Source organism: Shimia gijangensis (assembly GCF_900142085.1).
GTDB lineage: Bacteria > Pseudomonadota > Alphaproteobacteria > Rhodobacterales > Rhodobacteraceae > Shimia > Shimia gijangensis.
In genome coordinates this window covers 1-57,671 of the sequence record NZ_FQZQ01000025.1, presented here as the reverse complement: position 1 = coordinate 57,671, position 57,671 = coordinate 1, and the positions used below count along the sequence as shown (strand labels likewise).

General features: G+C 54.2%; 51 protein-coding genes and 1 pseudogene. 25 read left to right on the top strand and 27 right to left on the bottom strand.

Annotation, left to right across the window (positions count from 1 at the left end; all coding sequences use genetic code 11):
• Positions 1-99: 99 nt before the first annotated feature.
• Positions 100-639, top strand: a complete 540-nt coding sequence (locus BUC32_RS17350; protein ID WP_139280769.1) for a hypothetical protein — start codon at positions 100-102, stop codon at positions 637-639.
• A 396-nt stretch (positions 640-1,035) separates the two neighbouring features.
• Here BUC32_RS17350 and BUC32_RS20460 read toward each other — a convergent pair whose 3' ends face one another.
• The 4 genes from BUC32_RS20460 to zwf all read right to left on the bottom strand — a co-directional run bounded on the left by BUC32_RS20460 (position 1,036) and on the right by zwf (position 5,462).
• Positions 1,036-1,458 (bottom strand): hypothetical protein, encoded by a 423-nt coding sequence (locus BUC32_RS20460; protein WP_139280768.1) that lies wholly within the window; start codon positions 1,456-1,458, stop codon positions 1,036-1,038.
• A 273-nt stretch (positions 1,459-1,731) separates the two neighbouring features.
• The gene (gene pgi / locus BUC32_RS17330) at positions 1,732-3,345 is read right to left on the bottom strand and encodes a glucose-6-phosphate isomerase (RefSeq protein WP_073255917.1); all 1,614 of its coding nucleotides are present in this window, start codon (positions 3,343-3,345) and stop codon (positions 1,732-1,734) included.
• A gap of 3 nt (positions 3,346-3,348) precedes the next feature.
• Complete coding sequence (gene pgl, locus BUC32_RS17325) at positions 3,349-4,020, bottom strand: 6-phosphogluconolactonase (protein WP_073255914.1); 672 nt, start codon at positions 4,018-4,020, stop codon at positions 3,349-3,351.
• The gene (gene zwf, locus BUC32_RS17320; protein ID WP_073255912.1) at positions 4,017-5,462 is read right to left on the bottom strand and encodes a glucose-6-phosphate dehydrogenase; all 1,446 of its coding nucleotides are present in this window, start codon (positions 5,460-5,462) and stop codon (positions 4,017-4,019) included. The genes pgl and zwf overlap by 4 nt, the downstream gene beginning before the upstream one ends.
• Before the next feature lie 175 nt (positions 5,463-5,637).
• Between zwf and BUC32_RS17315 the strand changes: the two genes are divergently transcribed.
• Both BUC32_RS17315 and gyrA read left to right on the top strand, forming a co-directional pair.
• A complete protein-coding gene (locus BUC32_RS17315; protein ID WP_073255949.1) occupies positions 5,638-6,579 on the top strand; it encodes a radical SAM protein in 942 nt (313 codons plus the stop codon).
• Positions 6,580-6,800: 221 nt separating this feature from the next.
• Complete coding sequence (gene gyrA / locus BUC32_RS17310) at positions 6,801-9,488, top strand: DNA gyrase subunit A (RefSeq protein ID WP_407695254.1); 2,688 nt, start codon at positions 6,801-6,803, stop codon at positions 9,486-9,488.
• A gap of 235 nt (positions 9,489-9,723) precedes the next feature.
• Here gyrA and BUC32_RS17300 read toward each other — a convergent pair whose 3' ends face one another.
• From BUC32_RS17300 to BUC32_RS17290, 3 genes are read right to left on the bottom strand one after another with little or no spacing between them, the layout of a single operon-like run.
• The gene (locus BUC32_RS17300) at positions 9,724-11,199 is read right to left on the bottom strand and encodes a carboxypeptidase M32 (RefSeq protein ID WP_073255903.1); all 1,476 of its coding nucleotides are present in this window, start codon (positions 11,197-11,199) and stop codon (positions 9,724-9,726) included.
• A gap of 4 nt (positions 11,200-11,203) precedes the next feature.
• Positions 11,204-12,352 (bottom strand): heme A synthase, encoded by a 1,149-nt coding sequence (gene ctaA / locus BUC32_RS17295; protein WP_073255900.1) that lies wholly within the window; start codon positions 12,350-12,352, stop codon positions 11,204-11,206.
• A 57-nt stretch (positions 12,353-12,409) separates the two neighbouring features.
• Positions 12,410-13,156, bottom strand: a complete 747-nt coding sequence (locus BUC32_RS17290) for an RNA methyltransferase (RefSeq protein WP_073255897.1) — start codon at positions 13,154-13,156, stop codon at positions 12,410-12,412.
• A gap of 208 nt (positions 13,157-13,364) precedes the next feature.
• Between BUC32_RS17290 and BUC32_RS17285 the strand changes: the two genes are divergently transcribed.
• The 5 genes from BUC32_RS17285 (at position 13,365) to BUC32_RS17265 (ending at position 16,918) form a co-directional block, all read left to right on the top strand.
• Complete coding sequence (locus tag BUC32_RS17285) at positions 13,365-13,619, top strand: TfoX/Sxy family protein (RefSeq protein WP_083599385.1); 255 nt, start codon at positions 13,365-13,367, stop codon at positions 13,617-13,619.
• Positions 13,620-13,675: 56 nt separating this feature from the next.
• Positions 13,676-14,293, top strand: coding sequence for a thiamine phosphate synthase (locus tag BUC32_RS17280; protein ID WP_073255946.1), 618 nt, complete (start codon positions 13,676-13,678; stop codon positions 14,291-14,293).
• A gap of 51 nt (positions 14,294-14,344) precedes the next feature.
• Positions 14,345-15,238 (top strand): PfkB family carbohydrate kinase, encoded by an 894-nt coding sequence (locus tag BUC32_RS17275; RefSeq protein WP_073255894.1) that lies wholly within the window; start codon positions 14,345-14,347, stop codon positions 15,236-15,238.
• On the top strand, positions 15,235-16,149 hold the full coding sequence (locus BUC32_RS17270; RefSeq protein WP_073255891.1) for a pseudouridine-5'-phosphate glycosidase: 915 nt from the start codon (positions 15,235-15,237) through the stop codon (positions 16,147-16,149). Before BUC32_RS17275 ends, BUC32_RS17270 begins: the two co-directional genes overlap by 4 nt.
• Positions 16,150-16,228: 79 nt before the next feature.
• Positions 16,229-16,918, top strand: a complete 690-nt coding sequence (locus BUC32_RS17265; RefSeq protein WP_073255888.1) for a DUF502 domain-containing protein — start codon at positions 16,229-16,231, stop codon at positions 16,916-16,918.
• Here BUC32_RS17265 and BUC32_RS17260 read toward each other — a convergent pair.
• The gene (locus BUC32_RS17260; RefSeq protein ID WP_073255885.1) at positions 16,915-17,955 is read right to left on the bottom strand and encodes a patatin-like phospholipase family protein; all 1,041 of its coding nucleotides are present in this window, start codon (positions 17,953-17,955) and stop codon (positions 16,915-16,917) included. The two genes, BUC32_RS17265 and BUC32_RS17260, sit on opposite strands and share 4 nt — an antisense overlap.
• A 45-nt stretch (positions 17,956-18,000) precedes the next feature.
• The gene (locus BUC32_RS17255) at positions 18,001-18,774 is read right to left on the bottom strand and encodes a 3-hydroxybutyrate dehydrogenase (protein WP_073255882.1); all 774 of its coding nucleotides are present in this window, start codon (positions 18,772-18,774) and stop codon (positions 18,001-18,003) included.
• Between the two features lie 306 nt (positions 18,775-19,080).
• On the opposite strand from BUC32_RS17255, the gene BUC32_RS17250 reads away from it, so the two are divergent.
• Positions 19,081-20,895, top strand: a complete 1,815-nt coding sequence (locus BUC32_RS17250; RefSeq protein ID WP_073255879.1) for an extracellular solute-binding protein — start codon at positions 19,081-19,083, stop codon at positions 20,893-20,895.
• A gap of 81 nt (positions 20,896-20,976) precedes the next feature.
• Here the strand turns inward: BUC32_RS17250 and BUC32_RS17245 are convergent, their stop codons facing one another.
• The 3 genes from BUC32_RS17245 to BUC32_RS17235 all read right to left on the bottom strand — a co-directional run bounded on the left by BUC32_RS17245 (position 20,977) and on the right by BUC32_RS17235 (position 24,381).
• On the bottom strand, positions 20,977-22,329 hold the full coding sequence (locus tag BUC32_RS17245) for a cytochrome P450 (protein WP_073255876.1): 1,353 nt from the start codon (positions 22,327-22,329) through the stop codon (positions 20,977-20,979).
• The gene (locus tag BUC32_RS17240; RefSeq protein WP_073255873.1) at positions 22,326-23,540 is read right to left on the bottom strand and encodes a hypothetical protein; all 1,215 of its coding nucleotides are present in this window, start codon (positions 23,538-23,540) and stop codon (positions 22,326-22,328) included. Before BUC32_RS17240 ends, BUC32_RS17245 begins: the two co-directional genes overlap by 4 nt.
• Before the next feature lie 88 nt (positions 23,541-23,628).
• Positions 23,629-24,381, bottom strand: a complete 753-nt coding sequence (locus BUC32_RS17235; RefSeq protein ID WP_073255870.1) for a cytochrome c biogenesis CcdA family protein — start codon at positions 24,379-24,381, stop codon at positions 23,629-23,631.
• Positions 24,382-24,447: 66 nt separating this feature from the next.
• On the opposite strand from BUC32_RS17235, the gene BUC32_RS17230 reads away from it, so the two are divergent.
• Positions 24,448-24,699, top strand: a complete 252-nt coding sequence (locus BUC32_RS17230; RefSeq protein WP_245815207.1) for a sulfurtransferase TusA family protein — start codon at positions 24,448-24,450, stop codon at positions 24,697-24,699.
• A gap of 90 nt (positions 24,700-24,789) precedes the next feature.
• Here BUC32_RS17230 and BUC32_RS17225 read toward each other — a convergent pair whose 3' ends face one another.
• The 7 genes from BUC32_RS17225 to purC form a co-directional block, all read right to left on the bottom strand.
• Positions 24,790-27,870, bottom strand: coding sequence for an Rne/Rng family ribonuclease (locus tag BUC32_RS17225; protein ID WP_073255940.1), 3,081 nt, complete (start codon positions 27,868-27,870; stop codon positions 24,790-24,792).
• Positions 27,871-28,342: 472 nt separating this feature from the next.
• On the bottom strand, positions 28,343-29,023 hold the full coding sequence (locus BUC32_RS17220; protein ID WP_073255937.1) for a hypothetical protein: 681 nt from the start codon (positions 29,021-29,023) through the stop codon (positions 28,343-28,345).
• A gap of 105 nt (positions 29,024-29,128) precedes the next feature.
• Positions 29,129-30,466: a sigma-54-dependent transcriptional regulator gene (locus BUC32_RS17215; RefSeq protein ID WP_073255867.1), complete on the bottom strand. Its 1,338-nt coding sequence runs from the start codon at positions 30,464-30,466 to the stop codon at positions 29,129-29,131.
• 6 nt (positions 30,467-30,472) lie between these two features.
• Positions 30,473-32,236: a sensor histidine kinase gene (locus BUC32_RS17210; protein WP_073255864.1), complete on the bottom strand. Its 1,764-nt coding sequence runs from the start codon at positions 32,234-32,236 to the stop codon at positions 30,473-30,475.
• Between the two features lie 37 nt (positions 32,237-32,273).
• Positions 32,274-32,942, bottom strand: a complete 669-nt coding sequence (gene purQ, locus BUC32_RS17205) for a phosphoribosylformylglycinamidine synthase subunit PurQ (protein ID WP_073255861.1) — start codon at positions 32,940-32,942, stop codon at positions 32,274-32,276.
• Positions 32,942-33,172, bottom strand: a complete 231-nt coding sequence (purS, locus tag BUC32_RS17200) for a phosphoribosylformylglycinamidine synthase subunit PurS (protein WP_073255858.1) — start codon at positions 33,170-33,172, stop codon at positions 32,942-32,944. Before purS ends, purQ begins: the two co-directional genes overlap by 1 nt.
• Positions 33,173-33,264: 92 nt before the next feature.
• Positions 33,265-34,020, bottom strand: a complete 756-nt coding sequence (gene purC, locus BUC32_RS17195; RefSeq protein ID WP_073255855.1) for a phosphoribosylaminoimidazolesuccinocarboxamide synthase — start codon at positions 34,018-34,020, stop codon at positions 33,265-33,267.
• Between the two features lie 157 nt (positions 34,021-34,177).
• On the opposite strand from purC, the gene BUC32_RS17190 reads away from it, so the two are divergent.
• The 3 genes from BUC32_RS17190 to BUC32_RS17180 all read left to right on the top strand — a co-directional run bounded on the left by BUC32_RS17190 (position 34,178) and on the right by BUC32_RS17180 (position 36,199).
• Positions 34,178-34,492: a DUF1476 domain-containing protein gene (locus BUC32_RS17190; protein ID WP_073255852.1), complete on the top strand. Its 315-nt coding sequence runs from the start codon at positions 34,178-34,180 to the stop codon at positions 34,490-34,492.
• A gap of 217 nt (positions 34,493-34,709) precedes the next feature.
• Positions 34,710-35,726, top strand: coding sequence for a betaine--homocysteine S-methyltransferase (gene bmt, locus BUC32_RS17185; RefSeq protein ID WP_073255849.1), 1,017 nt, complete (start codon positions 34,710-34,712; stop codon positions 35,724-35,726).
• A 206-nt stretch (positions 35,727-35,932) separates the two neighbouring features.
• The gene (locus BUC32_RS17180) at positions 35,933-36,199 is read left to right on the top strand and encodes a hypothetical protein (RefSeq protein WP_073255846.1); all 267 of its coding nucleotides are present in this window, start codon (positions 35,933-35,935) and stop codon (positions 36,197-36,199) included.
• Between the two features lie 4 nt (positions 36,200-36,203).
• On the opposite strand, the gene BUC32_RS17175 is transcribed toward BUC32_RS17180, so the two are convergent.
• Positions 36,204-37,289, bottom strand: coding sequence for a PA0069 family radical SAM protein (locus BUC32_RS17175; RefSeq protein WP_073255843.1), 1,086 nt, complete (start codon positions 37,287-37,289; stop codon positions 36,204-36,206).
• A gap of 210 nt (positions 37,290-37,499) precedes the next feature.
• Here BUC32_RS17175 and BUC32_RS17170 point away from each other — a divergent pair, with 210 nt between their 5' ends.
• Positions 37,500-38,198: a corrinoid protein gene (locus BUC32_RS17170; protein ID WP_073255840.1), complete on the top strand. Its 699-nt coding sequence runs from the start codon at positions 37,500-37,502 to the stop codon at positions 38,196-38,198.
• Between the two features lie 91 nt (positions 38,199-38,289).
• On the top strand, positions 38,290-38,910 hold the full coding sequence (locus BUC32_RS17165) for a DUF1638 domain-containing protein (RefSeq protein ID WP_245815208.1): 621 nt from the start codon (positions 38,290-38,292) through the stop codon (positions 38,908-38,910).
• Between the two features lie 31 nt (positions 38,911-38,941).
• Here the strand turns inward: BUC32_RS17165 and BUC32_RS17160 are convergent, their stop codons facing one another.
• Together BUC32_RS17160 and BUC32_RS17155 are read right to left on the bottom strand one after the other, a co-directional pair.
• Positions 38,942-40,759 (bottom strand): tetratricopeptide repeat-containing sulfotransferase family protein, encoded by a 1,818-nt coding sequence (locus tag BUC32_RS17160; protein WP_073255833.1) that lies wholly within the window; start codon positions 40,757-40,759, stop codon positions 38,942-38,944.
• Between the two features lie 42 nt (positions 40,760-40,801).
• Positions 40,802-41,425 carry a helix-turn-helix domain-containing protein gene (locus tag BUC32_RS17155; RefSeq protein WP_073255830.1) on the bottom strand — a complete coding sequence of 208 codons (624 nt, stop codon included), beginning with the start codon at positions 41,423-41,425 and terminating at the stop codon, positions 40,802-40,804.
• A gap of 66 nt (positions 41,426-41,491) precedes the next feature.
• Between BUC32_RS17155 and BUC32_RS17150 the strand changes: the two genes are divergently transcribed.
• From BUC32_RS17150 to BUC32_RS17135, 4 genes are read left to right on the top strand one after another with little or no spacing between them, the layout of a single operon-like run.
• Positions 41,492-43,015: a class I adenylate-forming enzyme family protein gene (locus tag BUC32_RS17150; RefSeq protein ID WP_073255827.1), complete on the top strand. Its 1,524-nt coding sequence runs from the start codon at positions 41,492-41,494 to the stop codon at positions 43,013-43,015.
• Positions 43,012-43,653: a DsbA family oxidoreductase gene (locus BUC32_RS17145; RefSeq protein ID WP_073255823.1), complete on the top strand. Its 642-nt coding sequence runs from the start codon at positions 43,012-43,014 to the stop codon at positions 43,651-43,653. The genes BUC32_RS17150 and BUC32_RS17145 overlap by 4 nt, the downstream gene beginning before the upstream one ends.
• Entirely contained in the window at positions 43,650-44,012 is a 363-nt protein-coding gene (locus tag BUC32_RS17140; protein WP_073255820.1) for a potassium channel family protein, read from the top strand. Before BUC32_RS17145 ends, BUC32_RS17140 begins: the two co-directional genes overlap by 4 nt.
• Positions 44,009-45,217, top strand: coding sequence for a multidrug effflux MFS transporter (locus BUC32_RS17135; protein WP_073255817.1), 1,209 nt, complete (start codon positions 44,009-44,011; stop codon positions 45,215-45,217). Before BUC32_RS17140 ends, BUC32_RS17135 begins: the two co-directional genes overlap by 4 nt.
• 42 nt (positions 45,218-45,259) lie before the next feature.
• Here the strand turns inward: BUC32_RS17135 and BUC32_RS21010 are convergent, their stop codons facing one another.
• Positions 45,260-45,814 carry a peptidoglycan-binding domain-containing protein gene (locus BUC32_RS21010; RefSeq protein WP_073255814.1) on the bottom strand — a complete coding sequence of 185 codons (555 nt, stop codon included), beginning with the start codon at positions 45,812-45,814 and terminating at the stop codon, positions 45,260-45,262.
• Between the two features lie 77 nt (positions 45,815-45,891).
• On the opposite strand from BUC32_RS21010, the gene BUC32_RS21005 reads away from it, so the two are divergent.
• Together BUC32_RS21005 and BUC32_RS21000 are read left to right on the top strand one after the other, a co-directional pair.
• Positions 45,892-46,092, top strand: a complete 201-nt coding sequence (locus BUC32_RS21005) for a hypothetical protein (protein WP_073255811.1) — start codon at positions 45,892-45,894, stop codon at positions 46,090-46,092.
• The gene (locus BUC32_RS21000; protein ID WP_139280767.1) at positions 46,059-46,361 is read left to right on the top strand and encodes a hypothetical protein; all 303 of its coding nucleotides are present in this window, start codon (positions 46,059-46,061) and stop codon (positions 46,359-46,361) included. Before BUC32_RS21005 ends, BUC32_RS21000 begins: the two co-directional genes overlap by 34 nt.
• 69 nt (positions 46,362-46,430) lie before the next feature.
• Here the strand turns inward: BUC32_RS21000 and BUC32_RS17120 are convergent, their stop codons facing one another.
• The 3 genes from BUC32_RS17120 to BUC32_RS17110 all read right to left on the bottom strand — a co-directional run bounded on the left by BUC32_RS17120 (position 46,431) and on the right by BUC32_RS17110 (position 51,287).
• Entirely contained in the window at positions 46,431-47,198 is a 768-nt protein-coding gene (locus BUC32_RS17120) for a DUF2092 domain-containing protein (RefSeq protein ID WP_083599383.1), read from the bottom strand.
• A gap of 84 nt (positions 47,199-47,282) precedes the next feature.
• Positions 47,283-50,750, bottom strand: coding sequence for a transcription-repair coupling factor (gene mfd / locus BUC32_RS17115; RefSeq protein WP_073255805.1), 3,468 nt, complete (start codon positions 50,748-50,750; stop codon positions 47,283-47,285).
• Between the two features lie 12 nt (positions 50,751-50,762).
• On the bottom strand, positions 50,763-51,287 hold the full coding sequence (locus BUC32_RS17110) for a component of SufBCD complex (RefSeq protein WP_073255934.1): 525 nt from the start codon (positions 51,285-51,287) through the stop codon (positions 50,763-50,765).
• A 113-nt stretch (positions 51,288-51,400) separates the two neighbouring features.
• Here BUC32_RS17110 and hemB point away from each other — a divergent pair, with 113 nt between their 5' ends.
• Positions 51,401-52,402: a porphobilinogen synthase gene (hemB, locus tag BUC32_RS17105; RefSeq protein ID WP_073255802.1), complete on the top strand. Its 1,002-nt coding sequence runs from the start codon at positions 51,401-51,403 to the stop codon at positions 52,400-52,402.
• 111 nt (positions 52,403-52,513) lie between these two features.
• Positions 52,514-53,074: a lipid-binding SYLF domain-containing protein gene (locus BUC32_RS17100; RefSeq protein WP_073255799.1), complete on the top strand. Its 561-nt coding sequence runs from the start codon at positions 52,514-52,516 to the stop codon at positions 53,072-53,074.
• 82 nt (positions 53,075-53,156) lie between these two features.
• On the opposite strand, the gene BUC32_RS17095 is transcribed toward BUC32_RS17100, so the two are convergent.
• Positions 53,157-54,029, bottom strand: a complete 873-nt coding sequence (locus BUC32_RS17095; protein ID WP_073255796.1) for an NAD(P)-dependent oxidoreductase — start codon at positions 54,027-54,029, stop codon at positions 53,157-53,159.
• A gap of 80 nt (positions 54,030-54,109) precedes the next feature.
• On the opposite strand from BUC32_RS17095, the gene BUC32_RS17090 reads away from it, so the two are divergent.
• Positions 54,110-56,575 carry a penicillin acylase family protein gene (locus tag BUC32_RS17090; protein ID WP_073255793.1) on the top strand — a complete coding sequence of 822 codons (2,466 nt, stop codon included), beginning with the start codon at positions 54,110-54,112 and terminating at the stop codon, positions 56,573-56,575.
• A gap of 113 nt (positions 56,576-56,688) precedes the next feature.
• Positions 56,689-57,428, top strand: a pseudogene (istA, locus tag BUC32_RS20215) (IS21 family transposase); the annotation flags it as partial.
• Positions 57,429-57,671 lie beyond the last annotated feature (243 nt).

Sequence of the window (57,671 nt, the reverse complement as noted above, 5' to 3'; positions counted from 1 at the left end):
GCCGCTCTTGGTTCCAAAAACTCTGACGACGGACACCCTGTCGAAGTTGGCAATGCCAGTTATCACGACACCGATATCGTCACCATCTCAGGTATGCAGATGGATGTTGCTACTGCCAAGTCTATGGGTCTGCTCGGGCAAAACCCGAGTGAACAAGTGGTACCCCAACAGCAACAGCAAATGTCGCCAGAAGATATGGTGGATAATGCCGTTCAAAACGACACCAAAGAAGCTCTGGATGGCACTGACCTAATTGTCGAAAGCTGGAACATGCAGACCGAAGGCAAGGGCCTCGAAACCCTGAACGACTTCGCTGCTGATTTTGTCGAGAACGGTGAACTCACCGAAGCATCCCTTGAGAAGGCTCTGAGTAACCACGGGATTGGCGAAGGTATCATGCGAGAGCAATTCGCCCAGATCACTGATGCTGGCAACCAGAACGTCTACAACGCGCTGGAAGTTGGCGACGACCTCGGGATGGAGCGCATGGAGTTCCTGCGAGAAGTCCACGACACCGGAACTTCGGCTGACGCAAAGTTGGTCCGAGGGTTGATGGCTGGCGCTGCTCTGGGTCACCTGAGTGGTGCTGAAGTGGTCGATCACTTTGACCGTCTATATGCGAAGTACACTGGTGAGTAATGAGTTCGGCACTTGAGACTCTGCGGAGGGAAGCATTCGAGAGTTTGCTTCGCTCTGTCTCAATTCCGCAGTCCGAGATGGACATTCGCGCTCACTGTCTTCGCTATCTGGACACAATAGGCACCTATGGTTTGAAGCCTTCTCCTGAAGCTGCTGCAATCATCGAAGCCAACAAGGATATCTTGGCCTCAGGGGAATACTCCTGATGGACCTAGTGACCCTCCTGATCCTCATCGGCCTGTACTTGTCGGGTGTCGAAATCCTCATTCGATGAAGAGGCCACAATCCAAAACTCTAACACAACGCAAAGGGGGGCGGGCATTTGCTCGGCCTCTTTGTCTTTCTACCGACTGAAGGCACTCCACGAGTTTTTCTCAAAGCAATATCAAAAGGAAATCAATGGGTCACGACCTCCCCCAAAACGCTGAAATCATTCTCAACGACAACCAAGAGTTTTATGATCAGGTCCCAGAGCGTTTCAAATCCAAGAAGATGCAAGATGAAGTTTTGATCGTTGGGATCATCCACCCCAAGGAATCTGGCGACCCTCGTATCTTCAGGGACGACAAGACAAAGGCTCTTTACATCTAAACGGGATGACATGGCCAAGCAGCCTGTCTGATGGTGAGAAGCAAGCCCTGACCAACCGGTTTGATCAGAACTGGGAAGCAGGGATGTATCGGGAATGGCTGGATGTTCACACCAGCGAAGTCCTTGAGCAGCACCGAAGGCAAGGCCCTTGGTTGCCTGAGGAAGAACGTAGAACGAAAACCGCAGAACAACACTGAGCGTTTGTTCGGCTGGCGTGAGGGAACTCACCAGTGCGCTCGGGCCAAGGGAGAGTTGAGGCAGCCCACAAAATTGTTTCCTCTCCCACCCTTAAACCCCACTCATTTTTCGTCATAGAGTCAAAGGGTTGGATCTGAAACAAAGGGGTTAGTTGACCACAGGTCATCCTAGTATCCCTAGTTGTACCTGTTATACTTTCAGTCATGGACGCTAGGTCTTGAAGAACAAGGACTTACGGAAATTGAACAGTCTCCCGTTACCCGCTCCAATTTCTTCAATTTGCCGATATCCCAACACCAGACTTCAACGCCCGTTGCGGTGCCCGTGTACGTAATCGAGCAAAGATTGGGTCGAGGCCGTGGTGTTTTCCGGTGAACTTTTGCCTGCAACGGCCGGAATGAACTCACTGGCCAGTTCTTTTCCCAGCTCGACTCCCCATTGGTCAAATGAATTCAACCCAAGTACGACACCCTCAACAAAAACGCGATGCTCGTAAAGCGCTATGATCTGTCCCAAAACAAATGGGGAAAGTTTTGGATAAGCCAGCGTGATCGACGGTCGATTTCCAGAGAAAACTCTATGAGATGCAAGGCGGTTCACATCGCCATCAGAAACATTATCTTTCAACATGTTGCGAGCTTTCCCTAATGTTCTCCCCCGCAACAGAGCTTCGGATTGCGCCAGACAATTCGCGACCAGTGCCTCGTGGTGATGCGTTAGATCAACTTCATGTCCTTTGGCGCCTATCAAGAACTCGACCGGCACCACGTCACAGCCCTGATGCAGAAGTTGGAAAAATGCGTGCTGCCCGTTGGTTCCAGGCTCTCCCCAGACCACAGGACCACCGCCATGAAGCAATGACTTCCCGTCCAGCCCCACTCCTTTACCGTTGGATTCCATTTCAAGCTGCTGCAAATAGGCAGGAAGCCGACGCAAACGATGCTCGTAGGGGATCACGGCACGGGTCGCATAACCACAGAATTTGTGATGCCACAGTCCAACCAAGGCCAACAGGACCGGCATGTTTTGTTCGGGTGGCGCGCTTGAAAAATGCTGATCCATCGCCAGACCACCTTTGAGGAAGTCTGCAAACCCCCCGGGTCCAATCGCCAGCATCAGCGACAAGCCAATCGGCCCCCAAACAGAATAACGCCCGCCAATCCAATTGCCAAATCCAAAGACGTTTTCATCTGCAATTCCAAAGACTTTGGTCTGATCCAAAGCTGAGGAAATTGCCACGAACTGACGCATTGGATCGATGCATTCGCCTTGCATCCACTGCAGCGCCGTGTGCGCATTCATCATAGTTTCCTGGGTCGTAAAGGTCTTGGACGCAACAACAATCAACGTGGTTTTCGGGTTCAGCCCCTGCAAAGTGTCCTGCAGGTCTGCGCCGTCCACATTTGATACAAAATGGCATTTGGGACCATCGGCGTAGGGCGCAAGCGCCAACACGGCCATTGCCGGACCAAGATCCGACCCACCGATGCCGATATTGACCACATCCGTTACGCGCCCCCCCTCGCCTTGCCACGCACCAGATCTGATATGGTGCGCAAAGACACGCATCCTGTCATAAACTTCGCGGACCTCGGCCAGAATATCGGTTCCATCCACAACCAAGGTTGCGTCCGTGGTTGAACCTTCGAGCTGACGCAAAGCTGTGTGCAAAACAGCGCGCCCTTCCGTTTCGTTGATCTTTTCTCCCCGAAACATCGCGTCCCGGCGGGGTCCAACGTCCTTGGTCAGCGCGATCAGCGCCGCACGTTGATCTGTGTCCAGATTGGTCTTGGAGTAATCCAGCAAAAGCCCATCCGTCTGAATCGAAAAATCTGTTGCGCGATTGGCATCCTCAAATAAGGCAGCGATTTTGCGTTCTTCGGTTTTCTTTCGAGAGTCTTGAAGGGAATTCCACATGATCTATGGGGTCCAATGCACTGTTGCGGCTTCAAGAATGGCTTGAATAGGTGCCTTTTCGACAGGTAGATTTCGAGACGCACGCAATGCATCCCGTTTGTCTTGTCCCGTGATCAATATATGCTTGGACAACGCACCATTTAGAACTCGCGCCGAAAATGTCACGCGCGGTTCCTCCAGATCATCCCGTGCGACAGGCACAAGAATTGGCGCGTGCGGGTCAAGAGCCTCGACCAGCCCCGCCGCCCCGGGAAATAGCGAGGCCGTGTGCATATCCGCGCCCATTCCCATCAACGCCACAGCAATCGGCAACTCTGATGCAATCTGCGATTCCAATTCGGCCAGAACATCCTGCGGCGCATGCTGGGCTGCGCACAGCGGTAGAAAACGTGCCTTTGCCGCCTTGTTGACCAAGAGTCTCTCTTTGATCAAGCGGGCATTCGAGCGTGGATGATCCTCAGGAACCCAACGTTCGTCGGTCGGCACCACATCCACCCGCGACCAATCAATATCCACGGCACACAAGTCGTCGAAGACTGGTCCGGGCGTGGTCCCTCCTGGCACCGCAAAACAGATACGCTCTTCGTGATGCAGGGCTTCTCCAAGCTCGTCTGCCAACATGTTGGCCACATCCATCGCCATCATCTCCGAGTCCGGATACTTCAGAAAATTCATGCCTTTATTCCTCTCCATTCCCGACCATCCCGGCGCATCAGCTGTGCCGCCATATCTGGTCCGAAGTCAAATGCATCATAAGGTTTTGGCACGTCACCCCTCGCCTGCCATCCCTTGATTATCGGATCGGTCCATGCCCAAGCCGCTTCAACTTCATCATCGCGCATGAACAGAGTTTGATTTCCCCGTATCACATCCATTATCAGCCTCTCATAGGCATCCGGAGCGTCTGCATCAGGCCCCAAAGCCTCGGCAAAACTCATGTCCAAGGGCACGTCCATCAAACGCATCCCTCCCTGACCCGGCTCCTTGATGGTCACATCGAGCGTGATGCCTTCGTTTGGCTGAAGCTGAATGGTCAGCTCGTTATTGTGGCGCCCGGCTTCGGGGCCAAAAATGGAATGAGGCGCGTCTTTGAAAACAACGGTAATCTGTGAATCCCGCGACTTCAGACGCTTGCCCGTACGCAAATAAAACGGCGTTCCTGCCCATCGCCAGTTGCTAAGCTGACACCGCAGCGCGACAAAGCTTTCGGTGGTGGAACGCGGATTGCCAACATCTTCGCGGTAACCGGGGACATTGTCAGCCTGCGTGTACTGGCCACGGACAATATGATGCGGCTCTACTGTATCCAACGCTCTGATGACTTTCAGCTTTTCGTCACGCACGGCGTCCGGTTCGAATTTGGCGGGTGGCTCCATCGCAATCAGGCACAGCAGTTGCATCAGATGGTTCTGCACCATGTCACGCATCGCCCCTGCGCGTTCGTAATAAGCCTCACGGCCGTGCACACCCACTGTCTCGGCCACTGTTATCTGAATGTGATCAATGTATTGCGCATTCCACAATGGTTCGAACAACATATTGCCAAACCTAACAGCCATCAGGTTCTGAACGGTTTCTTTTCCAAGATAGTGGTCAATCCTGTAAATCTGGCTTTCATCGAAATGACTACACAATACGCGGTTCAAAGCACGGGCTGTTTCAAGGTCACGTCCAAAGGGTTTTTCGACGACAATTCGGCTATCTGGCCCGACCAGCTCCCACTTGTGAAGCCGTTCTGCCAGTTCCTTGAACAGGCTGGGCCCCACCGAAAAATAGAAAGCCCGAACAGTTTGTGTACCAATTTTATCAGCGAGCTTTTGCCAACCTTGATCTCCCATCGCATCAAGCGTCACATAATCAATATGTTCCAGAAACTGATCGACCTCACGCCCATCAGCGGCATCGCAAAACTCACGCAGCGCTGCACGCACGAAATCACAATATTCCGCTGCGGACATTTTCGATCGCGCCGCGCCTATCAATCGGGAAGGTGACGGCATCTGCCCCGCGCAAAACCTCTTGAACAGGGCCGGTAAAATCTTGCGCCGCGCGAGATCACCTGTGCCGCCAAACACAACCAGGTCAAATGCTTCGATCTCAGCCATGCGGGTCTCCATGCCGTGTCGTGTCACTGTCTCAACCGGAGTATTCCGGAAAATGTTAGCGCTAACGCAAGCACTACCATTCCGATACTATCACTGCAAGTGCGCATCACAACTGTGTCAGTCGCCACAATACGGGTTTTCTGACCTTTTATGGTCCGTTAGCAATGTCCGAAACAGGATGGCGCGCATGAAAGATCAAAGTATCCCCGGAAAATTCTCAGACCCCTATGTCACGGCGTCGGGTGAGTTACGCGCCCGCGTTCCATTTGGCAATCCGGAAACGCTTTGGTTCAACACCGGTACGCTTTGCAATATCGAGTGTGAGAATTGTTATATTCTGTCATCTCCGACCAATGATGCCCTAGTGTATCTGAGCACGGTCGAAGTGTCGCTCTACCTGGATCAACTCGAAGAGCGCAATTGGAATCCACGTGAAATTGGATTTACCGGCGGCGAACCCTTTATGAACCCCGACATGATCGATATGACCGCCCAGGCACTTGAGCGCGGGTATGACGTTCTTGTGCTGACCAATGCCATGCAACCGATGATGCGCCCACGTGTTCAAAAGGGTCTTCTTGATCTGCAACAGCGTTTTGGCCACAAACTTACGCTTAGAATTTCTGTAGATCATTGGCGGGATGATCTACACGAAACGGAACGCGGCCGCGGTAGTTTTGCGCGCACAATCGCGGGCATGCTGTGGTTGCACAACAACGGTATTCGAATGACGGTGGCTGGACGAACAGTCTGGGGTGAAACTGAATACGAAGCGCGCGCGGGCTATGCCGATCTTTATGCAACACATGGGTTTGACATATCAGCACAGGATCCGAGCCAGACTGTCTTGTTCCCTGAGATGGACGAATTGGCCGAGGTGCCCGAAATCACTACCGACTGCTGGGGCATTCTTCACAAATCCCCCCGTGACGTGATGTGCGCGTCATCACGAATGGTGGTGAAACACAAAGGCGCGGAACTGCCTTCGGTCATAGCCTGCACGCTTTTGCCCTATGTCCCTGAATTTGATCTTGGACACTCTTTGAAAGACGCAGAGCGCGACGTGGCCCTCAACCACCCGCATTGTGCAAAGTTCTGCGTTCTTGGTCGCGCTAGCTGCTCTGCCTGATCGGCTTCACTTTTCAAAGAACTCTGGGGTGAGCATGGTCTGTTCAAGGAAAGACGATGAGAGGGGCAACGCGCTTAAATAACTTAACGCACCATTGCCCCTAAATGATGTGGCTGATATAACAACCACAACTAAATAAAGACCGCCAGACAGAAGCGAGCCCCTACGTGAGCGACACGCCAGAAACCCCTGAAAACGAAGAAGAAACCGTCCGCGAATACATGGTTCACGACGGACCTTCTGTGACCATCGAAGACGAGATGCGCACTTCCTATCTCGATTACGCCATGAGCGTGATCGTGAGCCGTGCGATTCCTGACCTTCGGGACGGTCTGAAACCGGTTCATCGGCGTATTCTTTACGCTATGCATGAGACCGGAAACTCCCACGATAAATCATATCGTAAGTCAGCCCGCCCAGTGGGTGATGTTATGGGTAAATACCACCCACATGGCGACAGCGCGATCTATGACGCCTTGGTGCGGATGGCTCAGGACTTCTCGATGTCCCTGCCTCTGCTGGATGGTCAAGGCAACTTTGGCTCGATGGATGGCGATAACCCCGCCGCGATGCGCTATACCGAAGTACGGATGGACAAACCGGCCGCCTTTGTGCTGGCTGACATCGAAAAAGATACGGTCGACTTTCAGGATAACTATGATGGCAAAGACAAAGAACCAACGGTTCTGCCATCGCGCTTCCCAAATATGCTGGTCAATGGGGCTGGCGGCATTGCTGTTGGTATGGCGACCAATATTCCGCCGCATAACCTTGGCGAAGTGGTTGATGCCACGCTGGCTCTGATCGAAGAACCTGACCTCACGACAGAACAACTGATCGAATACGTGCCCGGGCCTGACTTCCCGACTGGCGGCATCATGCTGGGTCGCACAGGCGCGCGCAAAGCCTATATTGAGGGCCGTGGCAGCGTCATTATCCGCTCAAAAACCCGCATCGAAGAAATTCGCAAAGATCGCTATGCAATTGTCATCGACGAGATTCCCTATCAGGTGAACAAAGCCTCGATGATCGAAAAGATTGCCGAGCAGGTGCGCGACAAAAAAATCGAAGGCGTCGCCCACGTTCAGGATGAATCTGACCGCAACGGAGTGCGCGTGGTTGTGGAACTGAAACGCGATGCCACTGCCGAAGTCGTGTTGAACCAATTGTTCCGCTTTACACCAATGCAGACCTATTTTGGCTGTAACATGCTGGCTTTGAACGGAGGCCGACCGGAACAGCTCACTCTGCGCCGCTTCCTGACATCGTTCATTGATTTCCGTGAAGAAGTTGTCGCCCGTCGTACGGCATTTGAATTGCGCAAAGCCCGTGAGCGCAGCCACATCTTGTGTGGTCTGGCCGTGGCTGTGACCAACATCGACGAAATTGTCACCACAATCCGCCAGTCACAAGATGCCGCCGAAGCCCGCGAAAAGCTGATGACGCGACGCTGGCCAGCCCAACCGATCCTGCAATATATTGCCCTGATCGATGATCCGACCCATACCGCCAATGACGACGGCACCTATAACCTGTCCGAAACTCAGGCCCGTGCAATCCTCGAATTGCGCCTGCAGCGCCTTACGCAGATTGGCGTCAAAGAGGTCACTGGTGAACTTGAAGAATTGGCCGGTAAGATCAAGGAATACCTTGAGATTCTTGGATCACGCGACCGGATCATGGGGATCATCACCGATGAGCTGGCCGAGGTTCGCGAAAAATTCGCCGTGCCGCGCCGTACCGAAATCGTCGACTGGTCTGGCGATATGGAAGACGAAGACCTGATCGAGCGTGAAGACATGGTTGTGACGGTCACATCCGGCGGCTATATCAAACGCACGCCATTGGCCGATTTCCGCGCCCAAAAACGTGGTGGCAAAGGCCTGTCTGGTATGCAGACAAAAGAAGAGGACGTGGTCACCACCCTTTTCGTGGCCAATACCCATACTCAGTTGTTGTTCTTCACAACAGACGGCATGGCTTACAAGCTGAAAACATGGCGCCTGCCCCAAGGCGGTCGCACTGCGAAAGGCAAGGCCATCGTCAACATCCTGCCGATTCCGACGGGTGTTTCGATTGCCGCAATCATGCCTGTCGATGTTCCCGAAGACGACTGGGCCGATTTACAAATAGTCTTTGCCACATCCGCAGGAACTGTACGCCGTAACCGCCTGTCAGACTTCACAAATGTGAAATCCAACGGAAAAATCGCGATGAAGTTCGAAGACGATCATGCCGACACCAAGCTGATCAACGCGCGTATCTGTTCGGATGATGATGACGTCATGTTGGTGACCAACTCCGGACGCGCCATCCGCTTCCCCACAACCGAGACACGCGTTTTCAATAGCCGCTCTTCAGTTGGCGTACGCGGCATCAGGCTATCTGGCAAAGACGAAGTTGTTTCGATGTCGATTATTCGACATTCGAAATACTCACCCGAACAGCGCACCGCCTATCTCAAAATGCGCCGTGCAATGGCTGGTCTCACTGATGATGTAGAAGGCACTGACGAAGAAGAATCGACCAGCGCATCGGTCGAATTCGACTACGCTGAAATGTCAGCCGCTGAAAACCTGATCCTGACGATCACGTCGGGCGGCGCAGGCAAGCTTTCATCATCGCACGACTATCCCGTTCGCGGACGTGGTGGTATGGGCGTTGCTGCAATGGACAAAGCCATGCGCGGCGGAGAACTTGTCGCCTCATTCCCTGTCGAAATCGACGATCAGATCATGCTCGCCACCTCCAAGGGTCAGTCGATCCGCGTGCCGGTCGAGGGTATTTCGTTCCGCTCACGCAGCGCAGGCGGCGTCAAAGTCTTCAACACAGGTAAAAATGAAGAGGTGGTCTCGGTCGCCCGTATTGCCGAGCAAAGCGAAGAGGAAGTAGAGGCGTCAGAAGAATGAACTTCTAAGCCATCTTAGTTATCACATTGTTGGTGACTTCTATCGTGTTCATCATTGCGATCTTTCGCAATCGCAACGTCCCGGCTGCAAACATCAAGATCGTTGAAATCAACCAGCACATTGCGGAAAATCAAGAACGGCTCATTGCGTCAAGTGAACGTTACGCCAGTGCAATAGAACGGGTCACCAACGCGTACGAAAAACGCTGATCCGTTCTATGGCGCGTTATTTGGGCTCAAAGTCCATATAACTGCGAAAACTTTTCTTCCAGATACGCCAACAATGGCTCGGGCGAAGGCTCTAGATCGCTTGCGTGCAAAATCGTGTCACGTGGATTTCTAAGCCCGCCGAATTGCTGAAGGTTGTCTTTGAGCCATCCGGTCGCGGCCTCGGTATCCCCTAAAGCCAACTGCCCGTCCAAATTCGGCACCGATTTGCGCAGGGCTTCGTTCAAACAACCTGCATAGACATTGCCCAGCGAATAAGTCGGAAAATATCCAAACAGGCCGACGGACCAATGCACGTCCTGCAAACATCCATTTGATGGCTTGTCGACAGCATAACCAAAGTCCGCCAGAAACCGGTCATTCCACGCGGCTTCCAGATCATCAGCTGCCAAATCCCCGGCCATCAATGCACGCTCAAGATCAAACCGTAGCATGATGTGCAGATTGTATTGCACCTCATCCGCTTCGGTGCGGATATAGCCATCATGCACCCGGTTCACAGTGCCATAAAAAGCCTCTGCATCCGGAATGCCAAAGTCGCCAAAAACCTCGGTCATTTCGTTAAACAGCCAGCCGGTAAAGGCCCTGGAACGTCCAAGCTGGTTTTCATATATCCGGCTTTGGCTTTCATGCACGCCCATCGACACGCCACAGCCCATCGGGGTCAACAGATAGGCGTCATCAATATTTTGTTCGTAACACCCGTGGCCAACTTCGTGAATTGTTGAGTAAAAACAATTGAAGGGATCATCGTCGCTGGTCCGTGTGGTGATCCGCACGTCATGGCCAGACCCGGAAGAGAAAGGATGCACGGCTTTGTCGACCCGACCCTTGGACATGTCATAGCCAAAGGTCTTGGCAAGTTTCCGGGTCAGCTTCATCTGTTTGTCTGGCGGAAATTCTCCTGAAACGGCCTGCGGCGCCTCTGCCTCCAGAACGGCCGCCCTCAACGCCACCAGACGTGGGCGCATCGCATCAAACATCGCGCCAAGATCAAGGGCCGTCATGTCAGGCTCGTAGTCATCCACCATCGCGTCATAAACATCGCCGCCATTGGCCAACGCCTGACCTTCCTGACGCTTAAGGCCGACAACCTCTTCCAGCACGGGCAAGAACGCCGCCACATCCTCATCCGCGCGGGCCTGAGCCCACTGTCCCTGCGCACGGCTGGTGACCTTGGCAATCTCTGCGGCAAGGTCTGCGGGAACTTTTATCGTGCGCGTATAAGACCGGCGGATCAGGCGCATCTGCGCTTGCCCGACCTCATCAAGTGTCGTGTCATCGATTTCGTTCAGCCAACTTCCCACACGCGCATCCGTGCGGCGTGCATGCAGCACGCTTTCCATCGCCGCCATCTCTTCTGCCCGTTGTGGTGCGGCCTCGCGTGGCATCATGGTTTCCTGATCCCAGCCCAAACGCCCAGCGACCTGTCCCAACGCTTCGGTGGTCTGCTGGAACGCCATCAAATCATCATATGCACTCATGTTTTTAACCTTCACGGATGGAACGGGTTACAGGGTAATGCGACAGGAACCTTGCCCGCAGGATCAGGCTCCAAACCACGATGGCCGAAAGTTGATGCAATATCGCGATGTGCACGGGGGCAGCGTAAAGAACGGTGAATATGCCCAGCAACAGCTGGATCGCAATCGCTGCCATGACCGAATTAAAAGCAAATTGCGTGGTCTTATGGGCAGATCCGCGTCCTGCGCGCCAAACCACTACAGCAAAAATCACTAACAGATAGCCCCAAAATCGGTGGATAAACTGCACCAGTCCGGCGTTTTCAAAAAAGTTCTTCCAAACGGGTGAGATTTCAAACGCATCCGGCGGAAACACCTGCCCCGCCATCAAAGGCCAATCCACAAACGATCGTCCCGCATCAATTCCGGCGACCAACGCGCCCAAAAAAATCTGCAAAAATGCCATATGCATCAGGCCCGTCGACATCGAAAACAGCTTGGCTTCTTTGCCACGCCGGGCCTGCATCAAATCACGCTCAGACCGCCCAAGCAGCAAGATATACCAACCGATGAATCCAAGGATCACAAAGGCGAGCCCCAAATGGGTCGCAAGCCTGTAAGAGGCCACTGTGGTCACCTCTTGGCCCGAGGTCACGCCCGAGGCAACCATCCACCACCCTACGGCGCCCTGAAGCCCGCCAAGGGCTCCAATCAGGATCAATCGCCCAGTCCACCCGGTTGGAATTTTCCGCGTGGCAGCAAAGCCCAGAAACCCGACGGCCCAAACAAGGCCAATCACCCGGCCAATCTGGCGATGCCCCCATTCCCACCAGTATATCTGTTTGAAATCAGACAGTTCCATCCACTGATTGTCGATCCGCCACTGGTCAATGGCTTTGTACTTGTCAAATTCAGCCTGCCATTCGACGTCACGCATCGGAGGCATGGCGCCAGTCACCGGGCGCCATTCAGTGATCGACAACCCGCTCTCGGTCAGACGCGTCAGTCCCCCCACAACGATCATCACCACAACCATGGCAAACAACACGATCAACCACGCGCGAATTCCACGGCGCGCACCGCCGCCCCCCTGATCGATCACACCCACGGCTTTGGGTGCCTCTTTTGGGGCGCTGTCGCTCACATCTTCGAAAATACTGCGCTTTTGACTCATCGAATTGTCCTTGCCGTTTCAGCGAGAGTAAGCCGCGTTTTATCCACCTTCAAGCGATCAGTCACCGCGTTCTTTCCAGCGCACCATCTGGCGCATTATCCCATGCAACATCTGCACATCCGCGCGTGTCAGAGGCATGCGCGACCACATATTGCGCAGATTAACCTTCATGCCCTCGGCCTTGGGCTCGGGAAAGAAAAAACCGGCCGTGTCCAACCTTTGTTCATAATGCGCGCTCAGGGCTTCCATTTCTGATTGGCTGGCCCATTCAGTCTTGGCCATATCAATGCGTTCCGGCGCAACATCCACTGCGCCACGTTGCCATTCATAGGCCGTCAGCAACACACATTGCGCAAGGTTAAGCGAGGCAAATTCAGGATTGACCGGCACGTTGATGATCGCATTGGCTTTGGCGATGTCTTCATTTTCCAGCCCCGATCGTTCGGGCCCAAACAACACTGCGACTTTCTCACCCGCAGCAATCTTTTCGCGGGCCATCTCCATGGCGCGCTCTGGTGTCACCACAGGCTTGGTCAACCCGCGCGCCCGAGCAGTGGTCGCAAAGACATAGTGGCAATCATCAAGTGCAGCTTCGGTGGTCTCTGTCAGCCGCGCCTCATCAAGCAAACGCCCTGCTCCAGACGCCATCGCAACCGCCCTTTGGTTGGGCCACCCGTCCCGGGGCGCAACAATTCGCATCCGGTCCAGCCCGAAATTCCACATCGCGCGCGCGGCCCCCCCGATGTTCTCGCCCATTTGCGGGCGCACCAGAACAAAAGCGGGCTGCGGATTGTCACTCGGCATGAACCAGACTCCTTGAAAAATCCTGTTGCTCTTAGCCACGTGTGTAGCCCAAATTCAACCCGCCGCTTCCAAATGGCTGTAAATATCCCGGCCGGAGGCCTAGAATCCCCAAAACAACAAGAGACAGTTGCACAATGGCTTATGACGAAGGGCTCGCGACTCTGATGCGCGATGATTTGACAGATTTGCATGGCATTGAGGAAAAAAAATGTTCGGTGGCCTGTGCTTCATGCTGAACGGCAACATGCTCTGTGGCGTGCACAACGGCGGTGGTATGTTTCGGGTCGGCAAGGCTAATGAAGATGCGGCGCTGGACGTCAACGGGGTGAGCCCTCTGGCGTTCACCGGTAAAAAGATGGGTGGCATGTTGGACGTGGACGATGATCTAATGGCTGATGACGCGCGCCGCGCCCAAGTGCTGGCGTTGGCTGTGGAATTTGTCGGCGCATTGCCTGCAAAGTAGCCAAGCCAACAATTCCGCGCTATAGCGGCGCAAACATGCATAAACGGAGCCCGACAATGGCCTCAATCGAGCAACCCCAAATTTATCTCATCACCCCACCCGAGATTGAACTCAGTAAGTTTCCCGATCAGCTAGCGCGGGTTTTGGATTCCACTGAAATAGCATGTGTGCGGCTGGCGCTTTCAACGCGTGACGAAGACCGGATCAGCCGGGCCGCCGACGTGGTTCGCGAAACCTGCCATGCCCGTGACGTGGCCATTGTGATTTCCGAGCATCTGGTTCTGGCCGAACGTCTGGGTCTCGACGGCGTGCATCTGACGGATGGCTCTCGTCTGGTGCGCAAAACCCGCAAAGATTTGGGCGATGATGCCATCGTCGGTGCATTTTGCGCCGCCTCGCGCCATGATGGCATGACGGCAGGTGAAATGGGGGCGGACTATGTCGCCTTTGGCCCGGTTGGCACCACCCCGCTGGGCGATGGGTCAGTGGCGGAACATGATCTGTTTGAATGGTGGTCCCAGATGATCGAAGTCCCGGTTGTCGCCGAAGGCGCACTGAACACGGACATCATCCGCGCCTTGTCACCAGTCACAGACTTTTTTGGCATCGGTGACGAGATTTGGAACAATGAAGATCCGGTCGCGAAACTGACGGAATTGCGCACCGCCTTCTGAACCACGCCTCTCTGCTTGCCAAGAATGGCACAAACAGTCAGAACCAGTGGCATGACACAGCCTCATGATATTCTTTGCATTGGGTCCGTCCTTTGGGACATTATCGGCCGCGCACCATCACATATGCGCCAGGGATCAGACGTGCCTGGTCGCATCACCCGCCTGCCCGGCGGAGTAGCCCTTAATATTGCGATGACCCTGGCCCGTTTTGGCTTGCGCCCTGCGCTTTTGACAGCCGTGGGACAAGACGCCGAAGGCCACGAGTTGATCACCGCTTGCCGTGAATTGGGGCTGATCACCGAGCATGCCTATCGCTCAGAAGACCTGCCCACTGATAGTTACATGGCCGTCGAAGGTGCCAACGGGTTGATTGCGGCCATTGCGGATGCACATTCTCTTGAGGCCGCCGGCGACAAAATTCTACGCCCACTAGAAGATGGAACGTTGGCCAGTGCTGCCGCTCCTTACGAAGGGTATATCGCGCTGGACGGCAACCTGACCCAGCGTTTGCTGGAAAACATCGCGCACAGTCCGTTGTTTGCGCGCGCTGACCTGCGCGTCGCCCCGGCCAGCCCCGGTAAGGCCGAACGCCTTTTACCTTTTCTCGCATATGGCCGCGCGGTGCTCTATGTGAACCTCGAAGAGGCCGGTTTGCTTTGCCAAACTAGTTTTGACAGCTCTGCCGACGCCGCAGTGGCCTTGGTTGCCCGTGGCGCGGGTCGGGCCTTGGTGACAGACGGCGGCAATTCCGCCAGCGATGCGACACAGGACGGAGTCATCACTCAGACACCACCCTCTGTGCTCGTGACCCGTGTCACAGGGGCTGGTGATACATTTATGGCTGCCCATATAGCGGCTGAGACCACCGGAGCAGACCACGACGAGGCTCTTGCCCGCGCTCTGACTGCGGCGGCGAATTATGTCTCAGGAGGACATGCAAAATGAGCCTATTCACCCTCTCCCCGGAAGTTGCCGAGGCCAAAGCCAATGGCGCGCCGATTGTGGCGCTGGAAAGCACGATTATCACCCATGGCATGCCATTTCCGCAAAACGTTCAGGTCGCGCGTCAGGTGGAAGCTGACATTCGGGCCAAAGGTGCCACACCCGCCACCATCGCTGTTTTGGAAGGAACCTTGTTTATTGGCCTAACCGATGCCCAACTTGACCAACTGGCCCAGTCGCAAAACGTGGCGAAACTGTCTCGCGCTGATCTCGCGGTGTGCATGTCAAAAGGCCTGACCGGCGCCACAACCGTGGCCGCCACAATGATTGCCGCGCATCTTGCAGGCATTCATGTCTTTGGTACCGGCGGCATTGGCGGTGTGCACAAAGGCGCGGAACATAGCTTTGATATCTCTGCCGATCTCAGCGAACTGGCGCAAACCCCGGTCACTGTTGTTGCCGCAGGTGCAAAGGCCATTCTCGACATTCCTAAAACGCTGGAAGTTCTCGAAACCAACGGTGTGCCTGTGATCGGCTATCAGCAAGACAGTTTTCCGGCGTTCTGGTCTTCGCACTCGCTTTTGGACGCCCCATTGCGCATGAACAGCCCTGTACGCATTGCCCGCGCGCATGTGATGCGCCAGAAACTAGGCTTGCCTGGCGGTCAGTTGGTTGCCAATCCAATCCCAGTTGCCGACGAAATCCCAACCGATGTCATGGAGCCGGTGATTGCTCAGGCCACGACCGAAGCCAATGAAAAAGGTATCACTGGCAAAGACGTTACGCCCTTCTTGCTGTCGCGAATCTTTGAACTGACCGAAGGCCGATCATTGACTGCCAATATCGCGTTGGTAAGAAACAACGCGCGACTTGCTGCTGAAATAGCCATTGAGATCGTAACTCTTAAGAAATAACGACCATTCATGCGTCTGACCGTTGATCGTTCCGTCCGGACGGCTTAGGTACAACCAAACCTTTCAAAGTGACCCCCACATGAAAACGCCCTTCGACGACGAGCACCCTCATCACCGCAAACATGGCCGGTTTTCCGGTTTGCGGGCGTCTTTCCTGACGGGGATCGTTGTGATTGCACCAGTGGCCATGACCATTTGGCTGATCTGGACAATGATGGGCTGGGTGGACAGTGTTGTTCTGCCGCTGGTGCCAAGCACTATTCAGCCCGAGAAATACATCGGCATCAATCTGCGCGGCGTCGGCGTCATTATCTTCCTGATCTTCACAATCGTCATTGGCTGGATTGCCAAGGGGCTGATTGGCCGGTCGTTCATCAATTTCGCCGAAAGTCTGGTGGATCGCATGCCGGTTGTGCGTTCGATCTATTCTGGCGTGAAGCAAATTGCCGAAACCGTTTTTGCGCAGTCAGATCGGAACTTTGAAAAGGCTTGTCTGATCGAATACCCGCGTCGGGGCATTTGGGTCGTTGGATTTATTTCCACCGAGGCCAAAGGCGAAGTCTCGGAATCAGCTCATACCGGGGACAGATTGATGGGTGTCTTTATTCCGACCACGCCAAACCCAACATCAGGATTTTTGCTGTTTCTGCCCAAACAGGATATCATTGAACTGGAAATGAGCGTTGAAGAAGCTGCCAAATTGGTGATCTCCGCAGGGCTTGTCTATCCCAACGCCAAAGGCCCAACCCAGCCTATTGAAGAAGACTAGGTAAACATCTCCTGAAGATCGACCGTTCCCCGTTTGCCGATGTCACCGCGATGCGCCTTTAGAAAGTCCTCTGCCGCCTTTTGACCCGCCTCTTTGAGGCGCGCCAGTATGTAAGGTGTGGGCACAGATTTGGTGGCGACAGACAGATCATTCATCAAATCATCATCCGCAATCATGTGCACTTTCACCGATTTCATCTCGCCCTCGGCAACGGCCCCCTGGCCAATCAACCGCTGTACAAATGAGATTGCCCGCAATTCTCCCAAAAGCGCTGCATTAAAGCTGATCTCATTGATACGGCTTTGAATCTGTTGCGGCGTAACCGGCTTTTCTTTGCGCTCAATCGGGTTGATATTGATGATCACAACATCATCCGGCAGGCGATTGTCAAACAACGGAAAAAGAGCGGGATTGCCAGTGTAGCCACCATCCCAGTACGCGTCTTTGAGGCCGGTTTCCGGGTCTTCAATCTCGACCGCCTGAAACATTGTCGGCAGACAAGCAGAGGCAAGAATAACATCCGTCGTAATTTCATCTTTGGTAAAGACACGGGCCTTGCCGGTCCGGACATTTGTGGCGCAAACAAACAATCGTGGGCCATCTGCGGCGCAGACTTCAGAGAAATCAAATCCCTCAACGATGGATTTCAGCGGATTGCTGTAAAGCGGCCCATAAGAATAAGGAGAGATCATACGCGCCATGGTTTCACCCATCGTGTAAGGCAACGAATACTCCATTGCCCGCGCAACCTGACCGGGGTCCGGCCCAAGTCCGCCAAACCAGTTCCCAATATCTGTGACAGACATCGCGCCCATGCGCCGCCATAGCCCGTCGAGGTTCTCAAGTGCGCCTTGCGAGCCTTTGCGGATCATTCCGGATTTAAGCGCTGCGCCGTTCAACGCACCGGCCGAGGTGCCTGTTATCCCAGCAATCTCAATCTCAGGGTCTTTTAATAAAACCTCAAGCACACCCCATGTAAAAGCGCCATGCGCCCCACCCCCTTGCAGAGCGAGGTTTATTCGCTTCTTACCGGCCATATTGCGTCCACTCTCTACCCATTGACGATGAGAGCCTGCAAGGGATCAAAGAGCGGTCCACCCGCCATCCACGCTGATTGTCGTGCCAGTAATTTGCGCCGCAGCGTCCGAGCATAAGAATATCGTTGTACCCCCCAGTTGTTCCACAGTGGCAAACTCTTTGGAGGGCTGACGGGTCAACATGACATTCTTAACAACATCCTCACGGCTCATATTGTATTCGCGCATGGTGTCGGGAATTTGCGCCTCGACCAATGGCGTCAGCACATAACCCGGACAGATCGCATTGCAGGTGATCGGTTCCTGCGCGGTTTCCAGCGCCACGGTTTTCGACATGCCCACGACACCGTGCTTGGCCGCAATATAGGCCGCTTTGTATGGCGACGCCGTCAGCCCATGCGCCGAAGCAATGTTGACAATACGACCCCAGCCGCGCTCGCGCATGACGGGCAAGGCCGCTGCCATGGTGTGAAAGGCCGAGTTCATATTGATCGCAATGATCGCGTCCCATTTCTCAATCGGGAACTCATCAATCGGTGCGACATGCTGAATACCGGCATTGTTCACCAAGATGTCACAGCCACCAGCCTTTTCGATCAGCCCCCGGCACTGGTCCCCTTTGGACATATCCGCCTGAATGTAGCGCACTGCCACCCCAAATTCTTTTGCCATGCCTGCGGCCAGCGCGTGATCTTTTTCGCTGTCAGTGAATGAGTTCAGAACTACATCCGCCCCGGCCTTGGCCAGTTCGCGAGCGATTCCCAAACCGATTCCCGAGTTTGAACCGGTGATGATTGCGGATTTGCCTGACAGTGTCATTTGATGCCTCTGGTTGGTGATTTCTGATCGTGATTTGGCCGCACCTTATCATGTGGCCTCAGCAAAATAAGGGACAACTGGTGCGACACGTATTCCTACGGACAGAAAGTCTCGCCAAAAAAAACGCCCGCACAAGGCGGGCGTATAGTTATTGAGGCAGGTTTCATACAGGCAAGAAACCTATCGAGCAGTGCCCCCTTTATAAGCAATTCGGCGCCGGTCTCCAAGCTAAAAGTTTGAAAAGGTTGGAATCCCCGGTTAGCTTGGCGATCAATAAAAACAGGCTCAGACAGGATTGTTCTAGAAATGCGACCAGTATGTTTCCGCACGGTTGCCGGCAGTTTCCTGTCCGCCGCCCTGTTTTCCTTGGCCCTTATGGCCAATGCCGAGCCATCTCATGGCATCGCTATGTATGGTGACCCGGACCTACCACATGATTTTGTGTCTCTGCCCTACGCAAACTCCGATGCCCCCAAGGGCGGGCGAATCGTTACCGGCAACACTGGCGGCTTTGATTCTCTTAATCCCTTTGTCAGAAAAGGCTCCCCGCCCTGGCAATTGCGGTATCTCACGCACGAAAGCCTGATGGGTCGAAATTGGGACGAACCGTTTTCACTTTATGGACTATTGGCCGAATCGATCGACGTCGGCCCGAATCGCGAATGGGTAGAATTCACCCTACGCCCCGAGGCGCGCTTTTCGGATGGTGCGCCGGTTACGGTCGATGACGTGATCTGGTCCTACGAGACTTTGGGCACTGTTGGTCATCCCCGCTACCTTGGGTTCTGGACCAAAGTGGACAGCATCGCGCCGACCGGACCACGCTCTGTTCGAATAACGTTCAACACCGAAGACCGTGAACTGGCGCTGATCGCCGGATTGCGCCCCATCCTGCAAAAGGCCCAGTGGGAAGGTAAAGATTTTGCTGGATCGTCCTTGTCCGATATCCCAATTGGCAGTGCGCCCTATGTCATCCAGGATTTTGAGGCAGGCCGACATGTCACGTTGCGCCGCAACGCTGACTATTGGGGCAAAGATTTACCTCTGCGCCAGGGCATCGCGAACCTTGATGAAATCCGTATCGATTTTTACGGCGACGGCGATGTGATGTTTGAAGCTTTCAAAGCCGGCGAACTCAGCTTTTTTCGCGAGTTCAACGCCGAAGCCTGGGCCAATCGCTATACATTCCCTGCCATCACCTCAGGCGAGGTTATTAAAACCGAAGTTCCGCACCAAAAGCCCTCGGGCATTACTGGGTTTGCCATGAACACCCGGCGCGCACCCTTTGACGATATCCGTGTGCGCGACGCTCTGATCCATGCGTTCAATTTCGAATACATCGCAGATACACTAACCGGAGGTCGCCAACCGCGTATCACCTCCTATTTCTCAGGCTCCTATCTGGCAATGTCACCCGGCCCTGCTTCTGACGAGGCCGCAAGCATCTTGTCTCCCTTCGCGAGCGATCTGCCAGACGACACACTTTCTGCCTACCGCCTGCCGACATCAAACGGATCAAACCGCAACCGCGCCAATATGCGTCACGCGATGAAACTTCTGTCCGAGGCCGGGTATGAGGTGGAAGACGGCATTCTAAAAGGCCCGGACGGAACGCCATTCAGTTTCGAAATCCTGCTGCGCCAGGGCGATCAACAGGACAAAGCCATCATCGATATTTACCGTAAATCTCTCGAAAAACTGGGTATTTTCGTTACTGTCTCGGCTGTTGACAACGCGCAATACGCCCAACGCATCAACGCCTTTGATTTTGACATGACCGATTATCGCCGCGCGCTATCTCTTAGTCCCGGCAATGAACAATCCTTGTACTGGGGCAGTGAAGCCGCGGATCAGGAAGGGTCACGCAATCTGATGGGCATCCGATCAAAACCTGTCGACACGCTTGTTGCGGCTCTCACGTCTGCCAAAACAGCCGATGAGTTTAAAACGACCGCCCAGGCACTGGACCGTGTCCTGACCACGGGCCGCTATGTCATCCCGATCTGGACCTATGCGGTGGGCCGCATCGCTCACACATCTGATCTCAAACACCCGGACACCCTGCCGATCTATGGCGACGGTGTGGAATGGATGCCCGGCGTCTGGTGGCAGGAAAACTAGACCCTTTCAATTGGCAAAAACATCAAGGGGCGAGGGTTGCCTTTGCCCTGCAAAGGTGAGGTGAGGTGAGGGTCAGCTCCTCTAACGACGGGTGAGTTTCAACCTGATTCCGTCTTTTGAACGCACCGTCAGATGCGCCACAGGCACTGGGGGATCGCCTACGGGCTCAATCCGATATGCCTTCAACAACATCGACAGGATCAAAGGCCCCTCAACCATGGCAAACCCGGCCCCGGTGCACACTCTGGGTCCTGCCGAAAACGGCATAAAAGCTTCACGCATACAGGTTTTGCCATTTTCGGTTTGCCACCGGGTCGGATCAAACCCATCCGGGTTGTCCCAAAGCCGCTCGTGTCGATGCAGATGCCATGGGCTCAGGACAATCTGACTGCCGGTTTTGATGTCTCGCTCCCGAAAATTCTCCGGGCAAGTGTTTTGGCGTACCATCATCGGCACTGGTGGATACAGGCGCAATGTTTCGCGGAACACATCGCGGCTCAGCCGCAACTTGCTCATAACGGCAAAATCGCACACCTCCAACGCTCGTGCTTCTTCGGCCAGTTTGTCCTGCCATTCGGGATAACGCGCCAGCAAATACAAAGCCCAGGCCAGCGCCGATGCACTGGTCTCATGGCCGGCCAAAAAGAAGATTGCGACCTGATCCACCATGTCCGAGGTAGAAAACGTCTCACCGGTTTCAGGATCACGCGTGGTCATGATCTTGGTCGCCAGATCATCCGGTGCAGTGCCTGCCCTGATCTGCACCATGCGGGTTTCCGTCAATTGACGGATCAGACCCCGAATGGCGCGCGCTGTTTCTTTCGTGCGAGATGCAAAAAACCGCGGCATCCAACGCGGCAAGGGCACAAAAGCCGCAATATTCAGGATTGGCTGGCTGCGTTGGTAGTCACGAAACTGCGCAAAAACCTGACCGGCTATTTCGTGTTCTATCGGAATTGAAAACAAGGTGCGAAAAATCACATCCGCCGCTGCATGGCTGGTCTCGGCCTCAATCTCAACTGTCTTTCCAACCGACGCCTCAAGCCTCGCAACCGCCGCCTCAGAGGCCGCCCACATGGCCGGAAATGTGTCTTTCAACCTGCCACCTTCAAACGCCGGGTCAATGATGCGCCGTTGTTGCTTCCAGACGTCTCCGTTGGTGAGGAAAACTGAATTCCCAAGTAAGGGCCTTAGCCCTTCGCTGATCCGTCCGGATTTTGGAAAGTCATCCGGGCGTTCTTTCAGAACGGTTTTCACCAGCGCCGGTTGATTGACCATATAGGAGCGAAAGAACGGCGTGCGAAATTCAGCCATCCACGCCTTGTACAATCGCGCTGGCTGGGCCGACAGGATGTCCTGCCGAAACAGGCGCACGTATTGGCGCAGAGATACCCGGTCAGCCCGCGATTGCGGTTTGGGGGGCAAATCGCTCATCCCGCAATCCCGGTAAATTTGTTCACGGGTTTTTCAATTCGGCTTTTTGACGGGCTGCGCATCGCATAGCGTTCAGCCAATGTTTTGGGACCTGCAGTAATGCGGAAGTAGTCATAGTCACCGGGCGCATCAAAGGCACAGAGATACTGAAAGTGCAGACGAAAAAACCGCCATCGCAATTCCTTCCAACGCTCGGGGCTGAGGGTTTGTGTAAACGCCGCTGATACAACCAAAGGCCAGCGTTTACCACTTTTCGGTGCCACGCCAGAGACCGACACCGGATCGCACAGCGCAAAGGCGCAGCCGTCTCCGGGGGCGGTTACGTCGACCCAGGTTAAGACATCCTGTTGGCATAAAAACTGCAGATCCCGCCTCAGACGATGCGCATCAGGCAGAAAGGAAACCATCGGCACCACTTGCCCCAAAGATAGAAACCCAAGGGAAGGTCCACTCTTGGACACGCGCCCAGCACGGATCAGATCCGCCAAAATGGAGACCGCAAGATGTGCCCCAGACGAATGCCCCACGACCAATACCTCATCCACATCCTCTTGCAGCGCCGCAGCAATCTGATCGCCAAACTCAACCATGCGGGCCTCAAGCTCTTTTGGATCGGCCCCGCGCGACTGTGCCGAATATGCGTAGTCATGCATCAGGTAATAGGCGAAGAACTTGTTGTCCTTTTTGCGAAACCAATTCAACAAAGGTGGCACAATCAACAGGCCCGCCCATACGGTCCAGTCGGGTAGAAAAATGGTAAGCAGCGCCCCAATTCCACGCGCAGCCAACAAAGCCAGTAGCAGCTGCACGAGCAAGAACAACACAGGATAAAGGGCCGCGATCACAGGCCCCTTGCGCAATTGCATCAGCCGCCACAACGCACCGGTTCCAATGTAAACCCAGGCGGTTCGCACCAGCTGCACATAGGTCGCTATGATGCCTTGCTCCATACTGTCACGCACAATGTCGGACCACACCAGCACATCAAAATCGGCTTGCGTTTCACCATCTTCCAGCGCGCCATTCACGTGCCAGCCATAAGGACCATCGCCTTGTTTTGCCGACAGTGTCAGCTCATAATCCGAGATCGCCGCCTGTGCGGCGCCCTCTTTGCGATACAATTCTCGATATCGACGGGGATGAATAGGATCATAACCGGGAATATAGAAAACCCGGCGGGTGCGCACCGATTTGTGACTGCTCTCGCCCATGAGACCTCATTGCTTTGAGATCACAGTAGCGGTGCTTTTAGGCTGAAGTAAGTCAAAAGAGCGCCTGCAAAAGATGCCTAACATAAGATTAACCCAGTTCTGCCAAAGCCGGGAACGTCTCAAGCAACCAGTAGGAAAACGATGAGAAACCACCCGTCAGCATGAGGAGCCCAATAGTCCACAACAACAGCCCCATAACGCGTTCTATCTGCTGCATATGGCGTTTCATCCATGTCATGACACCGCTCATCTGTGGCAGGAAGGCTGCAACCAACAGGAATGGTATGCCGAGCCCGATGGCATAGATCCCAAGCAACACCGTGCCCTTGGTCAACGACGCCTCAGAAGCCGCTAAAGACAGGATAGCGCCCAATTGCGGTCCAATGCAGGGTGTCCAGCCAAAAGCAAAAGCAAGGCCAAGAATATAGGCCCCAAATGCGCTACCACCCTTGTCCCCTACATCGATGCGGGCCTCGCGATCCAGAAACCCGATCCGATAGACACCCACAAAATGCGCGCCAAAAATCATCACTGTAATGCCAGCAACTGTGTTCAGAACATTTTGGTATTGCAGAAACATTGTGCCAATGGCCGAAGCAGTAAAACCTAAAAACAAAAACACCGTCGACAGGCCCAGAACAAAGAACAACGCGGCCATTACAACCTTGTTTCTCGAGGCCGTGCCTTCGCTCATGTCGTTGATCGACACGCCACTCATATAGGCCAGATAGGGCGGCACAACCGGCAGCACACAGGGGCTCAGGAATGAGACGACGCCTGCGATCAGCGCCACGAACATTGCAGGCAAAAGTCCTGCATCGATAATTTCGATTCCAAACATACCGCCTCCTTAGTGCAAACTGTCGCCAAGGTCACGGGGCTGTCCTGTCACATCCCTGTGGACAGCATGCGACCTCGCGCATATGTGATTGATATGACCCACGAGATTGATGCAATCGGGCTGTTATGCCCCCTGCCCGTCCTTAAATTGCGCAAGAGACTGCAGCCTCTCGCTGCTGGCGAACACATCCGGTTGCTGGCGGATGATCCCGCCGCAATTGTTGACGTACCGCATTTCTGCAATGAAAGCGGCCATACCCTGCTGAGCAGCGGTGAATCAGGTGGCACCCTGACCTTTGTGATCCAAAAACGCGACTGACGCGGATTCGCAGGTGCCTAGAATTCGCGCGCCAAAAGAAAAGGCCGAGGGGCGATCCCCCGGCCTTTTCTGCCATTATACTAAACGATCTTAGCTGCCTTTGGACCACCAGCCTTTACGCTTTGGTTTAGGTGGTGCTGTGGGGGCTGGCTCAGGGGCGGGTTCAGGCGCAGGCTCTTCCGTCACAACGGTCACCTCTTCCTCAACCTCGGCTGCAATCACCTCAGGTTCACTTGGCGCATCAGCGACATCTGCCTCAGTTCCGTTCACCTCGGCCACGGGGTCGGCAGGTGGCGCTTCTGTGGCCGTTTCCACCACCACAGCCTCTTCAGCTATCGTGTCCTCAGCTGGTTTCTCAGCATCCGCCTGCACGGCCGGAGCCTCGGCAGTCGCTTCAACCTCATCTGCATTCTTCGATTTGGATCGGCTGCGCGATCTGGAACGGCTGCGTGATCGGCTCGGCTTTTTAGGTTCTTCGGACGTGCCAACGTCTTCTGATGCCGCTTCGGTGGCATCAGAGGCGTCGGCCTCAGTGGCCTCAGTCGTGGCCTCTGCTCCGGCTTCCAGGCTATTTTGTTCTTCACCACCCTGAGCAGATTTTCCGCGACCACGACGACGACGACGACGGCGTTTTTTAGGTTTGGCTTCCCCATCTTCGTCCTGAGCAACGGCTGTGCCCTCGATGACATCATCTTCTTCATCGATGGCATCCATCAAAGACGTATCTACCGAAACAACCGGTGCCTGCACTTCGGCAACAACACGCGTAGCAGTTTTAAACTTCTCGAACGTATAGTCCGGTGACACCAGATGCGGGTCGCCCTCGAGTCGAACTGACAACCCGTAACGCGCCTCAATCTGAGCGATATGTTCACGTTTCTGGTTCATAATGTAATTGGCAATCGCCACAGGCGCTTTCACCAACACTTCGCGCGACCGACGGCGTGTGCCTTCTTCTTCGATCTGGCGCAAGATTTGCAGGGAAAGGTTGTCATCTGAACGGATCAGGCCGGTGCCATGACAGGCGGGACACGGCTGTGTCGTGGCCTCGATCATGCCGGGACGCAAACGCTGACGCGACATTTCCATCAAACCAAAGCCCGAGATACGTCCCACTTGAATGCGGGCGCGGTCGGTCTTCAGTTTGTCCTTCATGCGCTTTTCAACGGCGGCGTTGTTCTTACGCTCGTCCATATCGATAAAGTCGATCACGATCAGGCCAGCAAGGTCACGCAGACGCAACTGGCGGGCCACTTCTTCTGCGGCCTCCAGGTTGGTCTTGGTCGCGGTATCCTCGATCGAGCCTTCTTTGGTAGCCCGGCCCGAGTTCACATCAATTGCCACCAACGCTTCTGTCACGCCGATCACAATGTAACCGCCAGATTTCAGCTGTACCGTTGGGTTGAACATTCCGCCCAAATAGCTTTCGACTTGGAAGCGGGCGAACAATGGCAGGCCATCGGAATAGTTTTTCACGTTCTTGGCATGGGACGGCATGATCATCTTCATGAAGTCCTTGGCGATGCGATAACCGCGCTCACCTTCGACCAGAACCTCATCAATCTCGCGATTATAAAGATCACGGATCGAGCGTTTGATCAGGTCACCTTCTTCATAAATCTTGGCAGGTGCCGTGGATTTCAATGTCAGGGCGCGAATTTGCTCCCAAAGGCGCTGCAGGTATTCATAGTCGCGCTTGATCTCGGCCTTGGTGCGTTTGGCACCGGCGGTGCGAATGATCAGACCTGCGCCCTGAGGCACATCAATCTCGGTCGCGATTTCCTTGAGTTTCTTGCGGTCCGGCGCATTGGTGATCTTACGGCTGATGCCGCCGCCACGTGCGGTGTTGGGCATCAAAACGCAATACCGTCCAGCCAGCGACAGATATGTCGTCAGAGCAGCGCCTTTGTTGCCGCGCTCTTCTTTGACGACTTGTACCAGAAGGATCTGGCGCACTTTGATAACTTCTTGAATCTTATAGCGGCGCGCACGCGGCTTGCGCGGCGGACGGATGTCTTCCGAGTCGTCTTCGTCAGCAACCGATTCAATGCTGTCGTCTTTGTCTGACGCTTTGGACCCTTTGGCCTTGGGTTCATCGTCATCATCAGCCTCATCGGCATCCAGCTCCGCCTCGACGGAATCGTCCGCTTTGTCGTCCGCGTTGGCTTCAGGAACTGCCTCAACAGCGTCTGCTTCGGCGGATTTATCCGCGGCTTGCGAAATCTCTGCGGCAGGTTCTTCTTCAGCAACCGCTTCGGCAGCTGGTGCCTCGGTTTCTGCGGCGTCCTTTGCGTCGGCTTCGGTTTCTTCACCGGTTTCCGGATCGCGGGTTGCAACAGCATCCTCGCCTTCGGTCTTGGCGGCCATTGTCTTGCCGCCCTTTTTGTCGTCCTTGGTTTCGGCTTCTGCACCGTCAGAAGCAGCGTCTTCAGCCACTGCTTCGACAGGTGCTTCAACCTCTGCAGGCTCGGCAACCACTTCTACCGAAATCACTTCCGTCGTGGTTTCTGCGGCCGCCTCTTCTTCGGTAACCGGCTCAGCACTCTTTTCAGCGACATCCTCATCCGAGGCGTTGTCTGCCACAGTCTGTTCAGTAACAGCGTCTTCACCCGACGGTTCTTCAACAGGTGTTTCCTTGACCAGTTCCATCGGAGACAGACCCTCGGTCGTATCTTCGCCAAGATCGATGGTTTCCATACCCTCAATCTGATCACCAACGGACTCTTCCGGCGACGCTTCTACAGCGACATCCTGTGCGTCAGCGGGCTTTGTGGCATCCTTGTCTTTGGGCTTGGATCGCGACCGTGACCGGCTGCGCGAACGAGAGCGCGAAGGTTTTTTCTTGTCTTCGTCTTCCTCGTCGCGCGCCTTTAGCGACTCGGTATAGGCGCGTTCTTCTTCCATCAGCGCTTCGCGGTCAGCCACCGGAATCTGATAATAGTCCGGGTGGATTTCCGAAAAGGCAAGGAACCCGTGGCGATTTCCGCCATAGTCGACAAACGCCGCCTGAAGCGACGGCTCAACCCGTGTAACCTTTGCAAGATAGATATTGCCAGCTATCTGGCGTTTGTTTTCAGACTCAAAATCGAATTCCTCGACCTTGTTTCCGTCGACCACCACAACGCGGGTCTCTTCCGCGTGGGTGGCATCGATAAGCATTTTCTTTGGCATGTTGTCCATTTGCACCCGCGCAATCGCCTGCGCCCCGGTGGGGCGTTGAGGGTGGATTGTAGGGGGTGTCTTGTCAGGGCAATGTCAGGCGCGCGGTCAAGAGGGCCGCTTGCGGCCTCTGCTCGGTCTGTCAATATATTCGCGCGCTTCATCGCGTTTCTTCTCCGACGCAGTCACAAGCCTTGGCCAATGTCGCGCCTGTTACAAGCCCTCCGCCAAAACTGCGGTGCGGGCGTCTCTCTAGCCTTCTTTTGAAAGGCTCAATCGGTCTGAACGAGGCGTCGGGCATTTTGGCCATCGCGCGTCACGTCCAGCGAAACTCATACGGCAGGTCCGAAGCACGGACTCTCCCTGTCTCTAAATATGACCAGCCTCACCTAAATTACAATGGCAAAAGCCGTTGCTGTTCGAAAACCCACGCGAAAAGTGCATGTTTTACAAGGTCGCGTCGATTTGCGGTTCTCTGACGGCCTCAGAACTCGCGTTTATAGCCAATCCCGACCTGATCGCGCTGCCCGTATGTGTTGTCGATGTAAGAAGCAAAAACACTGATGCTGTCTTTCTGTGTGAAGCCGTACGTCAGCCCGGCACCCACGCTGAAACCTGAGTAGTTACTAGACCCTCTTGAACCCACAAAGGCGGTTTTGAAAGTCCAGTCTGCAGTAATGGGTTTCAACGCCAGAACACCAATGTAGCCACCCTTGCTCGAGGTTGCCGCAAGGGCAAACTCATCCAAATTCTGAACGATATCCGCCTTTTGCCCTTCGGTATAGTTGATCCCAAAGGCCGGAAACAATTGCCACCCTGAAGGCTGAAGCCCAATGGCGCTGAGAGGAACAAAGCTGCCCAGCGAATACTGGGTTTGTCGGGTCCCGCCAGTCAATGCCTTACGCGATGCCGCAAAGTTCACAATGCCGAAGTTGAACAGATAGGATCCGCCCAGCGTCCAGTCTTCATTTTCCGAAATTGAGACATTGATCTTGGTAACCGGTCCAAATGCAATCGACCCGGACACCGAAGCATAATCCGTATAGCGTACGCCCAGCTTGGTGATGATCTTGGTGGGGTCGTCAGATAGTTTTTCTTGCCCTTCGGCACGGGCAGAACTGACTAAAACCAAGCCGATTAAGACCAGTTGAAGTGTTTTCGACATTGTCATGAGTCCTGCTCACCTCAAGGGTACTTAATACGTGACCTTAGCTTTTTGGAAATTCCAAATTCCTGTCACCAAAACGAAAACCACACGCAAGCTCAAAATTTAACTCAGATAATCAGCCCTTTGTAGACCATACTTTGCCATTTTCTCGTTCAGTGTCCGACGCGGCAGGCACAACTCGTCCATAACGCTCGCAATTGACCCACGGTGACGGCGCATCGTATTGTCGATCAACATACGCTCAAACGCCTCGACGTATTCCTTGAGCGGTTTGCCTTCGGTGGTCATCACGGGCTGCATTTCTTCATGATCATTAAGCAAAAGTGACGCAATGGTCCCCTCGCCCCGCCGGCTTTGCAGCACTGCGCGTTCGGCCAAGTTGATGAGTTGGCGCACATTGCCTGGCCACGGCGCCTGCAACAACTGCGCAGCCTCCTGAGCGCTGACTTTGGGCGCATCACAGCCATAATCATCAGAAAATTGCTCACTCAGACGCGTGAACAGTGTCAGAATATCTTCACCGCGCTGGCGCAAAGGCGGCACAGTTATCCGCAAGGCCGCAAGACGGTAAAATAGATCAGACCGCAACGCGTCCTCACAAGTACGATCCTGTTCCTGCAGGTTTGAGATCGCGATGATCCGCGTCTCAGCCGGACTTCCTTGTTCGTTGATGACATTCAAAAGGCGCGCCTGAAGCGTGTCGCTGAGAGTTTCAATGTCCTCCAGAACTAAAGTACCGCCGCGCGCTTCTTCGATCGCGGGCAATTGGCTGTCTTCTGGGTTCATTGGTCCAAAAATGCGTCGTGATAAAGCGTCTTCTTCAAAGGCACCACAGCTGACCAGAACAAACTTTTTGCCTGCCCGACTGCCCACCGCGTGCAAGGCATGTGCCACCAGTGTTTTGCCAGTACCGGTTTCGCCATCTATCAGAACATGGCCATCAGCCTGCCCCAGATCCAGAATGTCCTCTTTCAGACGTTCCATAGCCGGGCTGGACCCAATCAATTTCTTAATAAGCTGCCCACCATCGCTCAGCTCGCGCCGCAAAACCCGCGCATCCAGCGTCAACCGGCGCGCATTTGTGGCCTTTTTGGCAAGCTGGCTCATCCGGTCTGGATTAAAAGGCTTTTCCAGAAAATCAAAGGCGCCGACCCGCATCGCCTCAACCGCCATAGGAACATCGCCGTGCCCCGTGATCATAATCACCGGCAACGAACTGTCCGCCCCCATCAGTTTCTTGAGAAAACTCATGCCATCCATGCCCGGCATCTTGATGTCCGAAATAACAATGCCGGGATAGTCCGACCCCAACGCCTTGAGCGCGTCTTCGGCGCTGGCAAATGTCTCGGTGTCATAACCCGACAATGCCAGCCACTGGCTGATCGATTGCCGCATGTCCTGTTCATCATCGACGATGGCGATTTTCATACCTTGTGCCATGACTTATTACTCCGCTGCCTCAATCTCTTCTGTCAAAATAGGAAGCTGAACTTCAAATACAGCCCCCCGAATGGTTCCGTTACGCGCTGTCAGGCGCCCGCCAAGATCACTTACGATGCCCGAAGAGATCGCCAACCCCAACCCAACCCCGTCTCCGGGTTGCTTGGTTGTGAAAAATGGCTCGAACAAGTCATCCAGGTTTTCAATCCCCGGCCCGTTGTCGCGCACTGTCAGCGTGGCGGTCTCACCCGCCGCCAAAAGGATTTCAATTTCCGGGTCAGGTTCACCTTTGGTGGCATCCAACGCGTTGCGCAAAAGATTGATAATCACCTGCTCAATACGCACCCGATCCCCCATCACCCGAACCGGCACATCCGGAAGGATACGCCCAATCCTAACATGCCCCTGACGCAGCTGTGGCTCCATCATCGACAAGGCTGAATTCAGCGCGTCCGTCATCTCAACGGGGTTAAAAACATCGCCACCCTTGCGGGCATAGGATTTCAACTGCTTGGTAATTGATCCCATCCGCTCTATAAGATCGTCAATGCGCTGGAAGGATGACAGAGCCTCTTCCGGACGGTTTCGCCGCAACAACAGACGCGCGCCCGCGAGATAAGTCTTCATAGCCGCCAATGGTTGGTTCAACTCATGGCTCACCGCCGCTGACATCTCACCTAAGGCAGCCAATTTAGATTCTTGCGCCAGAGATTGCTCGGCCACGGCGAGGCTTTCCTGCATGCGTTCGCGCTCGGCAATCTCGCTCTGCAACCTCAAATTCAGCGCCCGCAAATCCGCAGATTCCCTTTGAAACAGGGCCATTCGCAAAAGGCTTTTGCGATTGAGAGCGTAGAAGGCCAATGCCAGAAGCACGGCAAAAACCATGATTTCAAGCGCCAGCACAGCGTTTACTTTTTCGCGAACGCTATTGTAGCCGGTAAAGGACGTCATCCGCCATCCCCGGAACGGAATTCGAGCGTCCTCGCGCATGACGCCTTCGCCGCGAATGTAGGCGTCTGCAGGAACTTGGGTCCAATCAGAGGTGGCCTGAATAGCACGTTCAATAGCCCCTTGCGCCGGTTGACGCATCAGCGCTGCTTCTTCTGACAATCCACGCCATCGCGGCTCGGTCGTCAGAATAATGGTGCCCTGACTGTCGGTCACAAACACCACATCAGAAATGCCAGCCCACGCGCGTTCAAACTTCTGAAGATCCGCTTCAACCGCGATCACCCCAATCACTTGTCCCTGAAAATCCAGCCGTCGGGCGTAGGTGAATTTATGTGCGTTGCTTTCACTTCTTTCGGAAGAAAACACTGTAAGATTAGATCGCAAGGCACTGATAAAGAACTCATTCCCACGATAGTTGGCGCCGATTTTTGTGCGATCTGTGGCCGCAACTGTACGGCCATCTGAGTCCAACAGCATCAACGATGCCGCCCCGATTTCCTCAACGAATGAAATCAAACGCGCCGTCGATAACGAAAAATCGCCCGAGGTCAGCGCAGAAATCAGGGCTGGATCCTTCGCCAAAAGTTGGGGAACAATCGCGTTGCGTCGCAATTCAGACTGCAAATTCCCGGAATACAAAGCCAACCGCAATTCCGCCCGATTGCGGGTATTTTGAGTAAAACGGTCGGTCAGGAATGAATTGGTGACCCAAATCGTTACTGCGGCAATGGCTATGACCACGGCAAGCCCAACCCGCAATCGCCAATTCCTAGGGTGCGGTTTCGGGCTATCGGTGGTTTCCAGCGGCAGCGGTTCCATAGCAACTAGAGTACGCGGCTCCGCGCCGGGTCTCAAGTCAGGCCGTTGCCAACTGCTCCATAAGCGAGCGGAACATTGCCACCCCATCGGTCCCACCGTGATCCGCATCTGCGGCACGTTCTGGATGTGGCATCATTCCCAGAACCCGGCGGTTTTTGGAAATCACACCAGCAATATCCGCCACGGACCCGTTGGGATTGTCCATATAGGTAAAGGCTATTCGCCCTTCCCCTTGCAACTGTGCCAGCTTTGCATCGTCAACAAAGTAATTACCGTCATGATGCGCGATCGGCACGTCAATCACCTGCTCCTTGTCATAGGCGCAGGTAAAGGCGGTCTCATTGTTCTCGACCTTTAGGCCTACGGTGCGGCAAATATATTTGAGCCCACCATTGCGGCGTAACGCCCCCGGTAGAATGCCGGTCTCGGTCAGAATTTGAAATCCGTTACAAACCCCAAGTGCATATCCACCGCGTTCCGTATGATTAATCAACGAGCGACAGATCGGCGAGTTGGCTGCAATTGCCCCGCAACGCAGATAGTCACCAAAGGAAAATCCGCCAGGAACGCCAACAATATCAAGACCTTCCGGCAGGCTTGTGTCCTTGTGCCACACCATAGTGACATCCATACCCGCGCGTTCAAATGCCACCGCAAGATCGCGGTCGCAGTTTGATCCCGGGAAAACAATGACCGCTGCTTTCATCACATCAGCTCCACGCGATAGCTTTCAATCACTGTGTTGGCCAACAGCTTTTCGCACATCTCGTTGACCGTGGCCTCAGTAGAGCCTTCAGCAAGATCCAGCTCGATTACCTTGCCTTGGCGTACGCCTTCGACGCCATCAAACCCTAGGCTTCCCAGTGCGTGACGCACCGCTTCGCCCTGTGGGTCCAGAACTCCGTTTTTCAGCATCACATAGACACGCGCTTTCATCAGTCTCTCTCCGGTCTGGCCAATATGAACCCTTACAGGCTTCATCTCAGCAAAAATACTCGATTTGCTACGCCCGCTCCGGGCGCAACCTGTTAGTTCACAAGTGTCGGTTTAGGTCCAGTGCCCTTAGGCATCACACCCAAACGCCGAGCGACTTCTGCATAGGCATCGGTCAGGCTTCCCAAATCGCGGCGAAACACGTCTTTGTCCAACTTCTGATTGGTTTCCATATCCCACAAACGACAGCTGTCCGGACTGATCTCATCGGCCACGACAAGACGTTGAAAATCGCCATCGTACACACGGCCAATTTCGATCTTAAAGTCGATCAGCTTGATACCAACGCCGAACATAACGCCGGACATAAAGTCATTCACCCGAAGCGCGAGGCCCAGAATGTCATCCATATCCTGTTGGCCAGCCCAGCCAAACGCCGCGATATGTTCTTCTGAGACCAGCGGATCACCCAAACTGTCATCTTTGTAGCAATACTCGACAATCGGACGCGGCAGCTGTGTGCCTTCCTCAATGCCCAGTCGTTTGCTCATAGTGCCTGCGGCAAAGTTCCGCACGATCACTTCCAGTGGAATAATTTCGCATGACCGAACCAATTGTTCGCGCATATTGAGCCGCTTTAGGAAGTGCGTCGGAACGCCTATTTGGTTTAAACCGGTCATGAAATATTCGGACAGGCGGTTGTTCAAGGCGCCCTTCCCGTCAATCACATCTTTTTTCTCGGCATTGAAAGCGGTCGCATCGTCCTTAAAATATTGGATAATCGTGCCTGGCTCAGGGCCTTCGAACAAAATTTTGGCCTTGCCTTCGTAAATCTTCTTACCGCGCGCCATGGACGTCTCTTTCCTATCATGCGGGGGCGAGTCCCCGCTCTCTGGCGTCCTCATAAATCATGGGCGGCATTGTCGCAAGCACGCCCACCCCCCTTGCGGCGATAGGGCCGCATGTGCAAACAAGGACCGACTTCAACATTTGCAAGGGAATCCGCAGATGACCACCTTTGATGATCGCGAAAACGCATTCGAAGCCAAATTCGCTCACGATGAAGAAATGAACTTCAAAGCAGACGCCAGGGCCAACAAATTGTTGGGGCTTTGGGCCGCAGAACTGTTGGGCAAATCCGGCGAAGATGCTGATGCCTATGCCAAAACCGTTGTGATCGCTGATTTCGAAGAGGCCGGCCACGAAGATGTTGTGCGCAAAGTGGTTGCCGATCTGGAAGGCAAAATCACGTCAGAAGAGATTCGCGCCAAACGCGTCGAACTTTTGAATGTGGCTAAACGACAGGTCATGGATGAAGCCTGAGCTTCAACTTCGGACTAGAACTGCACGAAAATAATATTGAGACGCGCGAGCTGAAAACCTCGCGCGTTTTCTTTGAAACATGAGCAGTTTACTCCACCACAAATGGCGGAAAACCGCCTTTGCTTCATGAACTCTATGAACAAAATATAATTGCCCTTGCCTGCACAGCGTGACACATGTGCCAGAATTACAATGATGCGTTTCAAAGGAGTGTCTTATGTCAAATGCCCTGTCCAAAATGCTGACGAGCCGAGACTGGATTATGGCGGATGGTGCTACTGGCACCAATCTTTTCAACATGGGACTCAGCTCGGGTGATGCTCCAGAGCTCTGGAACGAACAAGAGCCCGCGAAAATCAAGAAGCTCTACAGTCTGGCTGTCGACAACGGGAGCGATCTGTTTCTGACCAACTCCTTCGGGGGTAATTCTGCCCGGCTTAAGCTGCATGACGCGGGCCACCGTGCGCGTGAATTGTCGCGTATGGCCGCTGAACTTGGTCGCGACGTGGCGGACGCAGCCGGTCGCGACGTGATTGTTGCTGGATCAGTAGGTCCGACAGGTGAAATCATGCAACCTGTGGGCGCGCTTAGCCATGCCGATGCCGTTGAAATTTTCCACGAGCAAGCCGAAGGCCTGAAAGAGGGTGGTGCAGATGTCTTGTGGCTTGAGACGATTTCTGCCCCTGAGGAATACCGCGCTGCGGCCGAAGCATTTGCGCTGGCGGATATGCCTTGGGTTGGCACGATGAGCTTTGACACAGCCGGGCGCACCATGATGGGCATGACCAGTCAGGACATGGTACAAATGGTCGAAAGTCTGCCCAATCCTCCGCTTGGCTATGGTGCCAATTGTGGCACCGGAGCGTCGGATTTGCTACGCACAGTGTTGGGGTTTGCCGCTCAAGGGACAGAGCGGCCCATTGTGGCCAAGGGTAATGCAGGCATTCCAAAATACGTCGACGGACATATTCACTATGACGGTACACCTGAATTGATGGGTGAGTACGCTGTTATGGCGCGTGATTGTGGAGCAACGATCATTGGCGGATGTTGTGGTACTATGCCCGAACATCTCAATGCTATGCGAAAAGCCTTGGAAACCCGTGACCGGGGACCGCGCCCAACGTTGGATCAGATCACGTCAGTTCTGGGACCGTTTTCCTCGGCTGGAGACGGCACCGGTGACGATGAGCCCGCCACACCTGCCCGTCGCAATCGCAGACGCCGCAGCTAAGACGGCTCGAAAGTCCGACATACCTTTCGCCAAAAGGCCGGGAAATCGGTTTTCCGGCCTTTTGCATTGCGACCTCCTGTCCCAATTTGACCTAGATCAGTGTGCCAGTCGTTACTCCTGACCCAAGGTTGGCCCGCCGGGACCTCGGATCGACAAATACCTGCCGAACACGGCATGTCTGCAATGTCCCGGCTAAGGAGACGACAATGAGCATTCTGTTTGACAAAATGACCCCCACGGCACGAGAAATTGCCGAAGAAAAATTGCGCAACGAAGGTATCCTCGCTCCGGACGCGCCGCTGGAATATGCATTTGAAGTACGCCCGGCTGAATTGGAAGCGTTGGAAAAAGCCCGCCTTAAGTTTGACCATCAAATTGCAGATTGTGGGTCGAAAGATCACCAGAAAATTGCGGAACTGGCCATTGCCAAAGCCCGTTGCGTCAGCGACTACATTGCCGAAATGGCGGGCTGATCTGTCAGAACAATGACATTTGCTCACCTTTCCTGATGGGTGAGCAAAATAAATCATATGCCAATTCGGGCAATTCCGGAGCCAGCGCCAATCGGCGCTGAGCCATTTTGAACCGTGCTGAGATCATGCTGGCATAGTGACCTTCGCCGCGCATGCGTCGCCCCCACGCCGCGTCATAGTCCCGCCCACCGTGCATCTCGCGCACGCGCGCCATTACACGTGAAGCTCGCTCTGGAAAGTGTTCTTCCAACCATTCCTTAAACATATCAGACACTTCCAACGGCAACCTCAACATGATCCAGGACGCGGAAATCGCTCCGGCATCCTTGCCAGCCTTAAGAACCGCTTCAATCTCGTGATCAGTGATAGATGGCACCACCGGCGCCATCATGACCCGCACGGGAACTCCCGCGTCGCTCAATCTACGGATTGTTGCGAGCCGGCGCGCAGGTGACGGCACACGCGGCTCCATCAGCCGTGACAGATGTGGATCAAGCGTGGTTACAGACACGCCAACATGCACCAGGTTTCGCGCTGCCATATCCCCCAAAAGATCAATGTCGCGTTCAATCAGGGTTCCCTTGGTGACAATCCCAACCGGATGGCTGAAATCTCTCAGTATCTCCAGGCAGGCCCGCATAATGCCGTGATCCCGCTCAGCTGGCTGGTAGGGATCGGTGTTTGTGCCGATTGCCAATGTCGCCACACGATAAGATTTGCGCTGCAATTCCTTTTCCAGAATCTCTGGCGCATTTGGACGAGCAATGATCTGTGTCTCAAAGTCCAGCCCCGGAGACATTCCAAGATAGGCATGGGTAGGTCGTGCAAAGCAATAGATGCACCCGTGCTCGCATCCGCGATAAGGATTGATCGACCGATCAAACGGCACATCGGGCGAAGAGTTCCGCGCTATCATACTCTTGGCATGTTCAAGGCGAATTTGCGTGTCAAACGCAGGACGCACCTCTTCAATCTCCCAACCATCACTTTGTTCAATGCGATCCAGATCAAACCGGCCGGTCGCGTTGCTCAACGCGCCGCGCCCGCGCCGCCTTTTGCTGTCTATCGAGTACGCCCTTTGTTCTGTCATGCATAATCAATTAGAACAAACAAAGAACAAAATCAATAATTCGCAACATCAACTTGAATAATTTTCACTGGGCTAGCGATGTTTCAACGATATAAGTCGGTGTCAGCCCGGGTCATGTCGCAAATTTGACAGTCGATACGGTCGAAATTGCACAAATGTGGGACAACTACAAAAACCCTGGCCAGCACGCCGGAAATCAGAGGAAAGCCCATGTCGGAAGAAGACGATATCATCCTGTCAGAACTAGACGACGAAGAACTGGTTCAACAGATGTTCGACGACCTCTATGACGGTCTCAAGGAAGAGATCGAAGAGGCGGTGAACATCCTGCTGGAACGCGAATGGGAACCCTACCGCGTTCTGACCGAAGCTTTGGTTGGCGGTATGACCATCGTTGGTGCCGATTTCCGCGATGGCATTTTGTTTGTGCCAGAAGTTCTCTTGGCTGCGAACGCTATGAAAGGTGGCATGGCCATCCTCAAGCCACTTCTGGCCGCCACAGGCGCACCGCGTGTTGGCAAGATGGTGATTGGCACAGTCAAAGGCGACATCCATGACATCGGTAAAAACCTTGTTTCGATGATGATGGAAGGCGCCGGTTTCGAAGTTGTCGATCTGGGCATCAACAACCCCGTTGAGAATTACCTTGAGGCGCTGGAAAAAGAAGAGCCCGATATTCTGGGCATGTCTGCGCTGCTGACAACCACCATGCCCTATATGAAAGTCGTGATCGACACGCTGGTCGAACAAGGCGTGCGCGAAGACTATATCGTACTGGTTGGTGGTGCGCCGCTGAACGAAGAGTTTGGCAAGGCCATTGGTGCTGATGCATACTGTCGTGACGCCGCCGTGGCCGTGGAAACCGCCAAAGATCTTGTGGGTCGCAAACATAACCAGCTGAACGCCTGAACCGGCTTCAAAACATCCACATGAATTTGGCCCGCCAACCTACTGGCGGGCCTTTACTTTCTGGGAGGACGGAATGACAAATATTGGCACGATGGACACCCAAACCGAGACCCTGATTGCCGCTGGAAAGCCCGACAGTGTTCTGCTCTTGGCATGCGGTGCCCTAGCCCGAGAAATCCTGGATTTGCGCGAGAAAAACGGCTGGTCCCATCTGGACCTCACTTGTTTGCCCGCCAATTTGCATTTGTATCCTGAGAAAATTCCAGATGCCGTCCGCGAGGCCGTGGACGAGCACCGTTCAGAATATGACGAAATTTTTGTGGTTTACGCAGACTGCGGTACCGGCGGAATGCTCAAGAAAACCTGCGACGAAATTGGCGTGGAAATGGTGCAGGGCCCGCATTGCTATAGCTTTTTTGAAGGCAATGACCGTTTTGCCGAAAAGGCAGACGATGAATTGGGCACCTTCTACCTTACGGATTTCCTGACCCGACAGTTTGATGCATTTGTCTGGAAGCCAATGGGGCTCGATCGGCACCCGGAATTGCGTGACATGTATTTTGGAAACTACACCAAACTTGTGTACCAAGCCCAAACGGATGATCCGGTTTTGGTTGAAAAAGCTAAGGAGTGTGCCGAACGATTGGGACTCAAATTTGAGCATCGATTTACCGGCTATGGTGATTTGCAATCGACGCTTGGAAAACTTTGAACTGGTTTAGAGGCATTTTATTTTCGAAAACCTAAAGGCCAACTTTGTTTTCAATATCAGTAAGGTACGACTTAAACTTCTCCCACTCCTGAGAGCTACCCTGATAAACTTTTTTTCGAACCTGGGCCATGCTGGCTGTCCGGGCCGCACGATTGGTTGACTGAAAATTCAAGCAAGCCTCCTCAAAATCAAGCCCACAGTACTCTAACAATCGCCGGGTTTCACCTTCCTGATCTTGTGTGAATGTTTCGTACCTCAAGTCGAGAAAGCGATTGGGGAATCGAGATCTCCAAAACTGCATCAAGTTCTCATAACAATTGTAGAACTCAGCAATGTCATTCAAATCATAGGCAAACGACATGAGGCTGCCAGCAAAGTTGTGACGGTAGATCGACCAACAGACCGCCATAGGATTTCGCTGAATATGGACCACACGCGCCTCAGGAAAGGCAGCAAATATCAACCCCAAGTATCTAAAATTCAACAAATTCTTGTCAATCACGCGTGTTCTAGGTCCGGAAATTTTTGACATTTCTCCAAGGTAAGTATTTCGCACTTCGATCAATGTATCTTTGGAAATTTCACGGGTAGCTGCCTTGTTCGTAGCCTCGTTTAAAACGGTGTCCATGATCGCAGTCATGAGGCCTATTTCTCCGGCTCCATGTACCTTGGAATGACTTGCTATTACCTGCTCGATCAAAGTACTGCCGGATCGGGGCATCCCAACTACAAAGATCGGCGTGACGGGGCTCGAGGAAATTTCTGGCACTAGCAATCTTGAAACTTTACCAACCTGAAACAGCGATTTTATCTGAGAGAACATCGCTTTGTCGTCACCTACGTCATAGCTTTGATTTGATTTGGCAATTCGATTGGCTTTTTGGAAGCAATCAAAAGCATTTTTTGTGTCGTCCCAATTGGCAAACGCACTGCCCAACGCGAAATGCCCGTAGACCTGATCTTCTTCCGGTATTTTTTTCTTGCGAAGGACTGACTTCAATTTGTTAAAGATCGCATCGCCCTCGGAAAAGGGGCGCAAGGCACTTAGTTGTAAATAGGCCGACATGTAGGCTGGATTGTGGGCAATCGACGTCTCAAAACACTCAATTGCTTCGTCGGTGCGCCCAAGTGCACTATAAAGATTACCCAGACTTCCCAGCGTAACTGGATTTGCGGTGTCTATCTCAAGCGCCTTTTTGTAAGTTGTTATCGCTGCATCATAGTCTTCCATATCTGACTGCACGCGTGCCAAATTGCAAAGAACCACATTGTCCTCAGGGCAGTGGTTTACAGCCTCCTCCAGAACTTCAGCGGCTTCTTTGAAGCGGCCAACATCTCGTAAAGCAATGCCAAGACTATTTCTTGCTTCTGTAAACTTTGGTTGCGCATCAATGGCAGCCCGAAACAAAGCGATCGCTTCGTGTACTCGGTTTTGCGAATGAGCTTTTTGCCCGCGAGAATTCAACTGTTCCGCACTTTCAGTCGCGTCGTTGCCTGGGACGGCCCCGTTTCCCCCAAGAGATGTGGCTAGTAAATTATTTTGCGTCGCTCCGGCTGCAGCCGCCCGCGCCCCCTTTTTGGGTAAAGCCAATGGATCTTCAAGGCCAGACAACCCACCAGCTGACAGCCCTTGCAAAGGATCGGAAAGAGCCTCGGGACTAAACGATGATTTGACCGGATCTGTAGCAGATTTTTCCAGACGTTTCAGCCCTGCCTTGGCTTTGCTGTTTGCAGGATACCGTTCCAGAATATCCACAAAAAACTGGCGTGCGCGCGCTGAGTTTCCTGCTTTCTCTGCGGCAAAAGCCGCCCGCAATTTGTCGCTGAGCTTGAATGATTTCGGCGCCATTTTTTCCTCGCCCGCTGCACCTGCAGCTATGCAGGCCTACCACTATACCAAAGACGTGATCCACAAGATCATTGCATCCTCGTCCGAAATTGACACCACATTATGTCCCATAGTCGAGTCATAATACGCACTATCTCCACGGCGCATTTCTATGGGTTCATAGAATTCGGTATAGAGATGTATCACGCCTGTTAGCACGTAAAGAAACTCTTCTCCGTCGTGGCGTACCCAGCCGTCAAATTCTTCAATTGAGCGAGCGCGAACACGCGCACGATAAGGCAACATCTGTTTCTTGCTCAGCGTCTCTGCCAGCAGTTCATGTTCGTATGTGGTGGTTGCCTGATGCACACCCTGCCCGGATTTCACCATGGCGATACGTCCGTTTACCTTTTCCTTTTGCGGTGGCGTAAACAGCTGAGGAACCGAAATCTCGAGCCCCACAGCCAATTTTTTCAACGCATCATAGGTAGGAGACATTTGCCCGTTTTCGATCTTGGACAGGGTTGAACGCGCGAGCCCCGCCTGCCCCGCTGCCTGCTCCAAGGTCCAGCTGCGGGCTTTGCGCAATTCACGCACCCTTAGCCCGAGATCAAGAGGTTCCACGTGATCGTGCTGGCCGTTTTCTAGCGCCACCTTGATCAGGGATTTTGGGTCATTATCTGTCATACCGGGTCTTCTACCCCCCTCAGCCCATCACTTGCAACTCATCAAACCTGAGCCTACCAAGCGCACATGTTTTCTCTATTTGATCAAGGCCGCCACGCCCCAGCTCCCAGTTCGTTTAATATGGCTGCTTACGTTCTAGCGCATGCTGATGAGTTATCCGACAAAACAGCTTTGGCTGTCATGTCCGTGGATGAGGCAGACTTGTGGTCTTACGGACGTCTGAAGTCGGCCATTCTCAGGACTGGCACTGGCCTGTTGCAGGCCGGCCTTGAACCAGGTGACAGAGTCTTGATGCGGATTGGCAATGCAGTTGAATTTCCGATTGCCTATCTGGGTGCCATTGCCGTCGGTTTGGTTCCCGTGCCGACATCTTCGCAATTGACAGAGCCCGAAGTCGCCAAAATGATTGCAGAACTGTCTCCGTCCGCAATCCTGCGCGATCCAGATATATCCTGTCCCGTGACGCCCGAAATCCCTCAAATGACAATCCAGGCCCTTGAAGGCATGCGCGATTTGCCACCTGCCGAGTTCCACATGGGCGATCCCGAACGTACGGGCTATATCATTTACACCTCAGGCACCTCTGGCGTGCCACGCGCCGTGTGTCATGCGCACCGGGCAATCTGGGCCCGCCAAATGATGCACCAAGGCTGGTCAGGGCTGCAGGACAGTGACCGGTTGATGCATGCAGGCGCGTTCAACTGGACATACACGCTGGGCACCGGCTTGATGGATCCATGGTCTATGGGTGCAACCGCGTTGATTCCGGCGAAGGACGTAAACATTGCATCACTTCCGCACCTGCTGAAAACCCATCAGGTAACGATTTTCGCCGCCGCTCCGGGAGTCTATCGTAAGATGCTGTCGGATCACCCGGACATCCATTTACCAGATTTGCGTCATGGGTTATCCGCCGGCGAAAAACTCTCTGAGGCCATCCAAGACGATTGGTTCGAAGCCACTGGTACGTCTTTGTTTGAGGCTTATGGCATGTCGGAATGTTCAACCTTCATTTCCGCCAGCCCATCTTCGCCCGCACATCCCGGTACGTTTGGCAAACCCCAAAACGGACGACGCATTGCTTTGGTTGATGAAAATGGCGCGCCTGTGCATTTGGGGGAAGAAGGCACTATCGCAATCGACAAGAGCGATCCGGGCATGATGTTAGGCTATTGGAACGCTGCCGAAGACACCGCGTCGCGCTTTATCGGCGATTGGTTTTTGACCGGAGATCGCGGCACGATGAATGCGGATTTTTATATCCATTATTCTGGTCGGGCGGATGACATGATGAATGCTGGCGGCTACCGCGTGTCGCCGATCGAGGTCGAGGCCGCGCTTTCGCGCTTTCCAGACATCCAGTCTGTCGGGGTCACTGACGTGGAAATCAAACAGGATGTTCGGGTTATTGCGGCCTTTTATACTTCAGACGAACCACTGGACGAAACAGCGCTTAGCGATTATGCCGAACAGACGCTGGCCCGGTACAAGCAGCCACGCCTGCTTCAACGGCTCGACGCTCTTCCAACCAACCCCAACGGCAAACTCAGCCGCCGCGCCCTGCGCCAACACTTTGAGGCACACAGATGATCAAGCTCGATATTCTTTCCGACCCGATTTGCCCCTGGTGTTATATTGGTAAAGCCCGCCTGGAACGCGCCATGCAAGCCGAACCTGATCACCCCTTTACCGTTGAATGGCATCCGTTTCAGCTTAACCCTGATATGCCCGCCGGAGGCATGGACCGGCGCGAATACCTTGAAACCAAATTTGGCGGCAAAGACAATGCCGTGCGAGTCTACGGTGAAATTGCCAAACATGCCGAAGAAGAAGGCCTGGATATCGACTTTGCCGCAATCCAGCGCACCCCAAACACAGTGGACGCACATCGCCTGATCCATTGGGCCGGGATTGAAGGCAAACAAAACGCCGTGGTGGATGCTCTGTTCAAAGCGTACTTCAAAGATGGTCGCGATATTGGCGATCACGAAGTACTTTGCGATGTGGCCGACAGCGCAGGTTTGGACGCCGCCGTTGTTGGAAAGCTACTGAAATCAGACTCTGATGCGCAAAGCATCCGAGATAGAGACACCCACAGTCGCGAGATGGGTGTAAACTCGGTTCCAACCTTTATCGTCGACAACAAACACGCCGTTCCCGGTGCTCAGGCCAGTGAATTGTGGATCAAAGTCATCCGCGAACTAAAGGAAGGACAAGCCACCGAATGACCCCCGCAGAGCGTATTTTCTTTCTGGTGCTGCTGATCGCGCCAGTCATTCTTGGGGGCACGGTGTTCTTCCACTATGTCGAGGGCTGGACGTGGGTCGACAGCTATTTCTTTTCAGTGATTACCCTATCGACAGTTGGCTATGGTTCTCTTGTGCCAGCAACCACGCTGGGCAAAATCGGCACCACATTTTTTATCTTCGTGGGCCTTGGAATCTTTGCCTTTGTCATCCAGCAGTTTGGCCGGATTACCGCAGAGAAACATGCTGCCCATTCTGAATGGCTGATTGCCCGGCTTGGCCATCATAAGGCCATTGAAGAACCTCATGCCGATAATCAGGACGATCAACCCGCCTCATGACCCAAAGTTCCAACATGTCCCGCGTTGAATTTGTGGCGATGTGCGCGATGATGTTCGCCACGATTGCCTTTTCCATTGATGCCATGCTGCCCGCCCTGCCCGAAATAGGCGCCGAACTGAGCCCTGACAACCTCAACAAAGCTCAACTGATCCTGACCAGCTTTGTTCTGGGAATGGGGATTGGAACGTTCTTTACTGGCCCACTGTCAGACACCTTTGGACGCAAACCTGTGATCGTAGGCGGCGCATTGGTATATTGCACCTGCGCGGCCATCGGTTGGGCTTCGCAATCTCTTGAACTGCTTTTGGCAGCCCGCTTGTTCCAGGGTATTGGCGCAGCGGGGCCACGAATTGTCACCTTGGCAATTATTCGCGATCTGTACTCGGGGCGCGACATGGCGCGTCTGATGTCCTTTGTTATGCTTGTGTTCACACTTGTGCCTGCCGTTGCCCCATTGCTGGGCTCAGTGTTCATTGCGCTGGCGGGCTGGCGCTCTATCTTTTTGGCCTTCATCGGGTTTTCTATGTTGTCGATCCTTTGGCTTGGCCTGCGCTTGCCAGAGCCTTTAGCTGTTGAAAAACGACGACCGTTTCAGTTTAAAGTACTTCTTGGTGCAGTAGGTGAAATGTGGGCTATCCCCGTTGTACGCGTTTCAATCCTCGTACAGACCCTGTGCTTTGCGATGCTTTTTACCATGCTGACCACCGTTCAGCAGGTTTATGACATCACGTTCGGGCGCGGCGACGAATTTCCTTTGTGGTTCGGCGCCGTGGCGATTATCTCCGGAAGCGCCAGTTTATTGAACGCCTGGTTGGTTATGCGACTGGGCATGCGGTTTCTGGTGACCGTGACATTGGCCGTGCAGGCCATTTTGTCGATTGTCATGCTGGCCCTGTCTCTCAGCCTGTCTGCGGGGCCGGTGTTGTTTGCTGTCTTTGTGATCTGGCAAACCTCGGTGTTTTTTCAGGCTGGAATGACACTTGGAAATCTCAATGCCATGGCCATGGAACCCTTGGGGCACATGGCGGGCACAGCCGCCAGCGTTATGGGGGCAATTGCTACGGTGTTGGGTGCTGGATTGGCGGTACCGGTTGGACTTGCATTCAACGGCACGCCGGTCCCGCTGATTTGGGGCATTGGCATCGAGGCCGCCTTGGGATTTGGCTTAATGCTATGGATGAAACGGATCGAGGCGCGCTCGTAAGAGCGCGCCTCGTTTGATGTTTTCAGGAAAGTGGTTGAGACCTTATTCTTTAGGTTCTTCCGTAGTGATTTCGCCTACGTCTTCCCCTGTTGAAATTTCACCAACATCCTCTCCTGTTGTGATCTCACCAACACTCTGGCCCGTGTCGTCAGCAGCCGGAGTAGCCGAAGACTCGTCTTGAGGGACACCCTCCATCTGCTCATACCCCAACAGCTTGGCCGTTTCGGCATCGACAACACCGGTCGGTTCAAGTTCATTGTCATACTGGAACCACTGCAAGGCAGCTTCTGTAGAACTGCCGAACACACCGTCTGGTGTACCGACATCATAGCCCTGATCCAGCAACCGTTGCTGAAACTCTTTGACCACGTCACCGCGTGTCATTGGGTCTGTCAGAGACAATCCAAACACAGTCTGTGGTCCTGCGGCGGCTTCCTCCGGGGAATCGTTGACGATCTCATAGACTTTCTCGTCCTGATAATAGGTTGAGCGGTAGAGAACGCCGTCACACAGATACAAGGTCTCGCCTTGATCCTGAACCTTCTGACACTCTTTATCCGAAGGCAGGTTGGCAACGTAGACTAGCGTCGAGCCCACAAGTGCCGCCGTAAAGAACCATCCCCAGCTTGAGTGATAGTGGTAATTCCCCCAATGGTAATGCGGCGGACGGTAATATGGCGGTCGGTGGTACGGCGGACGGTACCCCGGAGGGCGATGATGCGGCGGGCGGTAACCTGGTGGACGATGATGCGCCGGGAGCGTTGTTCCCGGTGGGCGTGCCCCTGGTGGACGGCCTCCTGGAGGGCGTGCGCCCGGTGGGCGCGACCCGGGAGGACGCGCCTTGTTACCGGACGCTGGCCGTGCCGCAGGTTTAGCCGCGGGGCGGGCGGCTGGTTTGACAGCAGGCCGTGTCGACGGTTTGGCTGCAGGGCGAGACGTGGATGGCCTTGTCCCCGTAGACGGACGCGTTCCCGTCGAAGGACGCGCACCAGTTGATGGGCGCGCGCCGCCTGATGGACGCGACGCAGGCCGCGATTTGGCCCCCGAGGGACGCCCAGCAGGACGAGATGACATCCCGCCCCCTCCTCTATGTCCGCGCGCCTCGGCTTGCGAGGATTTGAAGGACAGTGAAATTACCCCTTGAGGAGACGTTCCAATCGCCATTGATGCGATCAGGAGTCCGCAGAAAAATCGTTTCATAGCTATCTCCCCCTTATTGGCTTGGCACTTTAGGCCAACTCATGCGTTCGCTGTCTTCGTTAGGGGTAAACACAAAGGCCCCCTCGGAAATCTCAGGTGCGAAGTCCCAATTTGTGAAATACGCCCGGTACTGAGGCCAACCCTGGATATATGGGTCTGTTCCGACAATCATCAGCAAGCGCGGGTTCTCGGGATCATCTGCAACCCAGATTTGCCAGTCTTCATCATAGCTGGCCACAGCCACGTGATGCGCCATCTCGCCGCCAACCCGGGTCAAACCCAAATATGCCATTGTCGTGGCAGATTCTGCGCGAATTTCTTTCTGTTGCGTACTCAGAACAGACCAAATCGGCAGATCAAGACCATATTCTTCCTTAATTCTAACGATCAGCGCTTCAAATCCCCCTGAAAACAGGATTTCCGCATACACATTTTGATCAGGGTCATTCATGGAAAAACTGGTGCCATCGAAAAAGAACTCTCGGGTTTTCAGGCCATTTTCAGAATAAGAGTATAGCCCACCCTCGCGCGCCAGCAACGTGTGGCCGCTACGCGTATGGGTGATTTTTTCACGTCCGTCGACAACATCGTCATAGGACACAAACCAACTCACCGAAATGTTCTGCTGGCTGCTCAGAAACTCTGAAGCATTGCCAAGAATCTCAATCGCTTGCGGGTCCTTAGCCGGCGGGTCATCCGTGTCATTGGCCTCAGCGACAGAACTAAAAGCAAGCGTCAGTGGTAGGGTAAGCCCCATCAGGGCTAAACGAAAAGTCTTCATGACAGCTGGTCCAGTTGACTAAACAATATGCGACTGTAGGCCTCTACGGCCCAATCTGGCAAGATAGGATCACCTTACCCCAAGTCAACTTTTGCGAGTTGCTCGCGTCTTTTTCTTTTCAGCAACAACCTTGGCCGTCAAATCACGTGCGATACCAAAGGCCCCCTTTATCTTGTCGCTTTCTTTCTTCCAATCACGGCGCACAACGATTTTATTGTCGCGCACCTTGGCCAATCCGCGCTGGTCCTGAATGAATTCAACCAGACCAGCTGGCGAGGCAAACTTGTCGTTGTGGAACTGAATAGTCGCGCCCTTTGGGCCGCCGTCCATCTTGGCGATACCGGCCCGTTTGCACATGTCCTTGATCCGGACAACCAAGAGCAGTGTATTGACTTCTTTTGGTAATTTTCCAAATCGGTCGATCAGCTCTGCGGCAAAACCTTCCAATTCGACCTTGGTGTGCAACCCACTTAAGCGGCGATAGAGTCCCAGCCGCACGTCCAGATCTGGCACATAGTTTTCCGGAATCAGAACTGGCACGCCAAGATTGATTTGCGGAGCCCATTGGTCATCTGCGTCCGTCAGTCCTTGCAGTTCACCCGCTTTGATCTTGGCAATCGCCTCTTCCAGCATAGATTGGTACAGTTCATAGCCTACATCCCGCATCTGGCCGGATTGCTCTTCACCCAAAAGATTGCCTGCACCCCGGATATCTAGATCCTGACTGGCCAATGTGAACCCTGCCCCAAGTGTGTCAAGTGACCCCAGAACCCGCAACCGTTTCTCGGCCGCTGGGGTCAGACGCATTCGGGGCTTAGTGGTAAGGTAAGCATAAGCACGGGTTTTTGAGCGCCCCACGCGCCCCCGGATTTGGTAAAGCTGCGACAGGCCAAACATATCAGCGCGATGCACAACCATGGTGTTAGCCGTGGGAATATCCAACCCCGACTCCACAATGGTGGTCGCCAGCAACACATCGAACTTGCCGTCATAAAAGGCGTTCATCCGGTCATCCAGTTCACCGGCGGCCATCTGGCCGTGGGCGATGACAACGCTGACCTCGGGCACCTGATTGGCCAGAAACTCTTCGATTTCGCGCAGATCACTGATGCGCGGCACCACATAAAACGACTGTCCGCCCCGGTAATGCTCACGTAAGAGAGCTTCACGGATGGTGACTGCGTCAAACTCGGATACATAGGTGCGGATCGCCAGACGGTCGACGGGCGGCGTACCGATGATAGACAAGTCACGCACGCCAGAGAGAGATAATTGCAACGTCCGTGGAATGGGTGTGGCTGTCAGCGTCAACACATGCACATCCGAACGCATCTGCTTCAACCGTTCTTTGTGAGCCACACCAAAGTGCTGCTCCTCGTCGATCACCAACAACCCAAGGTTCTTAAATCGGGTATTTTTGGCCAAAAGCGCATGGGTGCCAATCACGATGTCTACAGTTCCCCGCGCCATACCATCGCGGGTTTTTTCTGCTTCTTTTGCACTCACAAAACGAGATAAGCTTCTGACTTCCATCGGAAATCCGCGAAATCGCTCGATAAAGCTCTTTGTGTGCTGGCGCGCCAATAGTGTGGTGGGCGCGATCACGGCAACCTGAACGCCGGACATCGCCGCCACAAAAGCCGCGCGCATGGCGACTTCGGTTTTGCCAAAGCCCACATCACCGCAAACCAACCGGTCCATTGGCTGACCTGAGCCCAGATCGCCAATAACATCCTCAATGGTGCTTAACTGATCGTCGGTTTCCTGATATGGGAACCGCGCGCTGAACTCTTCCCATGCGTGATGTTGAGCTTCCAACCGGGGTGCGGTTCGTAATGCGCGTTCCGCAGCCACCCGAATAAGCCGGTCCGCCATCTCGCGAATACGCTCTTTGAGTTTGGCTTTTTTGGCCTGCCATGTACCCCCACCAAGCCGATCCAAAAGGCCCTCATCGTGGCCGTATTTTGACAGCAGTTCGATGTTTTCAACCGGAAGGTAAAGTCTTGATTTTTCGGCATACTCCAGACTGATACACTCGTGCGCAGCCCCAGCTGCCGTGATCACCTCAAGCCCGTGGTACCGGCCAATCCCATGATCAACATGCACCACCAGATCACCGGGCGACAAGGATTGCGTTTCGGTCAGAAAGTTTTCGGCGCGGCGTTTTTTTTGTGGCGCCCGGATCAGACGATCTCCAAGAACATCTTGCTCCGAGATAACGGTCATATCGGGGGTGACAAACCCATGCTCCAGTGCCCAAACCGCCAGATAAAGACCGGATTTACCGATCCGCGTAGCATCGGTGATAGCAACAGTTTCTGCCAATCCTTCGTCTTCGATCAGCCCGCTGAGCCGTTCACGTGCACCTTCCGAATAACTCGCAACCAGCACGGGACCATCTTGCATACGTGTTTTGATGTGATCGGCTAAAGCGCCAAAAAGGCTTACACTTTCCTGCTGTCTTTCCGGCGAAAAATTGCGTCCGATACGGCCACCCGCATCAATCACACCCGAACCGCTTGCCTGTGGCAATGGTTTGAAATTGAGGATCCGACGATCTTCAATGGCCTTGTTCCAAGCGGCGTCATCTAAATACAGCAAGTCCGGTGGAATGGGTTTATAAACCGTATCGATCCGGGTTTTCTGAGCCAATACATGGTGCCGTGTTTCATATTGGTCCTGCACAACCTCCCAACGTGAGAGGCGTGCAGCATCTATCTGATCATCCACAGAAATTGTGGCTTCTGGAAGGTAGTCAAACAGAGTTTCCAACCGATCATGAAAGAACGGCATCCAATGTTCGACCCCCTGATGTTTGCGCCCCGCACTAACCGCCTCATACAGCGGATCATCCGTTCCCGCCGCCCCAAATTCGATGCGATAGTTCTGGCGAAACCGGGTGATGGCCGCCTCATCCAGAATAACTTCGGAAACCGGAGCCAGTTCAACCTCGTCGAGTTTTTCAGTGGTGCGTTGCGTAATTGGATCAAACCGGCGTGCACCGTCCAGAACATCACCAAACAAGTCTAGACGTACAGGACCACTGTCACCCGGCGGAAAAACATCAATGATCCCGCCCCGGATCGCATAATCGCCGGGTTCCATCACAGTTGGTGCTTGGGTAAAGCCCATTCGCACTAGAAAGGCTCGCAAGGCGGCTTCGTCAATCTGATAGTTGACCCGCGCCTTAAAGGCCGCTTCTTGTAGCACTTCGCGGGCCGGAACCCGCTGTGTGGCCGCGTTTAACGTCGTCAGCAGCACAAACTGCGGCGGCATTTGATGCACCAGACCAGCCAAAGTTGCCATGCGCGTGGCTGAAACATCCGCATTGGGCGACACCCGATCATAAGGCAAACAATCCCAGCCTGGAAAGGTGATCACCGGCATATCAGGCTGAAAAAACGCAATTGCGGAACGCAAGGCCGCCAGACGTTTGTCGTCACGCGCAATATGCACCAGTGGAGCGCCGGATTTTGCGACCTCGTTCAGGATAAGCCGGGCGTCGTAGCCTTCGGGGGCACCACCAACGGTGATTTTGGTTACTTTCGTCATCGCCAGAATACCTTAGCCCAAAGGCGAGGATTGAAAGTTCTGATACATACCCCAGAGCGAGGTTACAAAAATTGAAACCATCCCGATCATCTGAACCCAAATCCGATGCCGCGTCAGACGTTTGCGCAGCAATTCGCCACTGGCTTCTTCGGCCTGAATTTTGGCTGCTGTGGACAGGCTCATCAATCCAACAAGTGACATTGGGAACATCAACAAAAACACGGCTTGAGCAAACTCAATGCCATAGCCGAATCCCACCACGGCGAGACCGGCCAGCACAAAACAAGCCAGCGCTAAAATCCACGACCCCGAGACTCTGCCGATGTACAAAAGCCGGTTGGTATTGATGCGCACCAGATCCTCAAGATCAATTTCTGTCTGCCCGCCCGCGCGGCGTGCCCGCTGAACCATGTCAAAGGGCACACCTAGCACCCAGTGACTGGTTGAAGACCACATAACAGCAAGCGCGATCCAGAACCAAAGGTTCGAGAAACTGCGCATATCAATGAGTTCAAAGACGGTACTGTGCCAATCCACTGCCAAAGCCCTTTTCGTTTCCACCCCACATAACGCGGCTCTGCGGCAATTCCTAGCCTTGAGATGTTGCTAAATACATGGCACCTGAGAAGGACACGAATTTGAGGACCGTTATGAGCCATCAACCAGCCGCCTTTCCGGCCGCCCGCCTTCGCCGCACCCGTCAATCTGGCGCGATCCGCAACCTTGTGCGCGAACATACTTTGACTGTGGACGATCTGATCTGGCCGGTCTTTGTGCGCGATGGTCAGGGGATCGAAGAACCTGTGGCCTCTATGCCAGGGGTCGTACGGCGTTCGGTTGACAAAATAGCCGAGGCCGCGCGTGAGGCCGCCGATCTCGGTATTTCGGCAATCTGCCTATTTCCCTACACTGATCCATCGCTGAAAACCGAAGATTGCGCCGAAGCGTGGAATCCCGGCAACCTGTCAAATCGTGCCATCCGTGCTATCAAAGAAGCCGTGCCTGAGATTGCTATCATGACCGATGTGGCTCTGGACCCATACAACATCAACGGTCACGACGGGTATGTTGTAGACGGAGAAATTCTCAATGATGAAACGGTTGAAGCTCTGGTCAAAATGGCAGTTGCACAGGCCGAATCCGGTGCCGACATCATTGGCCCGTCGGATATGATGGACGGGCGCATTGGCGCAATTCGCACCGCGCTTGAGGCATCAGGCCACTCAAACGTGATGATCCTGTCGTATGCCGCGAAATACGCCAGCGCTTTTTATGGTCCGTTCCGCGACGCAGTCGGTGCGTCCGGTGCCCTTAAGGGGGATAAAGCCACCTACCAGATGGACCCCGGCAACTCAGACGAAGCTCTTCGTCTTGTGGGCCGCGATCTGGATGAGGGAGCAGACATGGTAATGGTCAAACCGGGCATGCCGTATCTCGACATTTGCCGCAGGGTAAAAGACCAATTTGGCGTACCAACTTATGCCTATCAGGTGTCTGGCGAATACGCGATGATCATGGCAGCTGCCCAGAATGGCTGGATCGACGGTGACAAAGCCATGGTCGAAAGCCTTTTGGGGTTCAAACGTGCAGGTTGCGACGGCATTCTTACCTATTTTGCACCTGCTGTGGCACGCAAACTGGCCGGGCAGTAAGTCGCCGAACCCCAAAGCGGCTAGTGACAGTGCGTACCACTGCCCCTATAGTCTTGGCCAACGACCGGAAAACCGGCGGTATCGCAAAGAAAACAAATACAGGCAACAATCATGGACATGATGAACAGACGCAGTTTCACACTGGCAGCCCTTGCTGGTGCCGGCATGACGGCCGCATGCGGCAATGGTGTGGGCAGCAATGGAGCCGCGGAAATTGACGCACGCGTCGATAACACACTGAAATATCTTTACAGCAACCACCCAAATGCACGCAATCTTGAGGCAAAGGCCAATGGCATTCTGGTCATGCCATTGATCACCGAAGCAGGCTTTGGTGTTGGCGGCGGTTACGGCCGGGGGGCGTTGCGCGTCAACGACGTGACAGTTGATTACTACTCTGCCACCAAAGGCAGCTTTGGGTTTCAGATTGGTGCCTCACAACATGCGCATGTTCTGTTCTTCATGACCGAAGGCGCATTGGCTGAGTTTCGTCGTTCAAACGGCTGGGCGGCAGGTGCAGATTTGAAATATGCGGCTATCGACGAAGGTCAGACTCTTGAGATTGACACCACCACGTCATTGGCACCGGTCATCGCTGTGGTGTTTGGCCAGGCAGGCTTGCATGTTGGAGCAACGCTGGAAGGCACAAAGTACACCCGTATTATTCCGTAAAGGCATCATGCCTGACGGGAAAACTGCACAAAAAAGGCGCCGCTTCCAAAAGCAGGCGCCTTTTCTGTCTTTGACTGTTTGCCTACGACAGGTTTTGCAGGCGCTTAAACAGACTTGATGTGTCCCAACGTCCACCGCCCATGTTTTGGACGTCCTTGTAGAACTGATCGACTAATGCTGTCACTGGCAGGCTGGCTCCGGTTTCATTGGCTGTCGACAGGCAAATATCCAAATCCTTGCGCATCCAGTCCACCGCAAACCCGTGCTCAAAATGGTCATCGATCATGGTTTCATAGCGGTTCGCCATTTGCCAGCTGCCCGCAGCCCCTTGCGAGATCACCTCGACCACTGCGCGCCCGTCTAGACCCGCCTTGTTCGCGAAATGCAGCGCTTCAGACAGGCCCTGAACCAACCCGGCAATCGCAATCTGGTTGCACATCTTGGTCATTTGACCAGCACCACTATTACCAATACGACGGCAAATCCGAGCATAGGCATCAATAATCGGCTCTGCGGCATCATAGGCTGCCGCGTCACCTCCACACATCACGGACAAAACGCCGTTTTCCGCCCCTGCCTGCCCGCCTGAGATTGGCGCATCGACAAAGGCTATACCCAGATCTTTGCCCGCGGCGTAAAGCTCGCTTGTGACTTTGGCTGACACGGTGGTGTGATCCACAAAGGTCGCGCCTCTGGTCATGCCTTGAAATGCACCATCAGGTCCTGTGCAAACGCCCCGCAGGTCATCATCGTTACCGACACATGCCATAACGAAGTCAGCTCCTTGCGCGGCCTCGGCCGGCGTGAGCCCCATAGCCCCGCCAAATTCCTTTACCCAGGCTTCGGATTTGGCCGCTGTGCGGTTGTAGACTGTGACCTCATGCCCAGCCTTTGTCAGGTGTCCCGCCATCGGGTATCCCATCACACCTAGCCCTAAGAATGCAATTTTCGCCATCTGCTTTTCCCTTGCTTCCAATCGTCGTAGTGTTTGTCCTGTCCTGAGAGGCAGTTGGCAAGAGGTAATCCGGGATTCGCATGGGGTTGTTTATTCAATGGTTGTTGCGCATTGCTGGCGCAATGTTGGTTATAGCTTTGCTGGCTATGACTCTTATCTATTTTCTGGCATCGCGTTCGCTGCCGGAATACGACAAGACTCTGCGGTCAAATGGGGTTTCAGCGCCGGTTGAAATCGTGCGCGACAACGCCAATGTGCCTCATATTTTTGGCGAGTCGGATGCGGATGTGTTTTTTGCGCTGGGATATGCGCATGCGCAGGACAGGCTTTGGCAAATGGTCACCCTGCGCCGCACGGCCCAAGGCCGCCTTTCAGAAGTGTTCGGCACCAGCACACTACCGATTGACAAACTGCTGCGCCGGCTCGACTTTTTCACCCTCGCTGTGCAATCGGTACAGCATCAGGATGAGCGGACCACGGCGGCTTTGCGCGCCTATTCCAACGGGGTAAACACCCGCATTGACGAGATCAACCGCGACTCTCTGGGCCGGGGTGCACCCGAGATGTTCCTGTTTCCCAACGCAATTGCGCCTTGGCAGCCCGCAGATTCCATCGCCATTCAAAAACTAATGGCCTTGCAATTGTCTGGCCACCTCGAAGAAGAGGTCCTGCGGGCACGGGTTTCGCTGATTTTACCGGATGAGAACCGACTACTCGACATTCTGCCCGAAGCCCCCGGCACTGGTGTGGCCTCACTTCCTGAATATGCCGCGCTAGTTCCTGAAACACCGCGATTCACGGCAACGACCCCATTGCCCAGTCATCCTTTGTCGCCCTTTCCCCGTCGCCCTCTGGCGGGCGCATCCAATGCATGGGCTGCCGCGCCGTCCCGGTCAGCATCGGGCGGCACTTTACTGGCCAATGATCCACATCTGGGCCTGAGTGCCCCGGCCATCTGGTATCTGACCCGGCTGGAACTTTCATCCGGCGGTGTAATCGGCGGCACCATCCCCGGCATTCCGACTATTTTGACCGGGCGTAGCGATGATCTTGGATGGGGGCTAACCTCGGCCTATGTCGACGATCAGGATGTCTTCATTGAACAACTGAACCCCGAAAACCCGGAGGAGTACCGCACACCGGGCGGCTTCGAACCTTTTGTGACCCGCAAATCCATCATCAATATTGCCGATGAACAACCCGTCACTCTGACTTTGCGCTGGACCGAAAACGGTCCGGTCTTGCCGGGATCACACTATAGTCTTGGTACGGTCACACCAGAAAACCATGTGGCAGCGTTGGGTTGGACTGCTCTGAGTGCGCGTGACACATCGATGAGTGCAGCGGTCGCGATCATGTATGCCAAATCCATACAAGGCGCGCTCGACGCCGCGGAGGCTTATATCTCTCCGGCCCAGAACATGGTGGTGGCCGACCGCGAGACAGTGGCGCTCAAAGTGATTGGTGCACTGCCTCGGCGGGATGACGAGCATCAAAGCAAAGGCCGGATGCCATCATTGGGATGGCTCGCGCAAAACCAGTGGCAAGGCCGCCTGCCCTATGCGTCAAACCCTGTGTTCCGATCTCCCATTGGGGGCATTGTGGGCAATACAAACAACAAAATGGTTGAGCGTCCGTTTCCCTTGCATGTGTCTTACGTCTGGGGCGACACGCAACGCATTCAACGCTGGCAGCGTTTGATGCAAGGCCGTCAAGTGCATACCCGCGACAGCTTTGTCGAGGCACAGCTGGATACAGTCAGCTTTACCGCACGCTCTCTTTTACCGCTTGTAGGGGGTGATTTGTGGTTCACCGGCAATGCGGCACCGGATGGATCAACTGAGCGACTGCGCCAGCGCGCCCTGACGTTGCTTGCGGAATGGAACGGTGAGATGAACGAACATTTGCCAGAACCTCTGATCTATTCGGCTTGGTTGCGCGCCCTGCAAGTCAGGTTGATTCAAGATGAAATGGGTCCTCTCGCCGAGGAATTTACCCATATTGAACCTTTGTTCATCGAACGCGTTTTCCGCAATGTGGATGGGGCCGGTGTTTGGTGTGACGTAATTCAAAGCGCGCCAACCGAAAGCTGCACAGACATGGCCCGGTTGGCGCTGGATGATGCGTTGCTGTGGATTTCCGAGAAATACGGCACCCAACTGGAAAGCCTGCGTTGGGGCGATGCCCATCAGGCCACACATGATCATCAGGTTTTGGGCAAAGTTCCATTGCTGCGGTATTTCGTGAACATTCGCCAATCCACCAGCGGCGGCGACAACACCCTGCAACGAGGACGCACAAGTGGTATTGGACCTAACCCCTTTCAGAACGTACACGCCGGGGCCTACCGGGGCGTCTATGATTTTGCGGACCCGGACAGTTCGGTCTTTGTGATTTCAACAGGGCAATCCGGGCACTTCCTGTCACGGTTTTATGACGACATGTCCCAACTGTGGCGCCGTGGGGAATATGTACCGATGTCCCTCGACCCAGAACTGGCGCGCGCTGCCTCTGTTGGGGTGACGCGGTTGGTGCCAAAGCAGTGAGATTAGGAAATGAGAACGCCAGTGCAGTAATCGCTCACTGAAGCGGCCAGATTGTCTGGTTGGCCGGAGCAAAACTCCATCGTTGATAAGCTTTCTGTTTTCAGAGGGCGGGGATGAAGCAAGTGGATTTGTACGGGCGAGTACGTCACGCGGTTTTAGTCGATGGTTTGAATGGCCGGGAAGCGGCACGGGTATTGGGAATTGACCCACGCACTGTTTCCAAGATGTTGGCGTTTTCTGTTCCGCCCGGATACCGGCGCAGCCAACCGGTGCGTCGCCCGAAGCTGGATGCCTTTACTGAATTATCGATCAGATCCTTGAGGCAGAAAAACTGGTTCCAAAGAAGCAGCGGCATACGTCGAAACCGATATTTGAAGGACTGCGTGATGAGCATGGTTATGAGGGCGGCATCACGATTGTGAAGGACTACGTCTTCGCGACCAAACAGCGTCAGCGGGAGATGTTTATACCACTGAGACATCCTCCGGGCCACGTTCAGGCTGACTTTGGTGAGGCACTTGCCGTCATCGGTGGCGTAGAACGCAAGATCCACTTTCTGGTGATGGATCTGCCCCATTCGGATGCGTGTTTCCTGAAGGCGTATCCGGCAGAGACGACTGAAGCATTCTGTGACGCACATGTCTCGGCGTTTGCGTTCTTCGGCGGCGTCCCCGTTTCCATTCTCTATTACAACACGCGGATCGCCGTGGCCCGCATTATGGGTGACGGTAAACGCAAACGAACCCGAGTGTTCTCCGAGCTGGTGTCCCATTATCTGTTTGAGGATCGTTTTGGTCGCCCTGGAAAAGGGAACGACAAAGGCAAAGTCGAAAGGATGGTGGGTTGGCACCGAGACCGAGAACAGTATGTGCCACACAGTGGAATTTGGATGATTTAGCAATATTTCGATTTGCCCGCGACGCCGCTGGCAATACAATTGAATTGATTTCTACGCCCATAGAAATATCCTCACGATACTCGATGGACCTGTCGCGGTTTGATGCCGCCCCAAGTGCTCGTTTAAGCCACCTTCCTTTCGAATGCGACGGGGCTTTTCCAGCCCAGTGCTGAGTGGCGGCGACGCGGATTGTAGAAG

What these genes read in the sequence shown, in the direction of transcription:
- pgi (WP_073255917.1), bottom strand. Translation starts at nt 3,345, where the DNA reads ATGTGGAATTCCCTTCAAGACTCTCGAAAGAAAACCGAAGAACGCAAA.
- BUC32_RS17275 (WP_073255894.1), top strand. Translation starts at nt 14,345, where the DNA reads ATGACACAGCCTCATGATATTCTTTGCATTGGGTCCGTCCTTTGGGAC.
- BUC32_RS17285 (WP_083599385.1), top strand. Translation starts at nt 13,365, where the DNA reads ATGTTCGGTGGCCTGTGCTTCATGCTGAACGGCAACATGCTCTGTGGC.
- BUC32_RS17230 (WP_245815207.1), top strand. Translation starts at nt 24,448, where the DNA reads ATGCGACCTCGCGCATATGTGATTGATATGACCCACGAGATTGATGCA.
- ctaA (WP_073255900.1), bottom strand. Translation starts at nt 12,352, where the DNA reads ATGAGTCAAAAGCGCAGTATTTTCGAAGATGTGAGCGACAGCGCCCCA.
- BUC32_RS17225 (WP_073255940.1), bottom strand. Translation starts at nt 27,870, where the DNA reads ATGCCAAAGAAAATGCTTATCGATGCCACCCACGCGGAAGAGACCCGC.
- BUC32_RS17245 (WP_073255876.1), bottom strand. Translation starts at nt 22,329, where the DNA reads ATGAGCGATTTGCCCCCCAAACCGCAATCGCGGGCTGACCGGGTATCT.
- BUC32_RS17240 (WP_073255873.1), bottom strand. Translation starts at nt 23,540, where the DNA reads ATGGGCGAGAGCAGTCACAAATCGGTGCGCACCCGCCGGGTTTTCTAT.
- BUC32_RS17100 (WP_073255799.1), top strand. Translation starts at nt 52,514, where the DNA reads ATGGACATGATGAACAGACGCAGTTTCACACTGGCAGCCCTTGCTGGT.
- gyrA (WP_407695254.1), top strand. Translation starts at nt 6,801, where the DNA reads ATGGTTCACGACGGACCTTCTGTGACCATCGAAGACGAGATGCGCACT.
- BUC32_RS17155 (WP_073255830.1), bottom strand. Translation starts at nt 41,425, where the DNA reads ATGACAGATAATGACCCAAAATCCCTGATCAAGGTGGCGCTAGAAAAC.
- BUC32_RS17210 (WP_073255864.1), bottom strand. Translation starts at nt 32,236, where the DNA reads ATGGAACCGCTGCCGCTGGAAACCACCGATAGCCCGAAACCGCACCCT.
- BUC32_RS17350 (WP_139280769.1), top strand. Translation starts at nt 100, where the DNA reads ATGGATGTTGCTACTGCCAAGTCTATGGGTCTGCTCGGGCAAAACCCG.
- purC (WP_073255855.1), bottom strand. Translation starts at nt 34,020, where the DNA reads ATGGCGCGCGGTAAGAAGATTTACGAAGGCAAGGCCAAAATTTTGTTC.
- BUC32_RS17170 (WP_073255840.1), top strand. Translation starts at nt 37,500, where the DNA reads ATGTCGGAAGAAGACGATATCATCCTGTCAGAACTAGACGACGAAGAA.
- BUC32_RS17300 (WP_073255903.1), bottom strand. Translation starts at nt 11,199, where the DNA reads ATGAGTGCATATGATGATTTGATGGCGTTCCAGCAGACCACCGAAGCG.
- BUC32_RS17215 (WP_073255867.1), bottom strand. Translation starts at nt 30,466, where the DNA reads ATGGCACAAGGTATGAAAATCGCCATCGTCGATGATGAACAGGACATG.
- BUC32_RS17140 (WP_073255820.1), top strand. Translation starts at nt 43,650, where the DNA reads ATGACCCCCGCAGAGCGTATTTTCTTTCTGGTGCTGCTGATCGCGCCA.
- mfd (WP_073255805.1), bottom strand. Translation starts at nt 50,750, where the DNA reads ATGACGAAAGTAACCAAAATCACCGTTGGTGGTGCCCCCGAAGGCTAC.
- BUC32_RS17150 (WP_073255827.1), top strand. Translation starts at nt 41,492, where the DNA reads ATGTTTTCTCTATTTGATCAAGGCCGCCACGCCCCAGCTCCCAGTTCG.
- BUC32_RS17235 (WP_073255870.1), bottom strand. Translation starts at nt 24,381, where the DNA reads ATGTTTGGAATCGAAATTATCGATGCAGGACTTTTGCCTGCAATGTTC.
- purQ (WP_073255861.1), bottom strand. Translation starts at nt 32,942, where the DNA reads ATGAAAGCAGCGGTCATTGTTTTCCCGGGATCAAACTGCGACCGCGAT.
- BUC32_RS17280 (WP_073255946.1), top strand. Translation starts at nt 13,676, where the DNA reads ATGGCCTCAATCGAGCAACCCCAAATTTATCTCATCACCCCACCCGAG.
- BUC32_RS17250 (WP_073255879.1), top strand. Translation starts at nt 19,081, where the DNA reads ATGCGACCAGTATGTTTCCGCACGGTTGCCGGCAGTTTCCTGTCCGCC.
- BUC32_RS17090 (WP_073255793.1), top strand. Translation starts at nt 54,110, where the DNA reads ATGGGGTTGTTTATTCAATGGTTGTTGCGCATTGCTGGCGCAATGTTG.
- bmt (WP_073255849.1), top strand. Translation starts at nt 34,710, where the DNA reads ATGTCAAATGCCCTGTCCAAAATGCTGACGAGCCGAGACTGGATTATG.
- BUC32_RS17315 (WP_073255949.1), top strand. Translation starts at nt 5,638, where the DNA reads ATGAAAGATCAAAGTATCCCCGGAAAATTCTCAGACCCCTATGTCACG.
- BUC32_RS17180 (WP_073255846.1), top strand. Translation starts at nt 35,933, where the DNA reads ATGAGCATTCTGTTTGACAAAATGACCCCCACGGCACGAGAAATTGCC.
- purS (WP_073255858.1), bottom strand. Translation starts at nt 33,172, where the DNA reads ATGAAAGCGCGTGTCTATGTGATGCTGAAAAACGGAGTTCTGGACCCA.
- BUC32_RS21005 (WP_073255811.1), top strand. Translation starts at nt 45,892, where the DNA reads ATGGCGGTCGGTGGTACGGCGGACGGTACCCCGGAGGGCGATGATGCG.
- BUC32_RS17220 (WP_073255937.1), bottom strand. Translation starts at nt 29,023, where the DNA reads ATGTCGAAAACACTTCAACTGGTCTTAATCGGCTTGGTTTTAGTCAGT.
- BUC32_RS17145 (WP_073255823.1), top strand. Translation starts at nt 43,012, where the DNA reads ATGATCAAGCTCGATATTCTTTCCGACCCGATTTGCCCCTGGTGTTAT.
- hemB (WP_073255802.1), top strand. Translation starts at nt 51,401, where the DNA reads ATGAGCCATCAACCAGCCGCCTTTCCGGCCGCCCGCCTTCGCCGCACC.
- BUC32_RS17265 (WP_073255888.1), top strand. Translation starts at nt 16,229, where the DNA reads ATGAAAACGCCCTTCGACGACGAGCACCCTCATCACCGCAAACATGGC.
- BUC32_RS17190 (WP_073255852.1), top strand. Translation starts at nt 34,178, where the DNA reads ATGACCACCTTTGATGATCGCGAAAACGCATTCGAAGCCAAATTCGCT.
- BUC32_RS17290 (WP_073255897.1), bottom strand. Translation starts at nt 13,156, where the DNA reads ATGCCGAGTGACAATCCGCAGCCCGCTTTTGTTCTGGTGCGCCCGCAA.
- BUC32_RS17095 (WP_073255796.1), bottom strand. Translation starts at nt 54,029, where the DNA reads ATGGCGAAAATTGCATTCTTAGGGCTAGGTGTGATGGGATACCCGATG.
- BUC32_RS17160 (WP_073255833.1), bottom strand. Translation starts at nt 40,759, where the DNA reads ATGGCGCCGAAATCATTCAAGCTCAGCGACAAATTGCGGGCGGCTTTT.
- BUC32_RS17260 (WP_073255885.1), bottom strand. Translation starts at nt 17,955, where the DNA reads ATGGCCGGTAAGAAGCGAATAAACCTCGCTCTGCAAGGGGGTGGGGCG.
- BUC32_RS17270 (WP_073255891.1), top strand. Translation starts at nt 15,235, where the DNA reads ATGAGCCTATTCACCCTCTCCCCGGAAGTTGCCGAGGCCAAAGCCAAT.
- BUC32_RS17135 (WP_073255817.1), top strand. Translation starts at nt 44,009, where the DNA reads ATGACCCAAAGTTCCAACATGTCCCGCGTTGAATTTGTGGCGATGTGC.
- BUC32_RS17120 (WP_083599383.1), bottom strand. Translation starts at nt 47,198, where the DNA reads ATGAAGACTTTTCGTTTAGCCCTGATGGGGCTTACCCTACCACTGACG.
- BUC32_RS17165 (WP_245815208.1), top strand. Translation starts at nt 38,290, where the DNA reads ATGGACACCCAAACCGAGACCCTGATTGCCGCTGGAAAGCCCGACAGT.
- pgl (WP_073255914.1), bottom strand. Translation starts at nt 4,020, where the DNA reads ATGAATTTTCTGAAGTATCCGGACTCGGAGATGATGGCGATGGATGTG.
- BUC32_RS17175 (WP_073255843.1), bottom strand. Translation starts at nt 37,289, where the DNA reads ATGACAGAACAAAGGGCGTACTCGATAGACAGCAAAAGGCGGCGCGGG.
- zwf (WP_073255912.1), bottom strand. Translation starts at nt 5,462, where the DNA reads ATGGAGACCCGCATGGCTGAGATCGAAGCATTTGACCTGGTTGTGTTT.
- BUC32_RS17255 (WP_073255882.1), bottom strand. Translation starts at nt 18,774, where the DNA reads ATGACACTGTCAGGCAAATCCGCAATCATCACCGGTTCAAACTCGGGA.